Origin of the sequence: Motilibacter rhizosphaerae, from assembly GCF_004216915.1 — a bacterium.
Taxonomy (GTDB): Bacteria; Actinomycetota; Actinomycetes; order Motilibacterales; family Motilibacteraceae; genus Motilibacter; species Motilibacter rhizosphaerae.
This window is the reverse complement of record NZ_SGXD01000002.1, coordinates 907,871-965,157: the sequence shown is the minus strand read 5'-3', so window position 1 is coordinate 965,157 and position 57,287 is coordinate 907,871. Positions and strand designations below refer to the sequence as shown.

General features: G+C 75.5%; 50 protein-coding genes (2 of these 50 running past the window's edge). 32 read left to right on the top strand and 18 right to left on the bottom strand.

Annotated features, from left to right (window positions below):
- The 3 genes in view from EV189_RS09980 to EV189_RS09970 are tightly spaced (at most 2 nt apart) and all read left to right on the top strand, a layout consistent with a single transcriptional unit that may run on beyond the window.
- Positions 1-631: the 3' portion of an ABC transporter permease gene (locus EV189_RS09980; RefSeq protein ID WP_130492725.1), read on the top strand. It extends 251 nt beyond the left edge of the window; only the last 631 of its 882 coding nucleotides appear in the window; its start codon lies off the left edge, out of view; its stop codon occupies positions 629-631.
- Positions 628-1,578, top strand: coding sequence for an ABC transporter ATP-binding protein (locus EV189_RS09975; protein WP_165400227.1), 951 nt, complete (start codon positions 628-630; stop codon positions 1,576-1,578). Before EV189_RS09980 ends, EV189_RS09975 begins: the two co-directional genes overlap by 4 nt.
- Positions 1,579-1,580: 2 nt before the next feature.
- Positions 1,581-2,315 carry an ABC transporter permease subunit gene (locus EV189_RS09970; RefSeq protein ID WP_231116274.1) on the top strand — a complete coding sequence of 245 codons (735 nt, stop codon included), beginning with the start codon at positions 1,581-1,583 and terminating at the stop codon, positions 2,313-2,315.
- A gap of 61 nt (positions 2,316-2,376) precedes the next feature.
- Here the strand turns inward: EV189_RS09970 and EV189_RS09965 are convergent, their stop codons facing one another.
- Positions 2,377-2,607 carry an acyl-CoA carboxylase epsilon subunit gene (locus tag EV189_RS09965; protein ID WP_130492722.1) on the bottom strand — a complete coding sequence of 77 codons (231 nt, stop codon included), beginning with the start codon at positions 2,605-2,607 and terminating at the stop codon, positions 2,377-2,379.
- On the bottom strand, positions 2,604-4,211 hold the full coding sequence (locus EV189_RS09960) for an acyl-CoA carboxylase subunit beta (protein ID WP_130492721.1): 1,608 nt from the start codon (positions 4,209-4,211) through the stop codon (positions 2,604-2,606). Before EV189_RS09960 ends, EV189_RS09965 begins: the two co-directional genes overlap by 4 nt.
- A gap of 20 nt (positions 4,212-4,231) precedes the next feature.
- Between EV189_RS09960 and EV189_RS09955 the strand changes: the two genes are divergently transcribed.
- On the top strand, positions 4,232-5,017 hold the full coding sequence (locus EV189_RS09955) for a biotin--[acetyl-CoA-carboxylase] ligase (RefSeq protein WP_130492720.1): 786 nt from the start codon (positions 4,232-4,234) through the stop codon (positions 5,015-5,017).
- Positions 5,018-5,049: 32 nt separating this feature from the next.
- Here EV189_RS09955 and EV189_RS09950 read toward each other — a convergent pair whose 3' ends face one another.
- Positions 5,050-5,589, bottom strand: coding sequence for a GtrA family protein (locus tag EV189_RS09950; RefSeq protein ID WP_231116238.1), 540 nt, complete (start codon positions 5,587-5,589; stop codon positions 5,050-5,052).
- Positions 5,590-5,652: 63 nt separating this feature from the next.
- Here EV189_RS09950 and EV189_RS09945 point away from each other — a divergent pair, with 63 nt between their 5' ends.
- Together EV189_RS09945 and purE are read left to right on the top strand one after the other, a co-directional pair.
- A complete protein-coding gene (locus EV189_RS09945) occupies positions 5,653-6,810 on the top strand; it encodes a 5-(carboxyamino)imidazole ribonucleotide synthase (protein WP_231116237.1) in 1,158 nt (385 codons plus the stop codon).
- A 20-nt stretch (positions 6,811-6,830) separates the two neighbouring features.
- Positions 6,831-7,307 (top strand): 5-(carboxyamino)imidazole ribonucleotide mutase, encoded by a 477-nt coding sequence (purE, locus tag EV189_RS09940; protein ID WP_130492990.1) that lies wholly within the window; start codon positions 6,831-6,833, stop codon positions 7,305-7,307.
- An 18-nt stretch (positions 7,308-7,325) separates the two neighbouring features.
- Here the strand turns inward: purE and EV189_RS09935 are convergent, their stop codons facing one another.
- Entirely contained in the window at positions 7,326-8,132 is an 807-nt protein-coding gene (locus EV189_RS09935; RefSeq protein ID WP_130492719.1) for a hypothetical protein, read from the bottom strand.
- A gap of 62 nt (positions 8,133-8,194) precedes the next feature.
- Here EV189_RS09935 and EV189_RS09930 point away from each other — a divergent pair, with 62 nt between their 5' ends.
- Both EV189_RS09930 and EV189_RS09925 read left to right on the top strand, forming a co-directional pair.
- Entirely contained in the window at positions 8,195-8,638 is a 444-nt protein-coding gene (locus EV189_RS09930; RefSeq protein ID WP_130492718.1) for a pyridoxamine 5'-phosphate oxidase family protein, read from the top strand.
- 299 nt (positions 8,639-8,937) lie between these two features.
- A complete protein-coding gene (locus EV189_RS09925; protein ID WP_130492717.1) occupies positions 8,938-10,422 on the top strand; it encodes an HNH endonuclease signature motif containing protein in 1,485 nt (494 codons plus the stop codon).
- An 89-nt stretch (positions 10,423-10,511) separates the two neighbouring features.
- Here EV189_RS09925 and EV189_RS09920 read toward each other — a convergent pair whose 3' ends face one another.
- The 3 genes from EV189_RS09920 to EV189_RS09915 form a co-directional block, all read right to left on the bottom strand.
- Positions 10,512-11,240 carry a GNAT family N-acetyltransferase gene (locus tag EV189_RS09920; protein WP_231116236.1) on the bottom strand — a complete coding sequence of 243 codons (729 nt, stop codon included), beginning with the start codon at positions 11,238-11,240 and terminating at the stop codon, positions 10,512-10,514.
- A complete protein-coding gene (locus EV189_RS20635; protein WP_231116235.1) occupies positions 11,237-11,557 on the bottom strand; it encodes a hypothetical protein in 321 nt (106 codons plus the stop codon). The genes EV189_RS09920 and EV189_RS20635 overlap by 4 nt, the downstream gene beginning before the upstream one ends.
- 107 nt (positions 11,558-11,664) lie before the next feature.
- Positions 11,665-12,084, bottom strand: coding sequence for a CoA-binding protein (locus EV189_RS09915; RefSeq protein WP_130492715.1), 420 nt, complete (start codon positions 12,082-12,084; stop codon positions 11,665-11,667).
- Between the two features lie 78 nt (positions 12,085-12,162).
- Here EV189_RS09915 and EV189_RS09910 point away from each other — a divergent pair, with 78 nt between their 5' ends.
- Positions 12,163-14,358 (top strand): sensor domain-containing protein, encoded by a 2,196-nt coding sequence (locus EV189_RS09910; protein WP_165400225.1) that lies wholly within the window; start codon positions 12,163-12,165, stop codon positions 14,356-14,358.
- Here the strand turns inward: EV189_RS09910 and EV189_RS09905 are convergent.
- Positions 14,355-15,467, bottom strand: a complete 1,113-nt coding sequence (locus EV189_RS09905) for an LCP family protein (RefSeq protein ID WP_130492713.1) — start codon at positions 15,465-15,467, stop codon at positions 14,355-14,357. The two genes, EV189_RS09910 and EV189_RS09905, sit on opposite strands and share 4 nt — an antisense overlap.
- A complete protein-coding gene (locus EV189_RS09900) occupies positions 15,464-16,996 on the bottom strand; it encodes an LCP family protein (protein ID WP_130492712.1) in 1,533 nt (510 codons plus the stop codon). The genes EV189_RS09905 and EV189_RS09900 overlap by 4 nt, the downstream gene beginning before the upstream one ends.
- Before the next feature lie 246 nt (positions 16,997-17,242).
- On the opposite strand from EV189_RS09900, the gene EV189_RS09895 reads away from it, so the two are divergent.
- The 6 genes from EV189_RS09895 to EV189_RS09870 are packed head-to-tail and all read left to right on the top strand — an operon-like array spanning position 17,243 to position 24,071.
- Positions 17,243-18,295 carry a glycosyltransferase family 2 protein gene (locus EV189_RS09895; RefSeq protein WP_130492711.1) on the top strand — a complete coding sequence of 351 codons (1,053 nt, stop codon included), beginning with the start codon at positions 17,243-17,245 and terminating at the stop codon, positions 18,293-18,295.
- Between the two features lie 11 nt (positions 18,296-18,306).
- On the top strand, positions 18,307-19,455 hold the full coding sequence (locus tag EV189_RS09890) for a glycosyltransferase family 4 protein (RefSeq protein ID WP_231116234.1): 1,149 nt from the start codon (positions 18,307-18,309) through the stop codon (positions 19,453-19,455).
- Positions 19,456-19,496: 41 nt separating this feature from the next.
- Positions 19,497-20,405: an ABC transporter permease gene (locus EV189_RS09885; RefSeq protein ID WP_130492709.1), complete on the top strand. Its 909-nt coding sequence runs from the start codon at positions 19,497-19,499 to the stop codon at positions 20,403-20,405.
- Positions 20,389-21,246, top strand: coding sequence for an ABC transporter ATP-binding protein (locus tag EV189_RS09880; RefSeq protein WP_130492708.1), 858 nt, complete (start codon positions 20,389-20,391; stop codon positions 21,244-21,246). Before EV189_RS09885 ends, EV189_RS09880 begins: the two co-directional genes overlap by 17 nt.
- A gap of 6 nt (positions 21,247-21,252) precedes the next feature.
- Positions 21,253-22,350 (top strand): glycosyltransferase family protein, encoded by a 1,098-nt coding sequence (locus tag EV189_RS09875; RefSeq protein WP_130492707.1) that lies wholly within the window; start codon positions 21,253-21,255, stop codon positions 22,348-22,350.
- Positions 22,347-24,071 (top strand): hypothetical protein, encoded by a 1,725-nt coding sequence (locus EV189_RS09870; protein ID WP_130492706.1) that lies wholly within the window; start codon positions 22,347-22,349, stop codon positions 24,069-24,071. Before EV189_RS09875 ends, EV189_RS09870 begins: the two co-directional genes overlap by 4 nt.
- On the opposite strand, the gene EV189_RS09865 is transcribed toward EV189_RS09870, so the two are convergent.
- A complete protein-coding gene (locus tag EV189_RS09865) occupies positions 24,061-25,002 on the bottom strand; it encodes an NAD-dependent epimerase/dehydratase family protein (protein WP_130492705.1) in 942 nt (313 codons plus the stop codon). The genes EV189_RS09870 and EV189_RS09865 overlap by 11 nt on opposite strands.
- 128 nt (positions 25,003-25,130) lie before the next feature.
- On the opposite strand from EV189_RS09865, the gene EV189_RS09860 reads away from it, so the two are divergent.
- Positions 25,131-25,877, top strand: coding sequence for a TetR/AcrR family transcriptional regulator (locus EV189_RS09860; RefSeq protein ID WP_130492704.1), 747 nt, complete (start codon positions 25,131-25,133; stop codon positions 25,875-25,877).
- Here the strand turns inward: EV189_RS09860 and EV189_RS09855 are convergent.
- From EV189_RS09855 to EV189_RS09845, 3 genes are read right to left on the bottom strand one after another with little or no spacing between them, the layout of a single operon-like run.
- A complete protein-coding gene (locus tag EV189_RS09855) occupies positions 25,874-27,499 on the bottom strand; it encodes a glycosyltransferase family 39 protein (protein WP_130492703.1) in 1,626 nt (541 codons plus the stop codon). The genes EV189_RS09860 and EV189_RS09855 overlap by 4 nt on opposite strands.
- A gap of 7 nt (positions 27,500-27,506) precedes the next feature.
- Positions 27,507-28,091, bottom strand: coding sequence for a hypothetical protein (locus EV189_RS09850; protein ID WP_130492702.1), 585 nt, complete (start codon positions 28,089-28,091; stop codon positions 27,507-27,509).
- Positions 28,088-29,416: a glycosyltransferase gene (locus EV189_RS09845; protein ID WP_130492701.1), complete on the bottom strand. Its 1,329-nt coding sequence runs from the start codon at positions 29,414-29,416 to the stop codon at positions 28,088-28,090. The genes EV189_RS09850 and EV189_RS09845 overlap by 4 nt, the downstream gene beginning before the upstream one ends.
- Before the next feature lie 331 nt (positions 29,417-29,747).
- Here EV189_RS09845 and EV189_RS09840 point away from each other — a divergent pair, with 331 nt between their 5' ends.
- From EV189_RS09840 to EV189_RS09800, 9 genes are read left to right on the top strand one after another with little or no spacing between them, the layout of a single operon-like run.
- On the top strand, positions 29,748-30,338 hold the full coding sequence (locus EV189_RS09840) for a TetR family transcriptional regulator (RefSeq protein ID WP_130492700.1): 591 nt from the start codon (positions 29,748-29,750) through the stop codon (positions 30,336-30,338).
- Positions 30,339-30,388: 50 nt separating this feature from the next.
- The gene (locus EV189_RS09835) at positions 30,389-31,027 is read left to right on the top strand and encodes an acyltransferase (RefSeq protein ID WP_130492699.1); all 639 of its coding nucleotides are present in this window, start codon (positions 30,389-30,391) and stop codon (positions 31,025-31,027) included.
- Positions 31,024-32,100 carry a DegT/DnrJ/EryC1/StrS family aminotransferase gene (locus EV189_RS09830; RefSeq protein WP_130492698.1) on the top strand — a complete coding sequence of 359 codons (1,077 nt, stop codon included), beginning with the start codon at positions 31,024-31,026 and terminating at the stop codon, positions 32,098-32,100. The genes EV189_RS09835 and EV189_RS09830 overlap by 4 nt, the downstream gene beginning before the upstream one ends.
- A complete protein-coding gene (locus EV189_RS09825) occupies positions 32,100-33,101 on the top strand; it encodes a Gfo/Idh/MocA family protein (protein ID WP_130492697.1) in 1,002 nt (333 codons plus the stop codon). The genes EV189_RS09830 and EV189_RS09825 overlap by 1 nt, the downstream gene beginning before the upstream one ends.
- Positions 33,102-33,113: 12 nt before the next feature.
- Positions 33,114-34,823 (top strand): glycosyltransferase, encoded by a 1,710-nt coding sequence (locus tag EV189_RS09820; RefSeq protein ID WP_130492696.1) that lies wholly within the window; start codon positions 33,114-33,116, stop codon positions 34,821-34,823.
- Positions 34,824-34,826: 3 nt separating this feature from the next.
- Entirely contained in the window at positions 34,827-35,603 is a 777-nt protein-coding gene (locus tag EV189_RS09815; RefSeq protein ID WP_130492695.1) for a hypothetical protein, read from the top strand.
- Positions 35,604-35,658: 55 nt separating this feature from the next.
- Positions 35,659-37,590: an FkbM family methyltransferase gene (locus EV189_RS09810; protein ID WP_130492694.1), complete on the top strand. Its 1,932-nt coding sequence runs from the start codon at positions 35,659-35,661 to the stop codon at positions 37,588-37,590.
- A 48-nt stretch (positions 37,591-37,638) separates the two neighbouring features.
- Positions 37,639-38,379 (top strand): histidine phosphatase family protein, encoded by a 741-nt coding sequence (locus EV189_RS09805; RefSeq protein ID WP_130492693.1) that lies wholly within the window; start codon positions 37,639-37,641, stop codon positions 38,377-38,379.
- Entirely contained in the window at positions 38,369-39,259 is an 891-nt protein-coding gene (locus EV189_RS09800) for an NAD(P)H-hydrate dehydratase (protein WP_130492692.1), read from the top strand. Before EV189_RS09805 ends, EV189_RS09800 begins: the two co-directional genes overlap by 11 nt.
- Here the strand turns inward: EV189_RS09800 and EV189_RS09795 are convergent.
- Together EV189_RS09795 and wecB are read right to left on the bottom strand one after the other, a co-directional pair.
- On the bottom strand, positions 39,256-40,449 hold the full coding sequence (locus tag EV189_RS09795; RefSeq protein ID WP_165400224.1) for an MFS transporter: 1,194 nt from the start codon (positions 40,447-40,449) through the stop codon (positions 39,256-39,258). The genes EV189_RS09800 and EV189_RS09795 overlap by 4 nt on opposite strands.
- 10 nt (positions 40,450-40,459) lie before the next feature.
- On the bottom strand, positions 40,460-41,521 hold the full coding sequence (wecB, locus tag EV189_RS09790) for a non-hydrolyzing UDP-N-acetylglucosamine 2-epimerase (protein ID WP_130492690.1): 1,062 nt from the start codon (positions 41,519-41,521) through the stop codon (positions 40,460-40,462).
- 45 nt (positions 41,522-41,566) lie between these two features.
- On the opposite strand from wecB, the gene EV189_RS09785 reads away from it, so the two are divergent.
- Positions 41,567-42,271 carry a hypothetical protein gene (locus tag EV189_RS09785; RefSeq protein ID WP_130492689.1) on the top strand — a complete coding sequence of 235 codons (705 nt, stop codon included), beginning with the start codon at positions 41,567-41,569 and terminating at the stop codon, positions 42,269-42,271.
- Complete coding sequence (locus EV189_RS09780) at positions 42,268-43,686, top strand: glycosyltransferase family 4 protein (RefSeq protein WP_165400223.1); 1,419 nt, start codon at positions 42,268-42,270, stop codon at positions 43,684-43,686. The genes EV189_RS09785 and EV189_RS09780 overlap by 4 nt, the downstream gene beginning before the upstream one ends.
- On the opposite strand, the gene EV189_RS09775 is transcribed toward EV189_RS09780, so the two are convergent.
- Both EV189_RS09775 and EV189_RS09770 read right to left on the bottom strand, forming a co-directional pair.
- Positions 43,683-45,335: a heparinase II/III domain-containing protein gene (locus EV189_RS09775; protein ID WP_130492687.1), complete on the bottom strand. Its 1,653-nt coding sequence runs from the start codon at positions 45,333-45,335 to the stop codon at positions 43,683-43,685. The two genes, EV189_RS09780 and EV189_RS09775, sit on opposite strands and share 4 nt — an antisense overlap.
- Before the next feature lie 256 nt (positions 45,336-45,591).
- On the bottom strand, positions 45,592-47,553 hold the full coding sequence (locus tag EV189_RS09770) for a heparinase II/III domain-containing protein (protein WP_130492686.1): 1,962 nt from the start codon (positions 47,551-47,553) through the stop codon (positions 45,592-45,594).
- 89 nt (positions 47,554-47,642) lie between these two features.
- Between EV189_RS09770 and EV189_RS09765 the strand changes: the two genes are divergently transcribed.
- Positions 47,643-48,941 (top strand): nucleotide sugar dehydrogenase, encoded by a 1,299-nt coding sequence (locus EV189_RS09765; RefSeq protein WP_130492685.1) that lies wholly within the window; start codon positions 47,643-47,645, stop codon positions 48,939-48,941.
- 10 nt (positions 48,942-48,951) lie between these two features.
- Here EV189_RS09765 and EV189_RS09760 read toward each other — a convergent pair whose 3' ends face one another.
- Positions 48,952-50,520, bottom strand: a complete 1,569-nt coding sequence (locus EV189_RS09760) for an LCP family protein (protein WP_130492684.1) — start codon at positions 50,518-50,520, stop codon at positions 48,952-48,954.
- A gap of 248 nt (positions 50,521-50,768) precedes the next feature.
- Here EV189_RS09760 and EV189_RS09755 point away from each other — a divergent pair, with 248 nt between their 5' ends.
- The 4 genes from EV189_RS09755 to EV189_RS09735 all read left to right on the top strand — a co-directional run.
- Complete coding sequence (locus EV189_RS09755; protein ID WP_130492683.1) at positions 50,769-52,736, top strand: peptidoglycan recognition protein family protein; 1,968 nt, start codon at positions 50,769-50,771, stop codon at positions 52,734-52,736.
- Between the two features lie 26 nt (positions 52,737-52,762).
- A complete protein-coding gene (locus EV189_RS09745; protein WP_165400222.1) occupies positions 52,763-54,583 on the top strand; it encodes a SpoIID/LytB domain-containing protein in 1,821 nt (606 codons plus the stop codon).
- A gap of 104 nt (positions 54,584-54,687) precedes the next feature.
- On the top strand, positions 54,688-55,911 hold the full coding sequence (locus EV189_RS09740) for a hypothetical protein (RefSeq protein WP_130492680.1): 1,224 nt from the start codon (positions 54,688-54,690) through the stop codon (positions 55,909-55,911).
- 104 nt (positions 55,912-56,015) lie between these two features.
- A protein-coding gene (locus EV189_RS09735) for a BTAD domain-containing putative transcriptional regulator (protein ID WP_231116233.1) crosses the window boundary here: on the top strand, positions 56,016-57,287 show its start. It continues 2,373 nt past the right edge of the window; only the first 1,272 of its 3,645 coding nucleotides appear in the window; its start codon is at positions 56,016-56,018; the stop codon falls past the right edge of the window.

Here is a 57,287-nt window from a genome sequence, read left to right as displayed (position 1 = left end):
GCTCTCGTACTACTCGATGCTCGGCATCATCGGGACCACGCTGCTGCTCGCCTACACCGCCAGCACCATCCCGAACATGCTCACCCGGGAGCGGCGCGACCGCGTGCTGTCGCTCTACTTCTCCACCGCGCTCTCGCCGGCGGAGTACCTCGTCGCCAAGGTGCTGGCAGCCCTGTCGCTGCTGCTGCTGGTGACCGCGGGCCCGCTGCTGCTCGAGTTCCTCGGGGCCGTGCTGACGGCGGCGCACCCGGTGTCCTACGTCCAGCACCACGTCCTCGACGTGCCGCGCGTCCTGCTCGGCGCGCTGCTGCTGGTGCTCTTCCACGGGCTCGCGGCGCTGGCGCTCGGTTCCCTCACCCCGAAGCGCACCTTCGCGCTCGCCGGCTACGTCGCCTTCATCCTCGTCCCCGCCGTGCTCGGCGGCGTCCTCTTCGGCATCACCGGGTCCCGCGACTGCCTCGCGCTGATCCTCGTGCGGGTCCCGATCTGGCTGGCCCGGCCGGTGCTGCACGGCACTGACGGGGGTGACCTCGCGCCCTCCTCGCCGGCGCTGTGGATCGCGTGGCTGCTCGTCGTTGGCGTCAGCAGCACCGTGCTCGTGCTGCGCTACCGGAAGGGGGCCGGGGCGTGAGCACGCCGACGACCTCCAGCTCGCCGGTCGAGTTCTCCCACGTCAGCAAGTGGTACGGCGACACCGTCGCCCTCTCCGACGTCTCGTTCGCGCTGCGCCCGGGCGTCACCGGCCTGCTCGGCCACAACGGCGCCGGGAAGTCGACGAGCCTGTCGCTGCTCGCGGGCTACACCGGGCCGAGCCAGGGCAGCGTGCGCGTGCTCGGCAAGGACCCGCGCACCGACCCGTCGGTCCACGAGCAGCTCGGCGTCGTCCCCGACGGCGACGGGCTGTGGCCCTTCCTCACCGCGCGCCAGACCGTGGAGATGCTGGCGAGCCAGCGTCGCGTCAAGGACCCGGCCGCCGCCGCGGTGACCGCCCTCGAGCGGGTCGGGCTCACGGGCTCCGCCGACCGCAAGGTCAACGGCTTCTCCAAGGGCATGCGCCAGCGGGTCAAGCTGGCCCAGGCCCTCGCCCACGACCCGCAGGTGCTCATCCTGGACGAGCCGCTCAACGGCCTGGACCCCGCGCAGCGGCGGGCCGACGTCGAGCTCATCCGCCGGCTGGGCGGCGAGGGCCGCACGGTCCTCGTCTCCTCGCACGTGCTGACCGAGGTCGAGCGGATGGCCGACCGGCTGCTCGTGGTCGTCAACGGCCGGCTCGTGGCCGAGGGGACCGGCGCGGGCATCCGCGACCTCATGACCGACCGGCCGCGCAGCATCCGCATCCGCACGCCCGCCGCCCGCGAGCTGGGCGGCCGGCTGCTCGCCGAGGGCGTCGTCCACGGCGTCGAGATCGAGGAGGACGTGCTCGTCGTGCAGACCCTGCAGGCCCTGGCGCTCGCCGGACGGCTGCCCCGCCTCGCCCGCGAGCTCGACGTGCTGGTCCACCGGGTCGAGCCCCAGGGCGAGGACCTCGAGAGCGTCTTCTCGGCGCTCACCTCCTCGGCGCGGGGGGTGGGGCGGTGAGCATGCTCGAGCTGGGCCTGCGCGCCCTGCTGCTCCGCACCCGGACGCTCGCGCTCGCGCTGCTGCCCCTCGTCATGGCGGTGGTCTGCGTCGTCCTCGCCTTCGCGGTCTCGCAGGACAAGCTGGCCGACGTCTACCCCGACCTCGGCGCGAACCTCCTCGTCGCCCTCGTGGTCGCGCTGGTCGCGCTGGTCCTCGGGGTCAACGCCTTCGACGACGAGCGCGACGGCGGGACGTTCCCGCTGCTGGCGGCGACGTCCACGCCGCGCTGGCGGATCGTCGGCGCCCGGGTGGTGGCGGCGTGGATCGCGACCGTGCTCGTCGCCCTCCCCGCCGTCGTCGGCTGCGGGGTGCTCGGCTCGCGCGCCGGCTTCAGCGCCGGGGAGGTCTGGGGGAGCCTGCTCGCGATGCTCGTGCTGACCTCGGGCGCCTACTGCGCGCTGTTCGTGCTGCTCTCGCTGCTGACCCAGCGCGCGCTGCTCATCGGCCTCGGGTACGTCGTCGTCTGGGAGACGTCGTTCGCGGCGTTCGTGAAGTCGCTGCGCAACCTCTCCATCGGCGCGTACGGCCGCCGGCTGGTGGGCGCGGTCTGGGACCCCGACCAGATCCCGTTCAAGGTCCCGTCGGTGGGCGTGACCGGCGCGGTGGTCGTGCTGGTCGCGGTGATCGCCGTCGGGACGGGGCTCGCGATGCGCCGGCTGCCGCACGTCGACGTCAACCAGTCGGGCGGGGGCTGAGCCCCTGGTCCCGCGTGCTCGCGTGGAGCGCGGACTGCCCTCAGCGGAGCGCGGACTGCCCTCAGCGGAGCGCGGACTGCCACGCGCCGGGGCCGGGGTGCAGCGGGCGGCGCAGCGCGCGCGAGCGGTCGCTCCAGCCCGAGGGCCGGGCGTGGCGCTCGGCCGCGGCCGCGGGTGCCGCCGCGCTGCGCGCGACGAGGACGGCGACGAGCGCCGCCACCTCCTCGGGCTCGGCCGTGCCGCGGACGACTTCGACGGGGGAGGCCGCGGAGACCTCCGAGAGCTCGCTCACAGCGGGATGTTCCCGTGCTTCTTGGGCGGCATCGACTCGCGCTTCGTCCGCAGCAGGCGCAGCGCGCGGGTGATGGCCGCCCGCGTCTCCGAGGGGGCGATGACCGCGTCGACGTGGCCGCGCTCCGCCGCGACGTACGGGTTGGCGAAGGTGTCCTCGTACTCCTCGACCAGCCGCGCCCGCTCGCCCTCGACGTCCTCGGCGCCGGCCAGAGTGCGCCGGTGGAGGATGTTGACCGCGCCCTGCGCGCCCATGACGGCGATCTGCGCGGTGGGCCAGGCGAGGTTGAGGTCGGCGCGCAGGTGCTTCGAGCCCATGACGAGGTACGCGCCGCCGTAGGCCTTGCGCGTGATGACCGTGAGCTTCGGGACGGTGGCCTCGGCGTACGCGTAGATGAGCTTCGCGCCGCGGCGGATGATGCCGTCCCACTCCTGCGCGGTGCCGGGGAGGAAGCCCGGGACGTCGACGAAGGTGAGGATCGGGATGCCGAACGCGTCGCAGGTGCGCACGAAGCGCGCGGCCTTCTCCGAGGCGTCGATGTCGAGGGTGCCGGCGAAGTGCATCGGCTGGTTCGCGACGATCCCGACGGTGCGGCCTTCGACGCGCCCGAAGCCGACGAGCACGTTGGGCGCGAACAGCGGCTGCACCTCCACGAGCTCGCCGTCGTCGACGACCGCCTCGATCACCGTGCGCATGTCGTACGGCACGTTGGGCGAGTCGGGGATCAGGGTGTCGAGCTCGAGGTCGTGCTCGGAGGGGTCGAGGTCGACGACGGTGCCGTAGTCGGGGACGTCCTCGAGGTTGTTGCTCGGCAGGAACGAGAGCAGCGCGCGGACGTAGTCGAGCGCGTCCTCCTCGCTGTGGGCGAGGTAGTGCGAGTTGCCCGACGTGGTGTTGTGCGTACGCGCCCCGCCCAGCTCCTCGAAGCCCACCTCCTCGCCGGTCACCGTCTTGATGACGTCGGGGCCGGTGATGAACATGTGCGAGGTGCCCTCGACCATGACGGTGAAGTCGGTGAGCGCGGGGGAGTAGACGGCGCCGCCGGCGCACGGGCCGAGGATCACCGAGATCTGCGGGATGACACCGGACGCGGCCACGTTGCGGCTGAAGATCTCGCCGAACAGCGCGAGCGCGTTGACGCCCTCCTGGATGCGCGCGCCGCCGCCGTCGTTGAGGCCGACGACCGGGGCGCCGGTCTTGAGGGCGAGGTCGAGCAGCTTGACGATCTTCTGCCCGTGCCGCTCGCCGAGGCTGCCGCCGAACGCGGTGAAGTCCTGGCTGTAGACGTAGACCGGACGCCCGTCGACGGTGCCGTAGCCCGTGACGGCGCCGTCGCCGTAGGGGCGCTTGCGCTCGAGCCCGAAGTCCGTGGACCGGTGGCGGGCGAGCTCGTCGAGCTCGACGAAGCTGCCCTCGTCGAGGAGGAGCGCGATGCGCTCGCGGGCGGAGAGCTTGCCGCGCGCGTGCTGCCCGCGCTCGGCGAGCACCGCGGCCTCGGCGACCTGCGCGCGCCGCGCCTCGAGGTCGGCGAGCCTGCCCGCGGTCGTGTGCGGGTCGGGACCGGCGGGCTCAGCGGGGGCAGGGAGCTCTGCGGACTGGGTCATAGGTGGCCTAGCGTAGCCGCGTGAGCAAGGACACCCATCCCGCCGTGGACCTCGCCGCGGTGGCCGGCGCGCTGGAGCAGGCGGGGGTCGGGGGCTTCGGCCTGCGCGTCCTGCCCGCGACCGGCTCGACCAACGACGACCTCGCCGCGCTGGCCCGGGAGGGCGCGCCGGACCGCACCGTCCTCGTCGCCGACCTGCAGACGGGCGGCAGGGGGCGGCTCGGCCGCCAGTGGGAGGCGCCCGCCGGCTCGAGCCTCGCGGTGTCCGTGCTGGTCCGTCCCGCGCTGCCCGTCGAGCGGTGGGGGTGGCTGCCGCTGCTCGCTGGCGTCGCGGCCGTCGACGCGGTGGCGGCGGTGGGCGTCCGTGCGGAGCTCAAGTGGCCGAACGACGTGCGCGTCGGGGACCGCAAGCTGGGTGGCCTGCTCGCCGAGGTCGTGCAGCCGGACGGCGTCGTGCTCGGGATCGGGCTCAACACGACCATGCGCGAGGACGAGCTGCCCGTGCCGGACGCGACGTCGCTGCTGCTCGCCGGGGCCGAGCGGGCGGAGCGCGGCCCGGTGCTCGGTGCGCTGCTCGTCGAGCTGGACCGGCGGCTGCGCGCCCTGGAGGAGGCCGGCGGCGACCCCGCGGCGAGCGGACTGGCCGCCGCGTACGCCGAGCGCTGCGGGACCCTCGGCCGGCACGTGAGCCTCGAGCTCCCCGGCGGCGAGGTGGTCGAGGGCGTCGCGGACGCCGTGGACGACCAGGGGGGCCTCGTGGTCGGCGGCCGGAGCTTCAGCGCCGGTGACGTCACGCACCTGCGCTGAGCCGAGCGGCGCCCGCGTGCTCCCGGGCAGCGTCAGGCCTCGTGGGGGAGGCCCGCCTCCTCCTCGCGCTCGGCCTGCTCGATGACGGGGAAGACGAAGCGGCGGTACGCCCAGAACCGGAACACCGTCGAGAGCGCGAGGCCGACGACGTTGCCGGAGACGTTGAACGCCAGCCGGCCCTCGTAGCCGAGGACGTAGCGGGTGAACGCCACGCAGGCCAGCGTGATGAGCAGGCCGACGAGGCTGATGCCGAAGAACGCGGCGTACTCGCGGTGGATCTGGCTGCGGGTGCGGTGCCGGAAGGTCCACTGGCGGTTGCCGACGTAGTTGAAGGTGATCGCCACGAGCACGGCGATGCCCTTGGCGGTCAGCTGCTTGTGGGGCATCACGGAGTAGAGCCAGTTGGACAGGCCCACGTCGATGACGACGCCACCGGCGCCCACGACCCCGAACTTCAGCAGCTCGCGGACCGCGTGCCCCAGCGAGTAGTAGATCCGCGCCAGCGGTGAGCGGGACCGGATCGACGCCGGGCTGGTAGGGCCGCCGTCGTCGGCGCTTCCGGGCGTTGGCACCGGTCGAGGGTAGCGGCGGACCTGCTCGCGGCCCGCACCAGGACGCCTCGGTACGCTCCCGCCGTGCCCCTCGCCCCCGGATTCCCCACCGTCGGCATCGTCGGCGCCGGGCAGCTCGCGCGCATGAGCGCCGCCCCGGCGGCCGCGCTCGGTGTGCGGCTGCGGCTGCTCGCCTCGGTCGCCGACGAGAGCGCCGCGCAGGTCGTGCCGGACGTCGTGCTGGGCTCGCCCTCCGACGTCGAGGCGCTGCTGCGCTTCGCCGAGGGGTGCGACGTCGTGACCTTCGAGCACGAGCACGTGCCGCCGGCGTCGCTGCGGGCGCTGGTCGACGCCGGCGTGGCCGTACGCCCCGGGCCCGAGGCCCTGCTCCACGCGCAGGACAAGGCGGTCATGCGCGAGCGGCTGTCGGCCGCCGGGCTGCCCTGCCCGCGCTGGGCGGTCGTCACGAGCACGGCGGAGGTCGAGGCGTTCGCCGACGGTGCCTGGCCGGTCGTGCTGAAGGCCGCGCGTGGCGGCTACGACGGTCGCGGGGTCTGGGTCGTCGGCGCGGTCGAGGAGGCCGGGCCCGTGCTCGCCGGGCTCGCCGAGCAGGGCGTCGCGTGCCTCGCCGAGGAGCGCGTCGACTTCACCCGCGAGCTGTCGGCGCAGGTCGCGCGCTCGCCGTCGGGGCAGGCCGCGGCGTACCCGGTCGTGCAGACGGTGCAGCGCGGCGGCATCTGCCGCGAGGTCGTCGCGCCCGCGCCCGGGCTGTCCGAGGACGCTGCGGTCGCCGCGCAGGACATCGCGCTGCGGATCGCCGGGCTGCTGGGCGTCGTCGGCATGCTCGCGGTGGAGCTCTTCGAGACCGCCGACGGGCGCGTCCTCGTCAACGAGCTCGCCATGCGCCCGCACAACTCCGGCCACTGGACGATCGAGGGTGCGGTCACCTCCCAGTTCGAGCAGCACCTGCGCGCGGTGCTCGACCTGCCGCTCGGCTCGCCCGCGCGGCTCGCGCCGCTCGCCGTCATGTGCAACGTGCTGGGCGGCGACCACCCCGACATGTACGAGCCCTACCGCCACGTCCTCGCCCGCGACCCCGGGCTGCACGTGCACATGTACGGCAAGGAGGTCCGCGCCGGCCGCAAGGTCGGCCACGTGACCGCCCTCGGCGCCGACCTCGACGACCTGCTCGACCGCACGCGCCACGCCAGCGCGTACTTCATGGGGGAGGTGCTGGAGTGAGCGCGCTCGTCGGCATCGTGATGGGGTCCGACTCCGACTGGCCGACCATGTCGGCGGCCGCGGAGGCGCTCGAGGAGTTCGGCGTCGAGCACGAGGTCGACGTCGTCTCGGCCCACCGCATGCCGCGGGCGATGATCGAGTACGGGTCCTCCGCGGCCGGCCGCGGGCTCCGCGTCATCATCGCCGGGGCGGGCGGCGCCGCCCACCTGCCGGGCATGCTCGCGTCCGTCACCCCGCTGCCGGTCATCGGCGTGCCCGTGCCGCTCAAGCACCTCGACGGCATGGACTCGCTGCTCTCGATCGTGCAGATGCCCGCGGGCATCCCCGTCGCGACCGTGTCCATCGGCGGGGCGCGCAACGCGGGCCTGCTGGCGGTGCGGATCCTGGCCGCCGCGGACGCCGATCTGCGGGACCGCGTCGTGGAGTTCCAGGACTCGCTCGAGGCGCTGGCGCGCTCGAAGGGGCAGGCGCTGCGGGAGTCGCGCGCGTCGGAGTGAGCGGGTCGGGCCCGCACTTCACGGCAGGGTCGCGACCGTCCCGGTGGCGTGCAGCGTGCCGACCCGCGTGGCGGTGAGGGTCACGGACGACCATGTGAGCACCGGCGAGTAGCAGGTGACCCGGATCGACAGGGCCGTCGTCACATGCAGGGGGAGGGTGACCGAGGCGCTCCCCCAGTTCTGCTGGGGCACGTTCGCGATGTACGCGCGGCCGAACTCGTAGTCGCTGGTCCCGCCGCCCGAGCTCCGCGTGATGCGGCTCAACGAGCAGTAGCTGCCGCCGCCGGCCGCCACCGCTGTCGTGTTGTAGGCCTGCGCGCTCGCGGCGACGGTGTAGTCGCCGGCAGCCAGCGGAACGTCGGCGCCCTCCACGTACTTCGCGAACGTCGACGGGTCGCTCGACCAGCTGGAGACGTCGACGGGTCCCGCGGGGCCGGTGGCCCCCTTGGGCCCCGTGGCGCCGGCCGGCCCCGCGGGCCCGGTGGCGCCCGTGGCGCCGGTCGCTCCTGCCGGCCCCGCTGGTCCTTGCGGGCCCGCTGGTCCCTGCGCGCCCGTCGCGCCCGCCGGCCCGGGGAGCCCGGGTTCCCCCGCGCTCGTCTGGACGGGGAAGCCGTAGAGCGTGCTGCCCTTCGGGCATGCGGTCGTCTTCCGGGTCACCGTGCGCGGCGCGGTGACAGCCCTGGTGGCGGCGTTGACGCAGACACCGCTCAGCGTGGGCCGGCGGGTCGCCGCTGCGGCGCCGGCGGCGCCTGCTCCCGCGGACCCCAGGCCGACGACGGTCACGAGGACGAGGATCCGCTTGGGCACCTGGGCCGCCTTCCGCATCGGGATGATCATGACCGTAGCGGTGCGATCGGCTGTCGGTGCCGGTCCCTACCCTTCCGGGCATGACCACGTGGACGGAGTTCGCCGCCGCGGAGCCCGCGCTGGCAGCGGCGGCGCGCGAGCGCTTCGCGGTGCGCAAGCACGCGACCATGGCGACGCTGCGCGCGGACGGCTCGCCGCGCATCAGCGGGACCGAGGTCGAGTTCGACGAGCGCGGCCTCGTGCTGGGCTCCATGTCGGGCGCGCTCAAGGCCCGCGACCTGCAGCGCGACCCGCGCGTGGCAGTGCACAGCCCGACCGTCGACCCGGCAGGGGAGGGCGGCGCGGACTGGCCGGGCGAGGCGAAGGTCGCCGGGGTCGCTCGCGAGCTGCCGGGGGAACACGAGGGCGGGGCCCACGTGTTCGTCGTCGAGCTGACGGAGGTCGTCGTCACGGACCTCGACGGCGGCCTCCGCATCACCTCGTGGCACCCCGGGCGCGGGGTGGAGGTGCGCCACCGGTCCTAGCCGATGGCAGGCCGTGGGCCGGCGACCTCGGACGTCCACCCTCGACATCGGACGTCCGCCCTCTCCTACGCCGTGATCATGCACGTCGTGGGGCTGTCCGGCGGTGGGGTCGGCCCCGCGCCCAGGTCCGCCCCTCCACCTCCCGTGATCATGCACAAGTTGAGCGTGGGTGGTCGGTGGATCGGCATCCCGATTCCCGTGATCTTGCGCGTCCTCGGACATGGTGGGGAGCCGCGAGCGAGCTACGTCCGCCGCCACGGGCTCTTGTCCTATCTTCTTCCGAGGCGTATGATTCGAACATGCGTTCGAACGACGGTCTTGAGCGGGGTGACGGGTTGCCCGTCCGCCCCGTGCCCGGGGTCGTCGCCCTGCCCGAACCGGGGCTGCCGTTCGCGCAGGCGTTGGAGCAGGTCGCGGCGGGGCCGATGCTGCTGTCGCTGGTGCAGCAGCTGAGTCGCGACGAGGGCCTGCTGCGGGCGTGGGCACTGGCCGGCGAACCGGCTCTGCCCTCGACGTCGGCGGGGGGTGAGGGGCTCACCTCGGCCAGAGCCGAGTCAGTGGTCCTTGGCGACGCGCGGCTCGCGATCGTGCAGGCCTGCGCGCGGCTGGAGAGCGCGGTCGCTGCGCTCAAGGCGACCGCGGTCGCAGCGGCCTACGGGCAGATCGCGACCGCGACAGCGGAGACCGTCCCCGGTGCCGCGCGGGGCGGTGGTGCGGAGGCGTCCGCGCGGGCGGAGATGGCGCTCGCGCTGCGGATGACCGAGCGCGGGACCGCGGCGATGGTCGAGGGCGCAGTGCTGCTGACGAGCCGGCACCCGGGTACGCGGTGGCTGCTCGCTGAGGGCCACGTCTCCCCCGCGCACGCCCGCGTCATCGTGGACGAAGCGTCCGTCCTCGCCGACGAGGACATCCCCGCGCTGGAGGCAGTCGTGCTGCGCCGCGCCCCGGAGCGGACGGTCAGCGAGCTGCGCCGCGACGTCCGTCGCGCGGTGGCGAAGCTCGACCCGCGCGGGGCGGCGGAGCGGCACGCCGACGCCGTCCAGCAGCGCGCCGTCCGGATCACCCCGCTCCCGGACGGGATGGCCGAGATCCGCGCCCTGCTCACCGCCGACGAAGCGCAGGTCGTCTGCGGGGCGCTCGACCGCATCGCCCGCGACCTGCCCACCGCCGACGGCGGGTTCGCCGCTCGAGCCGGCTCACGCGCGGACGCGCTCGTCGCGGTCTGCTCCGTGCTGCTCGACCCGAGCGCAGACGGCGACTTCCTGCCCGCCCTTGCCAGGACGGCCGCCCCGGTCGCGGTGCAGGTGCAGATCTCCGCCGCCACCCTCCTCGGCCTCGCCGAGGACCCCGCCCACCTCGTGGGCCACGGGCCGATCCCCGCCGACCTCGGCCGCCTCCTCGCCTCCGACGGGACCTGGCAGCTCGCCATCACCGACCCCGACGGCCGGCTCCTCGACCTCCACAAGCTGCGCTACCAGCCCACCGCCGCGCAACGCGCGCACGTGATCGGACTGTGGTTGCACTGCGGGCACCCGACGTGCTCGGTCCCCGCGAGCCGCTGCGACGTCGACCACACGGTGCCGTACAACCACGACGAGCCCGACGACCCCGGCGGCGGGCACACCACCTGCCGCAACCTCTGCCCCAGATGCCGGCTCCACCACAACCTCAAGACCTGGTGGGGATGGACCACCACACCACTCCCCGACGGCACCATCGCCCACCGCACCCCCTTGGGCAGGGTCTACGAAGCGCGACCAGAACCCCAACCCTGCGCCGCCTGACACCAGGCCCCACACCGAGCACGAGCAGGACCAGCGCAGCAGCACGCCCAGCCCCGCCGGCACCAGCCCGGACGGGGCCAGCGGTGCGATCAGCCGAGCCGCCAGTACCGGTAGCTGTCGACGGGCGCGAAGCCGAGCCGCTCGTACGCCGCCCGCGCCGGCGCGTTGTGCTCGAGCACCTGCAGCCACAGCCGCTCTGCCCCGGCGTCGCGTCCGGCGGCGGCGAGCGCGCGGAGGACCCGCGTACCGTGCCCCTGCCGGCGAGCGCCGGAGCGGACGGCGAGGCAGTAGGCCCCGCCCCACCCCTCGACCAGCGCGAGCCGACCGACTGCCACCGGGCCGCCCCCGTCGCGCGCGAGCGCGTAGACGGACGGGCAGCCGGTGAGGATGCGCCGGGCGACCTCCAGCTCGGCGTCCCCGCCGCGCCCGTCGACGGACCACCAGAGGTCCAGCCACTCCTGCGACGGCACCGCGGAGAGCTCGACCCCGGCAGCCTCCGCCGCCACGAGCGCCACGTCCGCCACCTCGGCGACCGCCACGTCCCCGGGGCTCCACCCCTGCGACGAGAGCTCGTCGGCCAGGCCGGAGGGCGACGCTCCGCTGACCTGGACGAGCGGCGGCAACCCGCGGGCGGCGTACGCCTCGACCACCGCCTCGAGCGCGCGCGGCACCCCGGCGCGCGGGACGGTCAGCGGCAGTGCGGAGTTCGCGCGCTGCGTCACGCCGCCGGCGAAGCGCAGCAGCCACCCGTCCCGCTCCACGACCTCGAGCGCCGGCCAGCCGTGGTGCGCCAGCAGGTCGAGCCGGTCGGCTGTCACTGCTTCCGCGCCAGCCACACCTTCTCCGCGGCGACGTCGCAGTCCGAGATATCCGCATCGTCCGCTCCGAGGTCGTTGCGCACGTCGATGCGGTCGGCGAGCGCGAACCGCTCGAGCAAGGCGCAGAGCCGAGGGTCGAGCTGGTCGGGACCGACCTCGCGGATCCCGCCCCCCTGCACGACCGGCGTCGGCTGTGCGGCCACCTCGTCGCGCAGGTCGCTGACCTGGTGCGCCAGCACGCCGACGGCGACGACCAGCGCCGCGACCAGAGCGGCCAGCCCTCCCAGCAGCCACCTGGTGCGGACCTCGACAGCCACGGCGACCTCCCCCTGGGGCCGCGCCCCCGCGCGGCCTGCCCGCGGGCATCCTGGCACGTCAGGGACGTCAGGGACGTCAGGGACGTCAGGACATCAGGCACGTCGGCTCAGGCGACCGGCCCGAGCCGCGGCCACTCGATCGCGGGGCAGCGGTCCATCACCATCGCGGTGCCGACGGCCCGCACCCGGTCGTACGCCGCCTCGTCGACCACGCCGAGCTGGAACCACACGGCCTTCGCGCCGATGCGCACCGCGTCGTCGGCGACCGCGCCGGCGCCGGAGCTGCGCACGAAGACGTCGACGACGTCGACGGGGAAGGGCACCTCCGCGAGCGTGCGGTAGCCCTGCTCCCCGTGCACGGTCTCCGCCCGCGGGTGCACCGGCACGATGCGCTTGCCCTGCTGCTGCAGGAACCGCGCCACCCCGTACGCCGCGCGCGACGTGTCGGTCGACAGGCCGACCACCGCCCACGTGCTCGTCTCCGCCAGGATGCGGCCGATCGTCTCGTCGTCGCCGTAGCTGCTCACGCCCCCTGCCTACCCCGTCCCGGTGCTGGCTCCCCCGGCCGGGGGAGGAGCATGCTGTCGCTGGGGAAGGGTGACCGCATGACGGGTGAGCTCGAGCGCCTCCAGCCGGCCATGGACGCCGTCACCGACGGCGTCGCCGTCTTCGACGGCGACTGGCGGGTCGTGTTCGTCAACGCGTCGCTGTGCGCCATCTTCGGCCGTACGCCCGAGGAGTCGCTCGGGCTCCTGCTCGAGGAGCTCGTTCCGCCCGACGCGGAGCGCTTCTGGGAGGCGCACCACCGGGCAGTAGCGACCGGGGAGCCGACCGAGACCGAGGCGTACTACCCGCGCATCGGGCGCTGGTTGGAGAGCCGCATCTTCCCGTCCGGCGGCCAGCACGCCATCCTCACGAGGGACACGACGGCCGCCCGCCGCACCGCCGACCTCCTGGCGGGGCAGGCGACGCTGCTCAGCGCCGTCGTGGCGGCGGCGACGCCGCTGGAGGAGACGCTCGACGGGGTCGCCGAGCTCGCGGTCCGCACGCTGGCCGGCGCGATCGCCATGGTCTGGGTGCTCGACGAGGACACCGGCCTGCTCCACCTCGTGGCCTCGGAGGGTGCTGAGGACGAGATGCGCCGGGCGGCGGCGCGGCTCCCGGTGGGGCCGGACGGCGGGGCGGTCGGCCGCGCGGCCGAGCTCGGGGCACCCGTGCAGGTGCGCAGGAGCGACCCCGGCGGGTTCGGCCGCTTCGCCGAGCTCGCGGCGCGCGTGGGGATCGGTACGGCGTGGTGCCAGCCGCTGGACCGCCGCGACGGCACGGTCGGTGGCGTCCTGTGCTGCTACCAGCTGCACGAGGAGGGGCCGACCAGCGACGAGCAGCGCCACCTCGTCCTGCTCGCCGAGGTCGCGGCCCTGGCCCTGGACCGCGACCGGCTCGACCGCAGCCAGCGCGAGCGCGCGCTGCACGACCCGCTGACCGGGCTGCCGAACCGCGCGCTGCTGCAGGACCGCACGGAGCTGGCGCTGGAGAGCGCCGCCCGCTCGGGCTACTCCGTGGGCCTGGTCTTCTGCGACGTCGACCGCCTCAAGCCGGTCAACGACCAGCTCGGCCACGTCGTCGGCGACGAGCTGCTGGTCGCGCTCGGCCGGCGGCTGCGCGCGGCCGCCCGGGCGGGGGACACCGTCGCCCGGCTCGGCGGCGACGAGTTCGTCGTGCTCTGCCAGGAGCTGCGCTCACCGGACGAGGCCGTCGTCGTAGCCAAGCGGCTGCTGGCCGCCGCGACCGCGCCCCTCGTCCTGCAGGGGGCGGAGCTGCGCCCCTCGCTCAGCCTCGGGGTGGCGACGACCCGGCCGAGCCGGGACCAGGACCGCGCCGCAGCCGCCAGGGACCTCCTCCGCGACGCCGACACCGCGATGTACCAGGCCAAGCGGGACGACCACGGTCGGGTGCGGCTGTTCGCCCAGGCCATGCGCGCGGCGGAGGAGCGCCGCTGGCAGCTCGAGCAGGCCCTGCGCACGGCGCTGGACCGGCCGAACGGCTCGCCTGGCGGCCTGCGCGTGCACTACCAGCCGCAGGTCGACGTGGCGCAGGGCCGCGTCGTCGGCCTGGAGGCCCTGGTGCGCTGGAGCGACCCCGCGGACCCCGTCCCGCCCTCGGAGTTCGTCCCCGTGGCAGAGGCGACGGGGCTGGTCGGCCGGCTGGGCCACCAGGTGCTCCACGTCGCCTGCCAGGACACGGCGCGGCTGGTCCGTGCCGGGCTCGACCTCCGCGTCTCGGTGAACGTGTCGGCCCGCCAGCTGCTCGACCCGGGCTTCGTGGGGGAGGTCGACGAGGCCCTCGCCGCCGCGGAGCTGCCGGGCGGCCGGCTCTGCCTGGAGGTGACCGAGAGCGTCCTCGTCGAGGACGCGCCGGAGCTGCTCGGCACGCTGGACCTCGTGCGCTCGCGCGGCATCGGGATCGCGATCGACGACATCGGCACCGGCTACTCGAGCCTGCGCTACCTCAAGCGGCTCCCGGTGACCGAGCTCAAGGTCGACACGTCCTTCGTCGCGGGCCTCGGCGCCTCCGCGGAGGACGAGGCGATCGTGGGCGCCGTGGTGGGCCTGGGCTCGGCCCTGGGGCTCGAGGTCGTGGCCGAGGGCGTCGAGACGCCCGCGCAGCGCGCCACGCTGCTCGAGCTCGGCTGTCCGCTGGCGCAGGGGTGGCTCTTCGCCCCGGCGATGGAGGTCGGGGCCCTCGAGCGGCTGCTCCTCGAGCGCCCTGTGCTGGCGCCCGAGCCCGCCGGCCGGGGCTAGCGCGCGAGCTGCGCGAAGAGCGCCTTCGCGGCGGCCGCGTCCCAGGCGACGGCGACGCCCCTGCTCGTGCGCAGCGCGGTCGTGCTCACCGGCACCGTGGCCTCGGTGCCCGGACCCCCGACCTGCCGGACGGCGCGGACGAGCCGGGCGAGCTCCACGGGGCCGGCGCCGTCGACCGCGACGGCGGAGGTGCCGCCCCGTGCGAGCCGCCACTGCCGGTCGGGGCGCAGCAGCAGGCTCCACGAGACGGCCTTGCCGAGCAGCGCGCGCAGGTAGGCCCGCTGCCGCTCGACCCGGCCGAGGTCGCCCTTCGGGTCGGAGTAGCGCGCCCGGACGTACGCGAGGGCGGTCTTCCCGTCGAACGTCTGGCACCCCTTGGCGACGTCCAGCCCGGACTTCGCGTCCTGCATCGCGCGCGGCACGCACACCGGCACGCCCCCGACCGCGTCGGTGAGGTCGACGATGCCGAGGAAGCCCACCTCCGCGACGTGGTCGACGTGGACGCCGGTCGCCCCCTCGACGGTGCGGACGAGCAGCTGCGCCCCGCCGTACGCGTAGGCCGCGTTGAGCTTGTCCTTGCCGTGGCCCGGGATCGTCACCCACGAGTCGCGGGGGAGGCTCACGAGCACCGGCTTGCCGGTGCGGGGGACCGCGAGCAGCAGGATCGTGTCGGTGCGCTGCCCCTCGGCGGTGCCGGTGTGCAGCGCGGCGCGCTGCGCCCGCGTCAGCGAGCTGCGGCTGTCGGAGCCGACCAGCAGCCAGACCGAGTCGCTGCCGTCGTGCGGCCGGCCCGCGGCTGGCGGCAGCGCGTCGAGGTGCTGGAGGTGCGTCGCGGTCCAGACACCGACCGCGACGAGGTTCGCCGCCAGCAGGACGACGACGAGCACGACGAGCGCCAGGACGCGCCGCGGCCGCACCCAGCGCAGGACGCGCACGCGGGGGAGGCGGGGGGAGCGGCGCGGGCGCGCCGTCGGACGTGGGGGCGGTGCCGGGGCGCGGGGGTCGAGGTGCGCCGGCAGGACGGTGGTCCGCGGCTGCTGCGGCTGCAGCTCCGGGGCGCGGGGTGGGACGTCCGGCGGGCGGTCCCAGCCCTCGGGCCAGTCGCTCACGCGCAGGTGGTGTCGGCGGCCGACTTCGTCTCGACGCTGGCGGTCGAGGACGGCGTCGGCGCGGCTGTCGCGGCCGCGGCGGTCACCTTCCGCGCGCCGGACCAGCCAGCGGGGACGACGACCTGGAACGTGCCGCCGAGCCCCGTCACCGCCTGGGCCGTGGCGCCCGGCAGCGAGGCCTGGAGCGTCTGCAGCGAGACCGACCAGCGCGGGTCGTACCGGATGACCGGGGCGGTCGCGGCGGTCCGAGCGGCGTTGCCCGTGCCGGCGACCTGGAACCCGACCTGGGCGAGGTCGGCGGCGGCCTTCTTCGCGAGCCCCGGGACGCCGGCGCCGTTCAGCACCTGCACGCGCACCTTCGACGGCGCGGTCGTCACCCCGGCCGACACGGTGTGCGGCGACGCGGAGGACGACGTCTCCGGCGCGAGCGGCTGGTCGTCACGGACGGCCTGGAACAGCTCGGCCGACTTCACCGGGTCCCAGAGCACGGCGAACGAGACCGGACCGGGCGGGTCGTAGCGGTCGTCCGTCACGGGGATCTTCGCGAAGGTGACCCTGCTCGCCGAGAGTCCCTTGAGCCGCTGGGCCAGTCCCAGCATGTCGCCCTGCGACAGGCCCTTGTCGACCGTGACGGAGGAGAGCAGCGCGTCGACCAGGCGCGTCACCTTGAGCGGGTTCGCCAGCGTGCCCGCCGACTCCGTCTGGCGCAAGAGCGAGGCGAGCAGCGCCTGCTGGCGCCCGATGCGGCCGAAGTCCGAGTCGATGTGGCGGGCGCGGGCGTACTTCAGCGCCACCTCGCCGTCGATCTTGTGGACGCCCTTCGTCATGTCGAGCCCGGAGTCCTTGTCGACCAGGTTGCGGGGGGCGCAGACCGTGACGCCGCCCAGCGCGTTGACCATGCGCTCGAAGCCGAGGAAGTTGATCTCGACGTAGTGGTCGATGTGGATGCCCGTGACCTGGGCGACCGTCTCGATGGCGAGCGCGGGGCCGCCCTCGGCGTATGCGTCGTTGATCTTCGCCTTGTGCGCCGCGACGGGCGTGCCGGCGGAGCTCGTGTGGGCGGGGATCTCGACGTAGGAGTCGCGCGGGAAGCTGATGAGCACGGCCTTCTTCGAGCCCGGCCCGATGTGGAGCAGCATCATCGTGTCGGCGCGCTGGCCCTCCGCGCTGGCCGTGCTGCCGACGTGGAGGCGGGCCTCGTCCTTGCGGCTCATGCCCTGGCGGCTGTCGGAGCCGACGAGCAGGATGTTCGTCGCCGACTCGTTGACCTTCGCCGGCTGGGCGAGCACGGCCCCGGTGACCGAGTGGAACGGGTCGATGCGCGTGATCCTGCTGTTGAGGAAGCGGTCCGCGCCGTAGATCCCGCCGCTGGTGACCAGCACCGCCGCCGCGAGCCCGCCCGCGATCCACCGTCCCCGCCGCCGGCGGCGCGGCGCCGGGCGCACCCCGCGGGGGTCCAGCTCCGGAGGGAGGGGAGGACGGGGGCCGAGGGGGGCGGCGCTGCTGGGGGCGTCGGGAGGCACGGGCATCGGGTGGGGTTCCTCCGGGCGGTGTCGTGCCACGTCGTCGTGCTCACGTGTCGATGTCGGGCTGGTTCGCAGGTCCGGAAGACCGACGAACGAGCGGGCACGGACGTTTCGACCGACGGTTCCTCCGGGTTGAGGATCCGCACCGTTCGTCAGGGTACGGGCCGGTCGCCGCCGTCCCCGGGAGCGGCGCGCCGGGCCCGCGGGGAGGCGGGGCGCCCAGCCCCGACCGGTACGGTGGCCTCCGCCATGGACTCGACCGAGACGACCCCGCCCGCCGGGCGGACCGCCCCCTGGCCCGCCGTCTCCGTGGTCATGCCGGTGCTCGACGAGGAGCGGCACCTCCGCACCGCCGTCCGGCACGTGCTCGAGCAGGGCTACCCCGGCGAGCTGGAGCTGGTGCTCGCGCTCGGCCCGTCGAAGGACCGCACCGACCAGATCGCCGCCGAGCTCGCGGCGCAGGACCCGCGGGTGAGCACGGTCCGCAACCCCACCGGCCGCACGCCCGCCGCGCTCAACGCGGGGATCCGGGCCGCCCGTCACGGGATCGTCGTGCGCGTCGACGGCCACGGGATGCTCGGCCCGGACTACGTGCGGACGGCCGTCGAGCTGCTGGAGTCGACGGGCGCCGACAACGTCGGCGGGATCATGGCCGCCGAGGGCGAGTCGGCCTTCGAGCAGGCCGTCGCGCGGGCGATGACGAGCTGGTTCGGCGTGGGCGGCGCGCGCTTCCACACCGGCGGCGAGGCCGGCCCGGCCGACACGGTCTACCTCGGGGTCTTCCGGCGCGCGACGCTGGAGCGGCTCGGCGGCTACGACGAGTCGTTCTCGCGGGCGCAGGACTGGGAGCTCAACCACCGCATCCGCGAGGGCGGCGGCCTCGTCTGGTTCTCGCCGCGGCTGCGCGTGTCCTACCGCCCACGGCCCGACCTGCGCCGCCTCGCCCGCCAGTACTTCCACTACGGCCGTTGGCGCCGCGTCGTCATGCGCCGCCACCAGGGGACTGTCTCGCTGCGCTACCTCGCGGCACCGGTGGTCGTCGTCGCGGTGGCCGCCGGCACCGTGGTCGGCGTCGCCGTGCACCCCGCCGGGTTCGTGCTGCCGGCGGGCTACGGGCTCGCCCTGCTCGCCGGGACCGCGCTCACCGCCAGGGGCCTGCCACCCCGCGCCGCGGTCCTGCTGCCCGCGGTCTACGCGACGATGCACCTCGCCTGGGGAGCGGGCTTCCTGTCCAGCCCGCGCTCGCTGGTGCCGCTGCACCCGCAGCTGCCCGGGCTCGTCGCGGACCCGGGCGCGGCCTGATGCGGGTCCTCATGCTCGTCACGTCCGACGTGGCGGGCGACTCGCGCGTGGTCCGCGAGGCGACGACGCTCGCCGCCGCGGGGCACGAGGTCACCGTCGTCGGGCGCGACGTCCCGGCCGGGTGGGAGCGGCCTGCCGGCGTCACGGTGCTGTCGGCGAGCGGCGGCAGCGGGCTCAAGCGGCCCGACGCCCCGGCGACCCCCCGGGTGCTGCCCCTGCACCTGCGCGCCGCCCGGTGGGCGCTGCTCCCGCGGCACAACGCCAGCGTGCTGGCCCGCTGGACGGCCGACGCGGAGCGCGTGGCGGGCGAGGTCCCCGCCGACGTCGTCCACGCGCACGACTTCAACACCCTGGAGCTGGGCGCCCGGCTCGCCGACCGCCGCCGTGCGCAGCTCGTCTACGACAGCCACGAGTTCTGGTCCGGCCGTCCCCGCACCTCGCGGCCCACCCCGCTGGCGGCCCGCCGCGCCATCGCCGCGGAGGCCGCGCTCGGCGCCCGCGCCGACGCCGTCATCACGGTGGGCGACGGCGTCGCGCGCCTCCTGCGGGGCCGGTTCGGCTGGGACTCCGTCGACGTCGTCCGCAACACGTTCCCGGGGCTCGAGGGGCCGCCCGCGCTGCCCGAGAGGCCCGTGGGGGCGGTCTACTCGGGCCGTATGGCGCCGTACCGCGAGCTCGAGGCCATCGCCGCGGCCTCCCGCGAGGTGCCGGAGCTGCGGTTCACCGCGATCGGCCCGGCCGACCCGACCTGGCTGGCGGCGTACGAGCCCGGTCGTGTCGAGGTCCGTCCCTCGGTGCCGCTGCCCGAGGCCGAGGCGCTGCTCGCGAGCCAGGGGCTCGCCCTCGTCACGCACTCGGCCCGCTGGCCGAACCACCGCGTCGCGCTCCCCAACAAGCTGTTCAGCGCCGTCCGCGTCGGCGCCCCCGTCGTCGCGACCGACGTCGAGGAGCTGGCGAAGGTCGTCCGCGCGCACGACCTCGGGACGCTGTACGCGCCGGGCGACGCCCGCGGCCTCGCCCGCGCCGTCCGCGAGGCCGTCGAGCGCTGGCCCGAGCTGTGCGCCAACGTGCGCGCGGCCCAGGCGGAGCTGTCCTGGGAGGTCGACGGCGCGACGCTGCTCGGCGTCTACGAGCGCCTGGCGACCCGGCGCTCCCAGTAGACTCGGCGGCTGCACGCAGTCCACGAGGAGGAACCCGCCCCATGGCTCAGGTCGCCGAACCGCGGGTGGAGACCTCCGCCGAGGTGCACGTCTACGAACCGCACAAGGTCGGCGTCCCGCCCCAGCGCAAGTACCTCCGCGACCTCTGGAAGCGGCGCGAGTTCGCCGTCGAGTACGCCCGGTCCGAGCTGCACACGCAGAACGTGGACACGGTGCTCGGGCAGGTGTGGCTGGTGCTGAACCCGCTGCTGCTGGGCTCGGTCTACTTCATCCTGGTCAACGTCCTCTCGACGCGCACGGTCACCAAGACCGTCGTCGTCGACGGGCACAGGGTCGTCGAGCACGTCCACCAGGGCCAGGGGCCCACCTACTTCGCCCACCTGCTCGCCGGGCTGTTCGCCTACTACTTCGTGACCGGCGCGATGAACCAGGGCACGAAGTCGGTGACCAAGGCCGGGAAGCTGCTCATCAACACGGCCTTCCCCCGCGTGCTGCTCCCGCTGGCCTCGACGCTCGTGGCGTTCTGGCGCTTCCTCCCCACCCTGCTGGTGTACGCCGTCGTCCACGTCATCGCCGGGCGCCCGATCGGGCCCCACCTCCTCCTCGCACTGGTGAGCGTCGTGCAGATGACGCTGCTCGGCGCGGGCCTCGCGCTGTTCTTCTCGACGCTGCAGGTCTTCGTGCGGGACACCTCGGCGTTCCTGCCCTACGCCACGCGGATCTGGCTCTACCTCTCGCCGGTCCTCCTGCAGGTCAGCCACTTCCCGGGCTGGACCCACCCCATCAACCCGCTGTTCTGGATCATGGCCTGCTGGAGCGAGCTGCTCGTCCAGGGCACCGTTGAGCCGCTGACCTGGTGGGTGGGCGGCACGCTCTGGGCGGTGGGCGCCTTCCTCGTCGGCTGGTTCTTCTTCGTCTCCCGGGAGCGCGAGTTTGCTTTCCGTCTCTGACCTCCAGGCGCGCCGGACGACGCACGCCCCGGCCATCTCGATCGAGGACCTCTCGATCACGTACCGCGTGGCGGTCGAGCGCCCCCAGCTGACCCGCGCGGAGAAGGCCCGGCTGCCTCGGCAGGACCTCAAGCAGCGGCTCGCCGCCGACCTGCGCCAGCGCCGCGGGCGCGAGGTCTACGAGGTCGAGGCGCTCAAGGGCGTCTCGGTCAACGTCATGCCCGGCGCGGTCCTCGGCGTCGTCGGGGCCAACGGCGCCGGCAAGTCCACGCTGATGCGCGCGGTCGCCGGGATCCTGCCGCCCACCAAGGGGCGGATCACCGTCCGCGGCCGCGTGTCCACGCTGCTCGCGCTCGGCGTCGGCTTCAACGGCCAGCTCTCCGGGCGCGAGAACATCCTGCTGGGCGGGCTCGCTGCGGGTCTGAGCCGGCAGGAGATCGAGCGCCGGTTCGAGGAGATCGCCGACTTCACCGGCGTGCCGATGCCGATCCTCGAGCGGCCGATGCGGACGTACTCGTCGGGCCAGTACTCGCGCGTGGCGTTCGCGGTCGCCGTCCACATGGAGCCCGACGTCCTCATCGTCGACGAGGCGCTCTCAGCGGGCGACGCGAAGTTCAAGCAGCGCGCCGAGGCGAAGATGAACGAGCTGGTCGTGGAGGACACCTCGCGCACCGTGCTGCTCGTCACGCACGGCCTGGCGAGCATCCGCAAGCTGTGCAACGAGGCGATCTGGCTGCACGAGGGCAAGCTCATGAAGTGGGGCCAGCCGGGGCACATCGTGCGAGCGTACGAGGAGTTCATGGGCGTGCAGGGCTCCGTGGTCTCCGACGAGGACCTCTAGCCGCACGTGGTCCAGGTCAGCGTGGTCGACGTCTCGCTCGTCAGCTCCGGCCACGACGTCGCCGACGCGCGGTTGCACCGGCTGTGCGCGGCACTCGTGCGCGCCGGTCTCGCGGTCGAGCTGCGCGGGCTCGGCGACGCGGCCGACGCGCCGCCCGGGCTGGTCTCCGTCGTGGCGCACCCGCGCGGCTCACTGGTCCGCCGGGCGCTCGACGCCGCGCTGCTGCCCTGGCGGGCACGCGGGCGCGTGCTGCTCCTGGTCGACCCCGACCCGGTGCCCTCGGCCGCCCTCGCCCGGCTCGTCCGCCGCCGTCGGCTCGTCGTCGACGTGCACGAGGACTACGCCCGGCTGCTCGCCGACCGGAGCTGGGCGCGCGGGCTCGTCGGACGGGTCGCGCAGGGGGTCGTCGCCGCCGCGACCGCGCTGGCCCGCCGCGCGGACGTGACCGTGGTGGCCGACGGCCACGTACCGCCGCTGGAGGCGCGCGACCGGCGGGTGGTGCGCAACCTGCCCGACGGCGGCTACCTCCCCGCGCCCGCGCCGCGGGAGGAGCGCCCACGTGCCCTGCACGTCGGCGACCTGCGCCGCTCGCGGGGGCTGTTCGCCATGGTCGAGGCCGTCGCGGCCACCGACGACTGGACGCTCGACCTCGTCGGGCCCGTCGCCGCCGCCGACCGCGACGAGCTCGCCGGCTGGGAGGACCGGCTGGGGGAGCGGCTGCGCCTCCACGGCCGGATGCCGCCGCGCGAGGCGTGGGCGCTCGCGGCCGGCGCGTGGTGCGGGCTCGTCCTGCTCGAGGACACCCCGGCCTTCCGCGATGCCGTGCCGACCAAGCTCTACGAGTTCCTCGGCTGCGGCCTCGCCGTCGCTGCCACCCCGCTGCCGCGGACCGCGGCGCTCGTCGAGGAGTCGGGCGCCGGCGTGCTGGTGGGTTCGGCTGCCGAGCTCTCCGCGGCGCTCCAGCGCTGGTCGGCCGACCCCCCAGAGCTCGACGAGCTGCGGGGTGCCGCGCTCCGCTGGGCGCAGGCGAACCTGTACGGTCCCTCGGCGTACGACGACCTCGCCGGCGCGATCGCCCGGCTCGCCGGGAGGGGCCCCGCGTGACGCTGCTCGCGACCGTCTGGGACGCCCGGCTCGGCTACGACGACACCGCCGCGGAGGCCCGCGCGCTCGCCCGCGCCGCGGGCTGGGGCACCGCGTCCGTCTTCGTCACGCCCGTCGGCTCGCGGGCGGCCGGGACGACCGCGTCGGGGGAGCGGTGGGTGCGGGTCGCCCCGCCGGCGCCGCCCGCGCGCCCGGCCGCGCAGCAGCAGAAGGCGCTCGCCGACCGGCTCTACGTCCTCGACGCCGAGCGCCGCGAGCTCGAGGCCGGGGGTGCGGGGCGCGCCGACCGTCGCCGGCTGCGGCTCGTCGCCGAGGGCAAGGCCCTGCGCCGAGTGATGGAGAGGGCGCGCGAGCAGGAGCTGCCGCGCGCCGACGTGCTCGCGGGGCTCGACCTGGTCGAGGCGTACGCCGACGCCCTCGAGCCGGAGGTCGCCGCGCTCGGCGCGACCGCGCTCCTCGCCTCCGGGCCGGTCGCGCTCGTGGTGGCCGCGCGGCTGGGGCTGCCGACGGCGTACGTGCCGGGGCCGCTGCCGCAGCGCGTCGCCGAGGGGGCGCGGGACGAGGTGCTCACCGTGCTCGAGCGGCGCTGGGCCGGACGCGCCACGCGCGTGCGCGACGACCTGCCCGCAGCACTGCACGGGCTCGGGGTGCCGGCCGCCCCCGCGCCCGAGGAGGAGGAGGAGGAGGAGCGGCGCGCCGAGGGCGTGCGCCTCGGCATCGGGCCCGCGAACTTCGCCGGGCAGGGCTGGGCGTGGGCCGAGTCGGTGCGCCGCGAGCTCGGTGCGCAGGTCGACGTCGTCGCGGTGCAGCGGGCGAGCTTCGCGTTCCCCGCCGACGTGACGCCGACCGAGGACGAGTGGGCCTCGCTCGACTGGCAGCGCGAGTGGCTCCCGCGCCCGCTGTCGTGGACGCACGCGCTGTCCGAGTCGCTGCGCCCGCTGCTCGGCCTGCTCAACGGCTCCGTCATCAGCGGCGACCTCGCCGCGCTGCGCCGCGCGGGCGTCTCGGTCGCCGTGCTCTGCCACGGCTCGGAGGTCCGGTCGCCGCGCGCGGCAGGAGCGCTCTACGAGCACGCGCCGTACGGGCCGGAGCACGCCGACGTCGCGCGCCTGCAGGAGACCTCCGACCGCAACGTCCGGCTGCTCGGCGGTGTCGGCGGACCCGTCTTCGTCGCGACCCCCGACCTGCTCGACTCCGTGCCGTTCGCCGAGTGGCTGCCGATCGTCGTCGCCGAGGAGGACTTCGCCGTGGCGCCGCCCGTGCTGGAGCGCGCCGTCCCCGTCGTCGTCCACGCCCCGACCAACCCGCGCTGGAAGGGCACCGACGCGATCGAGCCGGTGCTGCTCCGGCTGCAGGACGAGGGGCTGCTGGAGTACCGCCGCTACGGCACCCTGCCCCCGCCGGAGGTGCCGGCCGCGCTGCGCGAGGCCGACGTCCTCATCGACCACGTCGTGCTCGGCAACTACGCGACGCTCTCGATCCAGGCGATGGCCGCCGGACGCCTCGTGCTCGGGCACGTCCACGCCCGGGTGCGGCGGCGTCTCCCGCTCCCCGTGCCGGTGCTCGAGACGACGCCGGACACCGTCGAGCAGGTGCTCCGCGCCGCCCTCGCCGACCGTGCCGGCTCGGCCGCGCTGGCCGCGCAGGGCCCGGCGTTCGCCCGGGCCCTGCACGACGGCCGCGTCTCGGCCCGCGTCCTCGGGCGCTGGCTCACGCGCTGACGCTCGCCCGGCCGCGCCACCAGTCGACGGTCGCGACGAAGCCCTCGTCCATCGGGGTCGGGGCCAGGCCGAACTCCCGCTCGAACGCCGAGCCGTCGAGGACGTACGGCCGCTCCCACTGGTAGCTCAGCCGCCCCACCTCGCGCAGTCGCGGGGCGACGACCCCCAGCGCGCGGACGACGCCCCACGGCATGCTCCGCACGGCGGGTGCGGGAACCCCGGCCGCCGCCGCCAGGCCGGTCACGGCCTCCCGGCGGGAGACGGGCGCCGCCGTCGGGACGTGCCACACCCGGCCCCAGGCACGCTCCTCGTCCGCCGCCGTGACCAGCGCGCGGGCGACGTCGGGCACGTAGGTGAAGCTGTGCCGGACGTCGGGGTCACCGATGACGCTCGCCGCCTTGCCGGCCAGCAGCGGGGGCACGACCCGCTCGGCGAGGTGGCCGTTGGCGGCGACGCCGGGGCCGTAGAAGTCCGACGGGCGCACCTCCACCGCCCGGATGCGGCCGGCGCGGTGCAGCGCCATCGCCTCCGCGGTCATGCCCGCACGGATCCGGCCCTTGGTGTCCGTCGCGGCGTCGGGCAGCGCCTCGGTCATCGGGACGTCCACCGGCCCGTACGGGTAGAGGTTGCCGGTCGTCACCAGCACGGCGCCCGTGCGCTCGGCGGCCTCCAGCAGTGCGGCGGCGAGCGGCGGCCAGTCGACCGGCCAGCGGTGGTAGGCCGGGTTGGCGCAGTTGTAGACCGCGACCGCACCGGCGGACGCCGCGGCGAGCACGCCCGGGGAGCCTGCGTCGGCCTGCACGTGCTCCACCCCGCCCTCACTGCGCCCGCCCGAGCGGGAGACGACGCGGACGTGGTCGCCGCGCTCGACGAGCAGGCGGGCGACCGCGCTGCCGACGGGGCCCTTGCCGAGGATGACCGAGGTGCTCATGTGAGACTCCTGTTCCGTGACGAGAGCGGTGCTCTCTGACGGGTCGAGAGTGGCAGGAGTCGGACGGTGTGTCAAGAGCGGTGCTCTCGTCCGCGACTGGTGCTCGCAGATGTGGCACCCTGGTGCCCATGAGCGCTCCCGTCACCGCCCGCGCCCGCGTCCGAGCGGAGCTCACCGCCGCGATCCTCGACGCGGCCCGTGCGCAGCTGGCGAGCTCCGGAGCCGCGGCCCTGAGCCTGCGCGCCGTCGCTCGCGACGTCGGCATGGTGTCGTCGGCGGTCTACCGCTACTTCGCCAGCCGCGACGAGCTGCTCACCGCGCTCATCGTCGAGACGTACGACGCCCTGGGCGAGGCGGTCGAGCAGGCCGATGCCGCCGCCCGCGAGCGGGGGAGCTCGCCGGGGGAGCGGTGGCTCGCCGCCGCCCGCGCCTTCCGGGCCTGGGCCGGAGCACACCCGCACGAGTTCGCCCTGGTCTACGGCTCACCGGTACCGGGGTACGCCGCCCCCCGCGAGACCGTCGCGCCCGCGGTTCGCAGCACGCTCGTGCTGGTGCGCATCCTCGGCGACGCGGCCGCGTCCGGCGCGCTCGCCGAGCTGCCCTCCCCGCTGCCCGTGAGCCTGGCCTCGGAGGGGATGCTCGCCGTCGCCGCGCCCGCCGTCGGGGAGGGGGTGGACCCGGGGGAGCTGCGGGCGCAGTGGGGCGACCTGCCCGAGCGCAGCCTCGTGCTCATGACCAGCCTGGTTGGCGCCTGCACCGCGGAGCAGTTCGGGCACCTCGTCGGCACCGTGACCGACGTCGACACGTGGTTCGACGCGGCGGTGCGGTGGGTCGCGGCGACGGCGGGGCTCGTCGTGCCGGAGCAGGGCGGCTAGGGCTGCAGGCGCAGGCGCTGCGCGAGCGCGGAGCCGGTCGCGACCCAGACGTCGAGCGGCGCCTGCCGCCACGCGCGGGTCCAGCCCTTCTCCTGCAGCTGCGCGTCGCTGAACGGCACGCCGTTCTGCCCGGTCGGGCCGGTCGGGGTGATGACGAGCACGTCGAAGCCGGGGAAGGCGCTCGCGAGGACGTAGCTGCGGAAGCACTGCTGCTTGAGCTGGGAGGCCGTCGTGGGGGAGGTGTAGTCGTGCCCGAGCGCCCTCACCCTGCTGTCGAAGGCGGTCGCCCCACCGCGCGGCTCGTAGCGGTAGTAGGTCCCGAGCACGCGCGCCGCCCGGCACTCGAGCAGCACGCCGTCCGGCTCCTCGTCGTGCAGCCAGGTGCGCAGCCGGGACCAGGAGACGTCCTCGCTGGTCGTGGACGAGACGTCGTCGGAGGCGGGGACGGCGTACCACGCCAGGGCGCCGACCACGGCGGCCGCGACGACCACCCTGGCAGCCGGGCGGGGGAGCCACGAGACCAGCCAGCGCACGGTCGAGACCAGCACCAGCGCACCGCCGACCAGGGCGAGCGGGACGAGCGGCAGCCAGTAGCGCAGGATCCCGATGCGCAGCGACGGCGTCGCCGGGTGCAGCACGCCGCCCAGCAGGGTCAGCCCCAGCCAGAAGCACGCGACGTGCAGGGCCGGCGCCAGCGCGACGCGCCGCTGGCGGTGCAGCAGCACCGGTCCGGCGACGGCGAGCACGGTGAGCACCACCACCGTCGTCCCGCGCGGGACGGTCGTCATCGCGTCCGCGAACCCGCGCCAGGCGTCCGCCCGCGTGGTCGCGCCGCCGCCGTCCGAGCCGTGCCCGGCCGCCTCGGTCCAGCGCGCGAGCGGCTTGCCGTACGCCCGCTGGTCGTTCCACAGCTCGAGCCCGAAGCAGGCGAGCACGGGCACGACGCCCCAGAGCCACCGCCGCCACGGGATCCCCAGCGCGATCAGTGCGCCGAGCACCGCGGGGAAGGCGAGCACGGCGTACTCCCGGCAGAGGTACGCCCAGCCCAGCGCGAGCCCCGCGAGCACGAGCCACGGGGCCTGCCGGCGGGTGCGCGAGGCGGCGGCCAGCGCGGCGTACGTCGTGGTGAGCAGCGCCGCGCACGGCACGTCCGGCAGCAGCTGCCAGGAGGTGAGCACCGCGCCGCTGCTCGTCTCGACGAGCGCGGGCAGCGCGACGACGGCGACCGTCGCGGCCACGGCGACCGCGCGGCCGCCGAGCAGCCGGGCGAGGACGTACGTCGCGGCGACGAGCAGCGCGCCGGTGACCACCGGCCAGGCGTAGAACGCCCACTGCCCGGGGCCGAACCAGTCGATCGCCAGCCGCGCGGGCAGCAGCGAGCCGATGCGCATGGCGTGGTGGTTCGGGGTGCTGCCCACGTCGGGCCAGGAGCGGGCGAAGTCGTAGACGTCGCTCGCGTCGCCCCAGTGCGGCGCGGGGCGCACCAGCCACTGCACCCGCAGGTGCACGGCCACCGCGACGACGACGAGCAGCAGGTCGACCCCGCGGCCGAGCAGTCGTCCCTGCGGGTGCGGGTCGCGCGCGTGCCGGCCCCGGGCGGTCTGCGCGAGGACCGTGGTCATCCGCGCGTCACGGCCCGGGCTGGACCGGCCCGAGCGGCACCCGAGCCAGGGCGGCGACACCGCTGACCGCCGTGACGTCCGGCCGCCGGCGGGCGAGCCGCCAGACCGTCAGCGCGGCGTCCCGGTCCACGGCGACGGCGACGTCGGCCAGGGCGAGCAGCGCGCGCGCCTCCGGTGACGAGCCCGCCGTCCGGGCGAACCCGATGCTCGGGGGGACGACCTGGCCCGTCGCCCGCGCCAGCAACCGCGCGGGCAGGGAGGTCGCGCCGCTGGGTACGGCCCCGCTCATCGTCAGCCGCTTGCGCAGCCGCCGCCAGCGCCAGCCGAGCGCGGCCTGCACGCGGCCGGCGGCGGCGGGCAGGGCGGGGAGGCTGCCGCCCGGCGGGCGGGGAGGGGCGAGCGGTGCTGCCGTGCCCGGCAGCACGACGGCACCGCCGGTCGCCGCGATGGCCGCGCGCAGCTCGTCGTCCAGGGCGCGCCAGCTGACGACGTCGGCCCGGGCGCCCGCGGCCGCGACCCCCTGCAGGGCCTCGAGCAGCGGCCCCCGCGCGAGGCGCGGTCCGCCGAGGACGAGCACGACGCGCAGCGTCACGACGCCACCGCCGTCTCCTGCTGCACCGAGGCGAGCAGGGCGGCCACCCGCGGGTCGAGCTGGCCCTCGCGGGTGAACTGCCGGCCGAACTCCACGCACTGGCGGCGGACCTCCTCGCTCGCCGTCAGCGCGGCGTCGGCGGCGGCGCGCAGGGCCGCGGCGACGTCGGCCGGCTCGAGCGAGGCGCACGGGAACCACAGCGGGTAGTCGCGGACGACCTCGGTCGCGGCGTTGCCGGGGTCGTGCACGGAGACCACCGGCAGCCCGGTGGCGAGGTACTCGTAGACCTTGCCGGAGGTGACGTAGGTCCCCGTGCCGAGCACGAGCAGGAGCACGTCGAACCCGTCGTACGCCCGCCGGACCTCCGCCTTCGGCACCGGCCCCCGGTAGTCCACGCCCGCGTCAGCGCCGGCCGCGATCGCCGCCTGCACCGCGGGGAGCGGCGCGTTGTGGCCGATGTAGCCGTGCAGGGCGACCGTCGAGCGGCGCAGCACCTCGCTCGACTCCCGGGCGAGCCGCCAGCCCTCGACGAGCTCGGTGACGGGGACCTGGCGGGAGATCGTGCCGATGTAGCCGAGCACGAGGCCGGCCTCGGGGTCGGGCCGCCGCTCGACCCCCTCCGCGACGAAGGCGCGGTCGTAGCCGTTGGCGACCACGTGCAGCTTCGCCGCGTGCTCCGGGTGCTCGGCCGCCTGCCGGGCGCGGATGGGCTCGTTGACGAACCACACCTCCCGCGCGCCGGCGAGCACCCGCTCCTCCCAGCGGCCCTCGCGGGACTCCGGCGTGTGCAGGACCTTGCCTGTGAAGACGTCGAACGACCAGGCGTCGCGGTAGTCCGCGACGAACGGCACGCCGAAGCGGTCGTGCAGGTGGAGCGGCGCGGTGAAGGCCACGTGCGGGTTGGCCGTCGCGACGACGAGGTCGACGGGGCGCTCGCGGTGGATCCGCTCCGCGGCCTGCTCGATCACCGGCCGCCACGGGCCGTAGGTCGGCTCCGGGAACGGGCGCTGGTCGAGCGTGCGCCGCAGCCGCGACCACGCGGGCGGCGAGACCGCGCGCAGCAGCGACCACTCCCGGAGGTCCGGCTCCAGCGCGGGCCAGGTGAAGGGCACCCGCTCGACGCGGATGCGCGGGTCGACCTCGGGCTCCAGCGAGGCGTCGACGCCGGTGTAGCGCTCGAAGACCTCGCGCTCGCAGGTGAGCACCGTCACGTCGAAGCCCCCGCGGGCGAGGGCGTTGGCGGTCGCGAGCGCGCGGTAGGTCCCGCCGCTGCGGCACGGCGGGAAGCCCCACGCGACGTACAGCACGTGCGGCCGCTGCCCCATCCCGCTCCTCCTGCTCGACCGGCCGGCTGCTCGCCCGCTCCGCCGCCCGAGCGTAGCGGCGACGGCCGTCGGTCCCGGTGCAGGTCGCCGTGGCGGGGGGACGGTGACCGCCAGGGGGGCAGTGCGCCTCGCCCCGGGCGCAAGTGCCCTGTCCCGGGAGCGGAGCGTTCCGTACGGCGTAGTGGAGCAGAGCGCTCCGCTCCCGGGAGAGACCTGGCTGCCGCTCGGAGCGCGAGCCGACGGGCTCGCGAGGATCTGTGGATGACGGGCCCCTGGTGCGCCCTGTGGACGGTCGCGCGCGGCCGCGCAGCGGGACGCCTAGCGTCGCGGAGTGGCTGCGCAGACGTGGGGATGGACGGGCGAGAGCACGCGGGCGGCGCTCGTCCGCGCAGCCCGGTCGGCACTGCTCGAGGACGCGCGGGCACCGGTGCGCGAGGTCGTGCGGCGTGCCGGCGTGGGGAGGAGTGCGTTCTACACCCGGTGGGACGGGCGTGAGCAGATGGTGGAGGAGGTGCACGCGTCCGCCGCCGCTGCGGTGCACGCCGCCGCCGTGCGCTGTGCCCACCCCGACTGGTCCGGCCGCGCCCCGCGCGGACTGCTGGGCCTGCTCGAGGAGCTCGCCCACGGAGGGGACGTCGCCCTCGCCGTGCGGCTGGAGCCGCACGTGCCGGGCGGAGAGCGGGTCGTGCGCGAGCTGGGTGGAGCGCTGGAGCTGCTGGTCGAGGACGGTCGTCGGCGCGGCGAGCTGCGGGCGGACCTGGCCCTCGACGACGTCCTCGCGCTGCTGCCCGCGCTCGCCGGGCTCTCCGGTGCCTCGGGCGCCCCCGGTGCCCCCGCGGAGGTGCGCGAGCGCGTGGTGCGGCTGCTGCACGACGCCCTGCGCCCTCGTGGCGGAGGTCCTCCGGCGGCCGCGCCCTGTTAGCCTCGCTGACCGGTCCGCCTCCGCTCGAGCGCCCAGGAGTCCTGCGCCGCATGCCGCACACCAACGTACGGATCCAGCCGTCCGCGGACGTGGACGAGCGCGCCGAGATCGGCGAGGGCAGCAGCGTGTGGCACCTCGCGCAGGTGCGCGAGGGGGCCGTGATCGGCCGCGAGTGCATCGTCGGGCGCGGCGCGTACGTCGGGTCCGGGGTGCGCCTGGGCGACCGCTGCAAGCTGCAGAACTACGCCCTCGTCTACGAGCCGGCCGTGCTCGAGGACGGCGTGTTCGTCGGGCCCGCCGTCGTCTTCACCAACGACCACTACCCCCGCTCGGTCGCGCCCGACGGCTCGCTCAAGCGCGGCGACGACTGGGAGGCCGTCGGCGTGACGGTCCGGCAGGGCGCCTCGATCGGGGCCCGCAGCGTCTGCGTCGCGCCGGTGACGATCGGGCGCTGGGCGCTCGTCGCCGCCGGGGCCGTGGTGACGAAGGACGTGCCCGACTTCGCGCTGGTGGCCGGGGTCCCGGCCAAGCGGCTGCGGTGGGTCGGGAAGGCCGGCGAGCCCCTCGAGCCGGCGGGCGAGGGGCGCTGGCGCTGCCCGCGCACGGGCGAGGGCTACGTCGAGCACGACGGCGTACTGTCCGAGGACGCGACGTCCGACGGACCCGGCGAGACCGAGGAGGGCGCATGATCCCCGCAGCCAAGCCGATCATCGGCGACGAGGAGCGCGCCGCGGTCGACCGGGTGCTGGCCACGGGGCAGCTCGCCCAGGGCACCGAGGTCGCGGCGTTCGAGCAGGAGTTCGGCGACCAGGTGGTCGGCGGGCGCACGTGCATCGCGGTCAACAGCGGCACCAGCGGGCAGCACCTCGGCCTGCTCGCCGCCGGCATCGGCCCGGGCGACGAGGTCATCGTCCCGTCGTTCACCTTCGCCGCCACGGCCAACAGCGTCGCGCTGACCGGCGCGACCCCGGTCTTCGCCGACATCGAGGCGGGCTCCTTCTGCCTCGACCCGGCCGCCGTCGAGGCCGCGGTCACGCCGCGCACCAAGGGCGTCATGCCGGTGCACCTGTACGGCCACCCGGCCGACATGACGCGCCTGCAGGAGGTCGCCGACCGCCACGGGCTCATGGTCTTCGAGGACGCCGCGCAGGCGCACGCCGCCTCGTGGCAGGGCCGTCCCGTCGGCAGCTTCGGGACGTTCGCGATGTTCAGCCTCTACCCGACGAAGAACATGACCTCCGGCGAGGGCGGCATGGTGGCCTGCGAGGGCGACGTCGCCCGCCGCGTCCGGCTGCTGCGCAACCAGGGCATGGAGAAGCAGTACGAGAACGAGCTCGTGGGGCTCAACAACCGCATGACCAACATCCACGCCGCCATCGGCCGGGTGCAGCTGACCAAGCTCGCCGGCTGGACGAAGCAGCGGCAGGACAACGCGCGGTTCTTCGACGAGTCGATCGAGGGCGTCGGCCTGCCCCCGGTGGCCGACGGCGCGACGCACGTCTACCACCAGTACACGATCCGCGTGCCCGGGGACCGCGACCGCTTCGCCCAGGCGCTGCGCGAGGAGCACGGCGTCGGCTGCGGCGTCTACTACCCGATCCCCAACCACCGGCTGCCGTCGTTCGGCCTCGAGCTCGACCTGCCCGAGACCGAGCGCGCGGCGCGCGAGGTGCTCTCGATCCCGGTGCACCCCTCGCTGTCGCAGGACGACCTCGAGACGGTCGTGGCCGCGGTCAACGCGTGCGCGAAGGCCGGCGCCTGATGGCCGCGGTGCTCCGCGCCGGGCTCATCGGGCTCGGCATGATGGGCCGGCACCACGCGCGCGTGCTGCGCTCGCTGCCGGGCGTCGAGCTCGTCGCGGTCGCGGACCCGGGCGGCGACCCCCACGGCGTGGCCGGGCCGCTGGCCGTCCTCGGCAGCGTGCAGGAGCTCATCGCGACCGGCGTCGACCTCTGCGTCGTGGCCGTGCCGACCCGCTTCCACGAGGACGTGGCGCTCGCGCTGGCCGAGGCGGGCGTGCACACGCTCGTGGAGAAGCCCCTCGCTCCCGACATCGACGCCGCCAAGCGGATCGCGACGGCCTTCGAGCAGGCCGACCTCGTCGGCGCCGTGGGCCACATCGAGCGCTTCAACCCCGCGCTGCAGAGCCTGCGCTCCCGGCTCGAGCACGGCGAGCTCGGCGCGGTCTACCAGGTGGCGACGCGCCGGCAGGGCCCGTTCCCCAACCGCATCGCCGACGTCGGCGTCGTGAAGGACCTCGCGACCCACGACATCGACCTCACCGCGTGGGTCACCGGGCAGGAGTTCCGCTCCGTCGCGGCGCGCACCGCGCACCAGAGCGGGCGCGAGCACGAGGACCTCGTGGCGGCGGTCGGCACGCTCGCCGACGGCACGATCACCAACCACCTGGTCAACTGGCTCTCGCCGATGAAGGAGCGGGTGACGATCGTCACCGGCGAGCAGGGGGCGTACGTCGCCGACACCCTCACCGCCGACCTGACGTTCTTCGCCAACGGCACAACGCCGACCGCGTGGGACTCGATCGCGAAGTTCCGCGGGGTCAGCGAGGGCGACGTGGTCCGCTTCGCGATCGCCAAGCCCGAGCCGCTGGTCACCGAGCACACGGCGTTCCGCGACGCGGTGCTCTCGCGCGACGTCTCCGGCGTCGTCACCATGCGGCAGGGGCTCGCCACGGTCGCCGTGGCCGAGTCGATCATCCGGTCCGCCGACACCGGCGAGACCGTGGCCGTCCCCCAGGTCTGAGCGAGGTCCGGCATGGCTCCGCAGGGACCGGCAGCGGCCCCGCACGTCGTCATGCTGGTCAGCAACGACGTCGCGACCGACACCCGGGTGAAGAAGACCGCACTGGCCGTGGCCGCGCTCGGCCTTCAGGTCACCGTGCTCGGCATCACCAGCGACGCCGGCCCGAGCGTCGCGCAGCTCGGACCCGTCACCGTGGTCCGCGTCCCCGTCGACTACCGGCTGCGCGAGGCCCGGCGCGCCCGGCGCGAGGCCCTGCGCCGCTGGCGCCCACCGGTCGGCTACCCCGACCGGGACGCCCGGCTCACCGCGTGGTCGCGCGTGCGCGTGGTCGCCCGCTCCGGCCGCGCGGCGTCCGGGCGGTTGAAGGCGGCGCGCGCCGCGGGATCACCGGCCGTCCCCGAGGCGGCCCGCGCCTACGCGCTGCGGGCGGCGGTCGTCGGCGGCGGGTTCGTCGTGAAGGCCCGCTCGAAGGCCGGCAGCGAGATCGACCGCGCCGCGCGCAAGGGCTGGCGGGTCTGGGACGGCGCCTGGCACCGCACGCCGGTCGCCGCGTCCTGGCGGCGCGCGCTGCCCGAGGTCGGCGACTACGAGCTCGCCATGGGACCCGTGCTCGACCTGCTCGCCCCCGACGTCATCCACGCGCACGACGTGCAGGTCGTCGGCATCGCCGCGGGCGCGGCCGACCGGGCGCTGCTGGCCGCGCAGCCGCGTACGGTCCCGTGGGTCTACGACGCCCACGAGTACGTCCGCGGCCTGTCGCAGTACGGCGGGCGCACCCGACGGGTCGTCGCCGCCTGGGCGGACCTCGAGGCGGAGTTCGTCCGCTCGGCGGCGCAGCTCATCACGGTCTCCGAGCCCATCGCCGACCGGCTGCAGCAGGACTACTCGCTCCCGCGGCGCCCCGCCGTCGTGCTCAACATCCCGTCGGCGAGCGCGGCGGCCCGCCGCGGCGGCCCCTCGCTGCGCGCCGCCTGCGGGCTCGGCGCCGAGGTGCCCCTGCTCGTCTACAGCGGCGGCGTCACGAAGGCCCGGGGCGTCGACACGGCGATCGCCGCGCTGCCCCACCTGCCCGGCGTGCACCTCGCGGTCAACTGCGTCCCGCACAGCCGCACCCTCTACGTCGACCGCCTCCGCGAGCAGGCCGCCGAGCTCGGGGTGGCCGACCGCGTCCACTTCGTCGACCCGGTCCCGCCGGGCGACGTCGTGGGGTTCCTGTCGAGCGCCGACGTCGGGCTGGTGCCGATCCTGCACTACCCCAGCCACGAGATGGCGATGACGAACAAGCTCTTCGAGTACGTCCTGGCCGGGCTCCCGCTCTGCGTCAGCGACGTGCGCACCCAGGCGGAGTTCGTCACCGCCAGGGGGCTCGGCACCGTGCACCGCGCTGAGGACCCGCTCGACCTCGCCCGCGCCGCCCGCGAGGCGCTGGACCAGCGGGAGCGCTTCGTCGCGGCCGTGTCCGACCCGGCGCTGCGCGCGGAGTTCTCCTGGGAGGGCCAGCGCCGCCACCTCGCCGAGGTCTACGCCGCGGTCCTCGGCCGCCCGCTCGCCGACACCGCCGAGGTCGTCGACGAGTCGGTCCCGGAGCAGCGCGTCGCCCTGCGCGACTACGCCCGTGCCGACGTGTTCCTCGGGGACGACGCGGAGGTCGGCCTGGCCGCCGGCGCCGACGGCCCGGTCGCGGAGGAGCAGCCGGCGGACGACGCCGTCGCGCAGGGCTAGGCCGTGCTCGCCAGCGTCTGGGACTGGCTCGCCCGCGCGTACGAGCGGGAGATCGACCGCCCCGGCAAGGAGCCGCTCCTCCTCCTGCTCGCCGGGCTGGTCGCGGGCTTCGGCGGGATCCGGACGAGCACGCGGCTCATCCGCTCCGGGACGCGCTGGTGGTTCGGGAACGTGCGGATGGGGGGCGTGCACGTCCACCACGCGGTCTTCGGCGTGGTGCTGCTGCTCGTCACGGGGGCCCTGGGCTTCACCGTCCCGGAGCCGGGGCACGTGCGCGGCATCCTCGCGCTCGCCTTCGGGGTGGGGGCGGGGCTCGTGCTCGACGAGTTCGCGCTGATCCTCCACCTCGAGGACGTCTACTGGACGCGCGAGGGCCGCCGCTCGATCGACGCCGTCATCGTCGCGGTCGTCCTCGGCGTCATGCTCGTCGTGGGGGCCAACCCGTACGGCGTGACGGCGGTCGGCGACCGCGAGCTCACCACCCGCTGGGCCGTCGTCGTGCTCGTCGTCGTCAACCTGCTCTTCACCGTCGTCACCGCGCTCAAGGGCAAGCCGTGGCTCGCGCTGCTCAGCCTGTCGGTGACGGTCGTGGGCATGGTGGGGGCGCTGCGCCTCGCGCGCGCCGGCAGCCCGTGGGCGCGGTGGCGCTACGCCGACCGCCCCCAGCTGCTCGCCGCCGCGCAGGTGCGCGACGAGCTGTGGGAGCAGCGCAAGCAGCGCTACGTCACGCTGCTCGCCGGGGCGCACGACCTCGCCCCCCGGCACCGGCCGCACCTGTAGTGCCAGCGCCCGCGCTCCACTCAGGTGGAGCAGTGCGGGCGCCGACTCCCCCTGCATGACCGCTCCCCAGCCCCTCGTCCGCTCGCTGGTGCCGGAGTCCGCACCGGTCGAGCTGGTGGCGTACTACGACTCCTTCGCGGAGTACTACCGGCAGTGCGAGCTGCAGACGAAGCGGTGGTACGTGCGCACCGTGCAGCCGGACTGGGTGCTGCTCGACGTGGGCGCGAACGTCGGCGTCTACAGCGCGCTGTTCTCCCGGCTGGCGCCGCAGGGGCACGTCCACGCCTTCGAGCCGACGGCGACGAGCGCGCTGCTCCGCGCCAACCTCGCGCACGCGGGCGCCACCAACGTCACCGTGCACGAGGTGGCCGTGGGCGCGAGCACCGGCGTGCAGGAGGAGCCGATCTACCGCCTCTGGGGCCAGGACCCCGAGCGGCAGGCCTACCCCTTCACCACGATCGACGCGTGGGTGGCGGCGCAGGGCCTCGACCGGCTGGACGTGCTGAAGATCGACGTCGACGGCTTCGACCTCGAGGCGCTGCGGGGAGCGGCTGCCACGATCGAGCGCTTCGACCCGTGGATCGTCATCGAGCTCAACCACGCGCTGCTCACGCGCGGGCAGTCGGTCAGCCAGGCGATGCTCTGGCTGCTCGGCCGCGGCTACACCGAGGCGCTCTGCCTCGACGAGGAGAACTTCGCCTTCAAGCGCTCGGAGCAGGACCCGCGCGGTCCGCGCGACGCGATCGCCGTGCGCTACGACCGCGAGCCGCTGATCCTGCCGCCGGGGCGTACCGAGGAGCCTGTGTCCGGCGTGTTCGCGGGCTTCGCGAACCTGCACAACGGCGCGGCGGCCGAGGGCGACCTGCTGCGCCTGCCGGTCGTGCCGACCGCGGGCGCGCTGACCATCCCCGCCCAGGCCGCGCCGTCCGGGCCGCTGGCGGTCGACGTCGAGCTCGAGGTGCTGGTGGGGCGCGTCAGCGTCGCCTGCCTCGCCGACGAGGCGGACGAGCCGGCGAGCGACGTCGTCACCCTGTCCGCCGCGCCGTACCCGCAGACCGCGCGCGTCCAGCTCGCCGACGGAGCGGCGCTCGCCGCCTTCGCCGTCGCGGCTGACGCCGCCTCGGGGACGGCTGCGGGGGTGCGCCTGCTCGGCCTCGGCGCGACCCGCGTCGTCGAGCACGCCACCACGCCGTCCCCGGTGATGCGCGCCGACACCCGGCGCTTCGCCCTCGACTGCGCGCTGACGCCGCGGGCGCTGCCCGTGCCCGGCCGCGAGATCGAGATCCTGCCGGTGCAGCGCATGGCCGAGGTGCTCGGCTTCGAGCGGGCGTACGTGCCGGAGGTGGCGCGCTACGACTACGACGTCGCGGGCTTCAAGTCCGAGCACGACGAGGCGGGGCTGTTCCGCTACCTCTACTCGCAGCTGCGCCCGAAGCGGCACCTGGAGTTCGGCACGTGGGAGGGCTTCGGCGCGATGCTCTGCGCGGAGTCCTGCGACGCGGAGGTGTGGACGCTCAACCTGCCCGACGGCGAGCGCGACGCGAACGGCTCGACGGTCTACGGCGCGCAGTACCTCCCCGACGACGCCGACGTGCCGCCCCTCGGCGTCGCGGGCGACGCGGGCGACCGCATCGGCTGGCGCTACCGCGCCGCGGGTTACGGCGACCGCGTGCACCAGATGCTGCTCGACAGCCTCGAGCTCGACGTCCGCGAGTTCGGTCCGGGCTTCTTCGACAGCGCCCTCGTCGACGGCGGCCACACGCCGGACGTGGTGGGGCCGGACACGGACAAGGCCCTGCACCTCGTGCGCTCCGGCGGTGCGGTGATCTGGCACGACTTCTGCCCCGACCCCGGGGTGCTCGAGGTCTCGCCCGCAGGCCGCGGCGTCATGCAGGCCTGGGTGGAGAACCACGACCGGTGGCGCATCCAGCTCAAGGGGCTGTACTGGCTGCGCCCGAGCTGGCTGCTCATCGGCATCAAGGCCTGACGGGAGCGCTGGAGGTAGAGGACCGCCGCGGCGGGTAGCGGGAGTCGCATGGACTCCTCCGCTCCCGGCTGGCCGCGCCGCCTGCGCCTCGCGCGCCACGGGGAGAGCACCGGCAACCTCGCCGACCGCGCCGCGCACGAGGCGGGTGCCTCCCGGCTCGACCTGGACGTGCGCGACGCCGACGTCCCCCTGAGCGACGCCGGACGCGCGCAGGCGCAGGCGCTCGGCGCGTGGCTCGGGGAGCAGCAGCCCGCGCCGGACGTCGTCCTCTGCTCGCCGTACGCGCGGGCGCGCTCGACCGCGGAGCTCGCCGTGCGCGCCGCCGGTCTCGAGCTCGTCGCGGAGCGCGACGAGCGGCTGCGCGAGCGCGACCTCGGGGCCTTCGACGGGCTGACCTCCGCGGGCGTGCGCGAGCTGCTGCCCGACGAGGCGCGGCGGCGCGAGCGGCTCGGCAAGTTCTACTACCGCCCGCCGGGCGGGGAGGCGTGGACCGACGTCTGCCTGCGGGTGCGCAGCGTCGTGGAGTCCCTGCGCCTGGACCACGCCGGCGAGGACGTGCTGCTCGTCTCGCACCAGGCGGTCATCATGTGCTTCCGCTTCGTGCTCGAGGGCCTCGACGAGCACCAGGTCCTCCAGCTGGCCTCGGACGAGCCGCTGGCCAACTGCGGGCTGACGACCTACGTCGAGCGCGACGGGGGGCTCCAGCTGCAGGCCTACAACCAGGTGGCGCCGGTGGAGGCCGGCGCCCGGGTCACCGCCGAGCGGGACGCGAGCGCCGATGTCGCTTGAGCCCGGTGTCGTCGAGGTGACCTCCGGCGTCCTGCGCGCCTGGCCGCTGCCCGCACCGGGCGGGTCGAAGGAGGCGCGCGGCCGCACCCTCGTCGTCGGCGGCTCGTCGCGCACCCCGGGCGCGGTGCTGCTGGCGGCCGAGGCGGCCCTGCGCACGGGGGCCGGCAAGCTGCAGATCGCCACCGTCGCCTCCGTCGCCACGGGCATCTCGCTGGCGGTCCCGGAGGCGCTCGTCATCGCGCTGCCGGAGACCGCCGACGGCACCATCGACCCGTCGGGGCTCGCCGAGGTGCTGGAGATCGCCCCCCAGGCCGACGCGGTCCTGCTCGGGCCCGGCATGACCGGCGAGGACGAGACGGCCGCGGTCGTCCGCGCCCTGCTCGACGCCCTCGGGGACGAGGCCGCCGTCGTGCTCGACGCGCTGGCCCTCGCCCCCGTGAGCGCCGACGCCGGCGTGCTGGGCGCGACCGCGGGCCGCGCGGTGCTCACGCCGAACCTCCCCGAGCTCGGCTACCTGCTCGCGCAGGACCCTGACGCCGTGGACGACGCGCGGACCGCGGTCAGGCAGGTCGTCCGGCGCACCGGCGCCGTCGTCACGGGGGGCGGCGCCGAGTCGTGGACCGTGGCGCCGGACGGGCGGACCTGGCACGACGGCAGCGGGGGACCCGGGCTCGGCGTCTCCGGCTCCGGCGACGTGCAGGCGGGGGCGGTCGCGGGACTGCTCGCCCGCGGCGCCGAGCCCGCGCAGGCCGCGGTCTGGGCGACGCACCTGCACAAGCGGGCCGGCGAGCGGCTGGCCGCCGCCGTGGGGACCGTCGGGTTCCTCGCGCGCGAGCTGCCGCCCGAGCTGCCGAAGGTCCTGCTCGAGCTGCAGGGCTAGCCGGCCCGCTCCTCCACAGGCTCTGCAGCCCGCCCGGCCGGCTCCGGGCTCCCGACGAGCCGCGGCTCCAGCAGCAGCAGCGCGAGCGCGGCCAGGCAGAGCACGCTGCCCGCGAGCGGCGTGGCGCGGACGCCCGGACCGGCGACCAGGGCGCCACCGAGCAGCGAGCCGAGCGTGATCCCGACGTTGAACGCCGTCGAGCCTCCCGACGAGGCGGTGTCCGTGCGCCCGGGCGCCACCTGAAGCGCGCGGGTCGAGGTCGCCGCGGCGAGCGACGACCCCGCCGCCCCGCTCAGCACGAGCGCCGCGACGGTGACCAGGCGTGAGGTGCCGAGCGCCCACAGCGCGGCGAGCACCCCGCACTCGAGCGCGACGGGGAGGAGGAGCGCGAGCCGCGGCCGGCGGTCGTACAGCCCTCCGGTCACCGACGCGCCGAGGATGCCCGCCGCGCCGGAGGCGAGGAACAGCACGCTGAGGGCACTGCGCGGGAAGCCGGTCACGTCGAGGAGGAACGGCGCGGCGTACGTGTAGGCCGTGAACATCCCGGTCACCGCCAGCGCGGTCACCCCGAGCAGCACGACGTAGCGGCGCAGGTCGGGCGCGTCCCCGCGGTCGGCGGCGGCAGCGTACGGCGTGGTGCCGGGGAGCAGGGCCGTGACGAGCACGCAGAGCGCGAGGCTCAGCGCGGTGAGCACGCCGAACGCCGCCCGCCAGCCCGCGTGCTGGCCGAGCCAGGTCCCGGCGGGCACGCCGAGGACCGGGCCGAGCGCGCTGCCGCTGAACAGCGTCGCCATCACCCGCCCCCGGCGCTCCGGCGGGAACAGCCCCGCAGCGGTGGCCGCCACGATGCTCCAGAACAGCGCCTGCGACAGCGCGGTGAGCAGGCGGGCGCCGAGCACCGTCGCGTACGTCGGGGCGAGGGCGGTCGCGGCGGAGGAGACGACGAAGACGGCGAGCAGCCCCGCGAGCAGCGGGCGGCGGGGCGCCCGCCGGGTCAGCAGCGTCAGCGGCACCGACGCGAGCACGACCACGGTGCCGTAGCCCGTGACGAGCAGGCCGACCGCGGAGACCGAGCGGTGCAGGTCGTCCGCCATGAGCGGGAGCAGCCCGATGGGCAGCGACTCGCAGGTGACGAAGGAGAACGTCCCGACCGACAGGGCCGCCAGGGCGGCGACGCTGCGGTCCGGCACGCGGACCAGGCTAGGCGCGCTCCGCCAGCGTCGCGACGACTTTCTCGGCCGCCCGGCCGTCGCCGTACGGCGTGGCGCCGGTGTCCGCCGGGCGCGGGCGCGTGACCGCCTCGGCCACGCCGGTGAGGTCGCCGCGCAGGACGTTCCAGCCGAGCTCGACCGTCTCGACCCACTCGGTCTCGGTCCGCAGCGTCGTGCAGGGCACGCGCAGGAGGAACGCCTCCTTCTGCAGGCCGCCGGAGTCGGTGACGACGTGGGCGGCGCCGGCGACCGCGGCGACCATCTGCGGGTAGGGGAACGGCGTCGTCGGGTGCAGCGACCCGGTGCGCAGCTCAAGCCCGAGCGCGCTCGCGCGGGCCACGAGCCGCGGGTGGGCGAGCAGCACCACGGGGAGCGGCAGCCCGGCGAGCTGCTCGACGACCGCGCGCAGGCGGGCGGGGTCGTCGGTGTTCTCGGCGCGGTGGATCGTCGCCACGGCGTACGGGCCGGCGGGGTCGACGCCGTCGGGCAGCTCCGGGACGGTCCCCGCGACGGCATCGCGCACGCGGAGCAGCACGTCGGTCATGACGTCACCGACGAGCACCGCCCGCTCCGCCAGCCCCTCCGCGGCGAGGTGGCGCACGGCGACCTCGGTCGGGGGCAGCAGCAGGTCGGCGGCGTGGTCGGTGAGGACGCGGTTGTGCTCCTCGGGCATGCGCCGGTTGAACGAGCGCAGCCCGGCCTCGAGGTGGGCGACGGGCAGGTGCAGCTTCACCGCGGACAGGGCGCCGGCGAGCGTGGAGTTGGTGTCGCCGTAGACCAGCACCCAGTCCGGGCGGTGCTCCTCGAGCACGGCGTCGAGGGCGCCGAGCATGGCGCCGGTCTGCACGCCCTGGGAGCCGGAGCCGACGCCGAGGTGCACGTCGGGGGCGGGGATCTGCAGATCGGCGAAGAAGACGTCGCTCATCACCGCGTCGTAGTGCTGGCCGGTGTGCACGATGACGTGCTGGTGGCCGGTCCCCTCGAAGGCCTTCGCGACGGGGGCGAGCTTGACGAACTGCGGCCGGGCACCGACGACGCTGAGCACCTTCACGGGACGCCACCCTAGCGGGAGGGCTCGCCCGGATAGCCTCCCTGCGTGGCCGACCCCCTGCAGACCGCCGAGCTCGCCCGCCGCCTCCAGGAGACCGAGGCCGAGCTCGCCCGGGTGCGGACGCGGCTGCGCCGGCTGGAGAGCTCGAGCGCCGTGCAGCTCGCGCAGGCGCTCGTCGCCGGCGCGCGCGACCCGCGCCGCGCGCCCGTGACGGTGCCCCGCGAGGTGGCGCGGCTCGCGAAGCGCTGGCGGGCGCGGGGGAGCAGCGCGCCGCTCCCGCTGGACCCGCCGCCGCCGCCGGCACCGGCCGGGCCCCCGGCCGCCACCGCTGTCCCGGCCGACCGTCTCGCCGCCCGCCTCGCCGAGGAGTACGCCGTGGTGGCCGTCCCGCGCACCCGCCCGGTCGTCGCGGGCGTGCTGCCGCCCTCGGCCGTGGCCGAGTGGCAGCAGGCCGCGATCCTCACGGTCCTGCGACCCGACGACGCGCTCGCCGTCCTCGCGCTCGCCCCGCCCGAGGTGCTCGTGGTCGACGCGTCCGCCGGCGCGAGCGGGCCCTGGGCGCACCTGGGGAGCTGGGCCGCGCCGGAGCGCGAGCGGGCGCTGCTGGCCCTGCTGAGCGCCGCCGGCGAGCTGGGCGCGCGCCGCGTCCTCTGTGGTGCAGCAGGAGGATGGCCTGCGCTGCAGCAGCTCTTCGACGCGGTCGTCGCCGAGTCCGACGCCGCCGCGGTGCTCGCGGGGGCTGCAGCGTGAGCCGGACGACCACTGCCGTCCTGCGCCTCGACGGTGAGCAGGTCTGGCGCGCGGCGCTCGAGTCCGCGGGCGTCACCGTCGTCGACAGCGGGCCGGCGGACATCGTCCTCGCGGGGGAGCGGCAGCTCCCCGAGGTGCAGCAGGAGGGCCTGTGGGACGGGAGGATCTGGGCCGTCGCCGACGGGAGTGCCTCGCCGCTCGACCTCCTGCTGTCGACGCCTCCGAGCATCGCAGCAGCAGCGGGCTCTTCTCGCTGGGTCGTCGCGCCCGACGAGACGACGCGGGGTCTGCTGGACGCCGGATGCGCGGACGTCGCCAAGCGCTCGGTCGTGCTGCCGTGGCGGGAGCCGGACGCGCTGCGGCCGGCGCTCGCCGAGCTGCTCGCGCGCACCTTCCCGCAGCACCAGGCACTCCTCGGGCGCGACAGGCCGCTCAAGGTCGTCGTCGCCGGCCACGCCCTGCACTTCCTCGACGGCGTGCTGCAGGACTGGCGCAACGACAGCGGGATCGAGCTGCGCACCGACCACGTCGCGTCCTTCGCCCGGCAGGACGAGGCGGCGAGCCGCGCGCACGCGGAGTGGGCCGACGTCGTGTTCTGCGAGTGGGCCAGCCCGGTCGCCGGGTTCTACAGCCGCCACAAGCGTCCCGGCTCCCGGCTCGTCGTGCGGCTGCACCGTGCCGAGGTCTTCAGCGACTGGTGGAAGTCCATCGACATCAGGGCCGTCGACGTCGTCGTCTGCGTCAGCGAGCACTACGCGCGCATCACCCGCCAGACCACCGGGTGGCCCGCGGAGAAGGTCGTCGTGGTGCCCAACTACGTCGACGCCGCCGTGCTGGCGCGCCCCAAGCTCCCCGGCGCGGAGCACACCCTCGGCCTCATGGGTGCCGTTCCCCGCCGCAAGCGGCTCGACCTCGCGCTCGACGTCGTGGCCCGGCTGCGCGAGCGCGACGAGCGGTTCACGCTCCTCGTGAAGTCCCGGCCGGTGTGGGACGTGCCCTACGCCTGGCGCGACGAGGAGGAGCGGGCGGCGTACGACGCGGCGCTGCACCGGGTCCGCACCGACCCGCGGCTCGTCGACGGGGTCGTCTTCGACGCGTACGGGCCGGACGTGGGCCTGTGGCTGCGCAAGATCGGGTGGATGCTCTCGACGAGCGACGACGAGAGCTTCCACCTGGCCCCGGCCGAGACCATGGCCTCCGGGGGAGTCCCCGTGCTGCGCGACTGGCCCGGCGTCGAGACGATCTACGACCCGCGATGGGTGACGCCGACGGCCGACGCGATGGCCGAGCGCATCAGCTCGACGGTCGCGGAGGGGCGCTTCGCCGATCTCGCGGCGACCGCGCAGGCCGAGGCGCTCGAGCGCTTCGACCTGCCGCGGGTGACGGCCGCGCTGACCCGCCTGCTCGTCGGCTAGCGGGAGAGGACGCCCGCGGCGGAGAGGTGCGCGGTGACGTCCCCCGCCCCCGTGGTCACGGTGACGTCCCAGCCGCCCGCGGGGCTCGCGACCGCGCTGGCCGAGACCGCGGAGCCGGCCGCCGAGGGGATGACGGCGGTGAGCAGGAGGGCCGAGGTGCCCTTCGTGCTCACCTGGACCGTGCTCGTCGGCGTGTGCTCGTAGAAGTGCTTGGACACCCAGCCCTGCAAGGGCTTCTTCTGCCCACGTACGACCCGCACCGACGCTGCGCGCGCGCCCGGCACGGTGACGGGGAGCACGGTGAGCGTCGTGCCGTCCGCGGTCGCCGCGGCCCGGCCGCCCGCGACGGTGGCGCGGAAGCTCGTCCCGAGGTGCCACAGCTGGGTGTAGGTGTGCGCCGTCCGCGAGGTCAGCGTGTCGGCGACGAGCAGGACGTCCTGCTGCGGCGGCACGAGCGCGAGCATGCTGCGCTGCCGCACGACGCCGCTGTACGCCGCGTCCCGGACCGTGAACGCGCCGTCGGCCGGGTCGGAGGCCGTCAGCCGCGTCGCCGCGCCCTCGTCGAACGCGGCGTCCGCGGTCACGACGTTGTGGGCGGCGGGGGAGAGCAGGTAGTCGCGGTACGCGCCCTTGTCGTAGCCCGCGTGGCCGCCGTCGGCGAGCAGCTGCTGGCCGCGGGCGTAGTAGGTGAGCGAGGTGTGGTCGTCGTGCCCGTGGTAGATCCGGCCCTTGCCGAAGCGCAAGGACCAGAACGACTCCTGGTCGAGCGGCCGGTCGGCGCTGCCCCAGCCGCTGTGGCCGAGGACGTAGCCGCCGTTGGTGCTGTCGTACACGCCCACGAGCCTGGTCGGCCGGGTGCCGGAGCTGCCGCCCGACGAGGCGTACTCCTCCTGCCCGCCGTCCATCCGCCCGCGGAAGAGGTCCTCGGTGTCACCGAGCTGCTCGAGGTGGCCGTCCGGCCGCGTCGCCATCGCCAGGAACGCGTCCGCCGCCTGCAGCCGGGCGCCGAGGGGGCTGGCCGACGCGCCTCCGCAGCTGCGCAGCCGGTCCAGGGTGAGGTCCCAGAGCGTGAGGTTGTAGAACTCGTAGCCCGCCGCCTGCTCGTTGTTGACGCCCTGCCGGTCGAAGACCAGCGCGGCGTGCCGGCCCATGCGGCGGGTGGCCACGGCGTACCAGTCGCGGCGGCCGAGCTCGCAGGCCGCGCCGAGCACCGCGAGGCTCTGGTCGAGCCCGCGGTTGGTGGGGCCGAGCCAGCGGGGCGCGGTGCCGCCCCCGCCCTTCACCGGGTACGTCGCCGAGTCGCCCTTCGCGCTCGCGTCCGTCCCCACGAGGAAGGCCACGTGGCGCCGGATCAGGGCGTCGAGCCAGGCCGACCCGCCCACCGCGTTGCGCATGCAGTCGAGGAACTGCAGGCGGTGCGCCGCGGCGGCGACGGGCGCCCGGTCCGGCCCGTACGGGTCGGTCTGCTCCCAGTGCGGGTGGTCGTGCTCCCAGTCCCGGACGACCGCGACCGCGTGGGCCGTGACCTCGGCGTCGTCGGTCCCACGTCGCCGGTCCGGGTCCTGCGGGTCGTCGGGGAGCCCGACCAGCAGCCACTTGAGCGACTCGAGCCACGTCTCGCCGACGGGCCGAGGGAGGGCTGGCTCCACGTGATGTCGCCGGAGCCGTTGCCCACCCGCCGCAGCGCCTTTCCGGGCGCCGCGAACTCGTCCGCCTCGATCGTGCCGACCGAGTTGCCGACCGTGCCGTCGAGCCCGGCGTCGCCGAGGCAGGCGAAGCCGCCGAGGGGAGCGGCCGACGCCTGCGCCGGCGCGACGAGCGCACCGACGAGGAGCGCGGGCGCGAGCAGCAGCGCGGGGGTGCGCGCACGGGTCCGGGCCAGCCGGCGGAGCCCGGCGCGAGAGGTCACCGGGACAGGATGCCCGAGGCCGAGAGGTGGGCGGTGACGTTCCCGGCACCAGTCGCGACGGTGACGTCCCAGCCGCCCGCCGGGCTCGCGACCGCGCTGGCCGAGACCGCCGAGCCGGCCGCCGAGGGGATGACGGCGGTGAGCAGGATGGTCGAGGACGCCGTCGTGGAGACGACCGCGGTCGAGACCGGCACCCGCTGGTAGAGCGCGGGCGAGGTCCAGCCCTGGTACGGCGAGGTCTGCCCGCGCTCCACCTCCACGCTCGGCGCCGCCTTGCCCGGCAGCACCACCGGGACGACCGTGGCCGTCGTGTCGCCCGAGGTGGCGCTGACGGTCCCGCCGGTGACGCCCGCAACGAAGTCCGTGCCCAGGTGCCAGAGCTGGTCGTAGCGGTGGCGCGCCTTCGAGGTCAGGGTGTCGGCCACCAGCATGACGTCCGGCTGCGGCGCGACGACGGCGAGGACGCTGCGCTGGCGGGTCACGCCGGCGTACTGCGTGTCCTTGACGACGTACGCGTCGCCCGCCGCCGTCGGCGCGGCGGAGACGAGCTTCGTCGCCCCGTGCTGCCAGTCGAAGGGCGCCGTGGCCGTCACGACGTTGTGCGCCGCGGGGGAGAGCAGGTAGTCGCGGTACGCGCTCTTGGTGTAGCCCCCGTGGCCGCCCTCGGTGAGGATCTGCTTGCCGCGCGCCCAGTAGGTCACCGAGGTGTGGTCGTCGTGGCCGTGCAGCAGGCGCGGGTTGCCGAAGCGCAGGGAGTAGAACGACTCCTTCGCGAACGGCCGGTCCGTGCCCCAGCCGCTGCGGCCGAAGACGTAGCCCCCGTTGGCCCCGTCGAAGACGCCGACGCGCTGGGCGGGCACCGGCCCGACGGTGCCCTGCGTCGCGGCGTACTCCGCGGTGGTGCCGTAGATGATCCCCTGGTCGCCGCCGTGGGTGTCCCCGAGCTCCTCGAGCATGCCCGAGGGGTTGTGCGCGTCGGTGATGAACTCGATCGCCTTGGAGAGCCGCTCGGCGACCTTGTTCTCCTTGCTGCCGCCGCACTCCTGGAGGCGCTCGAGGGTCTTGCTCCAGAGCGAGAAGTTGTAGCTGCTGTAGGCCGGCGCCTCCTCGTTGTCGACGCCCTGGCTGTCGTAGACCACGTTCGCGTGCTTGCCGATCCGCCGGATCGCGACGTCGTACCAGTCCTGCCGGCCGAGCGCGCAAGCCGCGCCGAGCACGCCGAGGCTCTGGTCGAGCCCGATGTTGTTGGTCCCCTTCCACACCGGCCAGGGCGCCGGCGGCTTCCAGGACGGCAGCGAGTACGTCTGGCCATCGGCCGACGACGAGGTCGACTTGCCGATGAAGAACTTCACGTGCCGGGCGATCGCCTGGTCCAGCCACGCCTGGTCGCCCGTCGCCTCGCGCAGGCAGAGGAGGAACTGCAGGCGGTGGCCCGCGGAAGCGACCGGCGCCTGGCCGGAGCCGCGCGGGTCGGTCTGCTCCCAGCGGGGGTTGTCCTTGATCCAGTCCTTGGTGACCGTGACCGCGCGCGCGTAGTGCTGCTGCATCTCGGCGTCGCTGTAGGTCCGGCCGTGCGGCCACACCTCCGCGCTGTCGTTGTCCGTCGTGTTGTCCAGCAGCGCGCCGAGCCACTTGAGCGAGTCGAGCCAGGTCTGGCCGGACACCCCGAGCGAGGGCTGGCGCCAGGTGATGTTCCCCGACCCGTTGCCGACCTTGCGAGCGGGCAGCCCGGGCGCCTTGAAGTGGTCGCCCATGACGAAGGCCACGATGTCCGCGTCCTTGCCCAGGATGTTGTGGTTGTCGAGGCCGGCGTAGCCCGTGCACTCGAAGCTCCCGAGCCGCGAGCGCATCTCCATGGGGGCGTACTGCGCAGCGGACGCGGGGGTCACGCCGGGGGCCGCCAGGACGGTCGCGGCGAGGACGGGCAGGACGAGGGCGGCGCGGCGGAGCAGCTTCACCTCCCGATTGTCGGCGCAACGGGGGCGTGCCCTGAGCGCTGGGCGGGTGTGAGATGGGAGACGGGCAGCCGCGGAATAGGCTGTCGGCCATGAGGATCACCGTCGTCGCGCTCGGCAAGATCGGTCTCCCGCTCGCCGTGCAGTTCGCCAGCAAGGGCCACGAGGTCATCGGCGCCGACGTGAGCGAGCGGGTGGTCGAGCTCGTCAACGCAGGTCAGGAGCCCTTCCCGGGCGAGGCGCACCTGCAGGAGCGGCTCAGCGAGCTCGTCCCGGCCGGCCGCCTGCGCGCGACGACCGACACGGCCGCGGCCGTCGCCGAGAGCGACGCGGTCGTCGTCGTCGTCCCGCTGTTCGTCGACGCCGAGGGCGTGCCGGACTTCGGCTGGATGGACGACGCGACCCGCGCGATCGCCCGGGGGCTCAAGCCCGGGACGCTGGTGTCGTACGAGACGACGCTGCCCGTGGGCACGACCCGCACCCGCTTCCGCCCGATGCTCGAGGAGGGCTCGGGGCTCGCCGCCGACGCCTCCGAGCAGGGCTTCGCGCTGGTCTTCAGCCCGGAGCGCGTGCTGACCGGCCGCGTCTTCCAGGACCTGCGCCGCTACCCCAAGCTCGTCGGCGGCATCGACGAGGCGAGCAGCGTGCGCGGCGTCGCGTTCTACGAGGCGGTGCTCGACTTCGACGAGCGCCCCGACCTGCCCCGGGCCAACGGCGTGTGGGACCTCGGGACGTCGGAGGCCTCCGAGCTCGCCAAGCTCGCGGAGACGACCTACCGCGACGTCAACATCGGGCTCGCCAACCAGTTCGCCCGCTTCGCCGGCGAGAACGGCATCGACGTCATGAAGGTCATCGAGGCGTCGAACTCCCAGCCCTACAGCCACATCCACTCGCCGGGCATCGCGGTCGGCGGGCACTGCATCCCGATCTACCCGCGCATGTACCTGTGGAACGACCCGGCCGCGACGGTCGTCCGCTCGGCCCGCGAAGCCAACGCCGGCATGCCGGAGTACGCCGTGGCGCTGCTCGAGGGGGCCTACGGCGACCTCAGCGGCGCGCGGGTCGCGGTGCTGGGGGCGGCGTACCGCGGCGGGGTCAAGGAGACGGCGTTCAGCGGCGTCTTCCCGACCGTCACCGCCCTGCGCGAGCGCGGCGCCGAGGTGCTCGTCCATGACCCGCTCTACACCGACGAGGAGCTCGAGCGGCTGGGCTTCGCGGCGTACCACTTCGGCGAACCGGTCGACGCCGCCGTCGTGCAGGCCGACCACGCGGACTACCGCGGCCTGGGTGCGGACGACCTCCCGGGCCTCAAGGCCCTCGTCGACGGGCGCCGCGTCACCGACGCCGAGCGCTTCCCGGGCGTCGTGCGCCGGGTCATCGGCGCCGCCTGAGCGTCCCGGCTCAGCCCGCGAGCGCGGAGGCCGTCGGCGTCGCGCTCGCGGAGGGGCTGGCGCTCGCGCTGCCGCCGCTCACGGTCCCGCACCCGTCGGACAGGGCGCTGCGGATCGCCAGCGGGCTGCTGCTCGGCGACGGTGTCGCGGTCGGCTTGACGCGCACCTTGACCACGGTGGGGCCGTCGGACCCGACGAGCACCTCGAGCGTGCGCGAGAGCTCGGGGGCGCTCTGCTCGACGGAGCCGGGGATGCTCGTCGTCAGCGTGGTGGCCGAGCGGTCGTAGGCCGGGTCGTAGCGCACCGTCGTGGTGGCGACGTCGGTCCGGGTGCCCTGCTGCACCTCGGTGACGACGTAGCCCTGCGTCCGCAGCTCGTCGGCCAGCGCCTGCGCCGCCGTCAGGTCGCCGGTGCCGCTGACGACCCGGACCCGCACGCTCGACGGTGCCACGGGCACGCTCGGGAGCGGGGTCGCGCTGGGGCTGGGGCTCGCGCTGCTGGACGACCGCCGCTTCATGCCCGGCAGCACGGTGTCGTCCTGCAGGGCCTTCCAGATCTGGTCGGCCTGGGCGGTCCAGAGCAGGCGGTTGACGTCCTGGGGGTACGGCATGGTCGGCACGGTCGCGAAGTTGATGTTCTTCAGCCCGATGCCCTCGACCTGCTGCGCCAGCGTGCGGAGGTCGTTGATGTCCATGTCGGTCTGCAGCGACTGGGTGGCGGCGTCGAGGAAGCGGAGCAGCTTGTCGGGCCGGGTGAGCCCCTGGCCCAGCGCCTTGCGGATCATCGCGCCGATGAAGTACTGCTGCCGCTCGGTGCGCCCGACGTCGGTGCCGTCGCCGAGGCGGTAGCGGGCCCGCACGTAGTCCAGCGCGGCCTTGCCCTTGATCGTGTTGCGGCCGGCCTTGAGGTGGATGTCGTGGGTGTTGTCGTCCAGGGCCTGCGGCACGCAGACCTCGACACCGCCGAGCGCGCTCACCATGGCGTTGAAGCCGTGGAAGTCGACGACGACGTAGTGGTCGATCCGCACGCCGGTGGTCTGCTCGACGGTCTTCACCGTGCAGGCGGCGCCGCCGATCGTGAACGCCTCGTTGAACATGTGCGGCGCGTTGCCCGTGAAGTAGTCCTTCTTCGTCGCCGTGCTCTTGCAGACGGGGATGTGGACCATCGAGTCGCGCGGGATGCTGATGCCGTACGCCGCGCTCCGGTCGCCCGAGATGTGCAGCAGGATCGTCGTGTCGGAGCGCGCGTCCTGCTCGTCGCCGCCGACGAAGCCGTTGTCCCCGGCCCGGGTGTCCGAGCCCATGATGAGGATGTCCACGGGCTCGGAGGGCTTGCTGCTCGTGCTGCCGCCCCGCGACGCGGCAGGCACGTGCTTCACCGGCCGGTCGGTCCCGAGGTCCGCGGTGATGTTGACGTGGTGGATGTTGTGGTCGAGCTTCCAGACGGCGAAGGCGAACGCGCTGCTCGTGCCGGCCACGACGAGCGCCACGCAGCTGACGAGCACGATCAGCGCGCGCTTCCAGATCGCCAGGGGGCGGGCGTGGCGGGCACGCGGGCGGGCGGTCCTCGAGCGGGGCAAGCGTCGTCCTCCAGGTCTTCGGGCCGGGGACGCGCAGCGCGGCGGCGCAGTGCACGGCGGCCCCTGTCCAGCGTACCGACGCCCGGGAGCGCCACGGCGTTCCCGCTCCGGTCGCGGGCGGAGCGGGCCGAGACGACATGCGGGCGCCGACCAACGAATGCGGGGCCCGCGGTGCTCCTGTTACTAGAGTGACGGCTGGCCGTGTCGTCACGCGTGCCCGTCTCGTCCTGCTGAGGGAAGGTTGACCGTTGCGCCCGACCTCCGCGCTGCTCGCCGTCGCCCTCGTGCCGGCCGCGCTCGCGCTGCCCACCGTCACCGCGCCGGCTGCCCGTGCCCACGCCGTCGCCCCGCACCTCGCCTCCCTGCCGCTCGCCGGCGTCGACCGCGGCGCGCTCCAGGCGCTCCCCCCCGGCCGTGCCGGCCGGGCGCCCGTCGTGCTGACCCCGCAGGAGCGCACGAGCCGCTTCGACCTCCTCGCGCTGAGCTGGGACGCCGGCACCCGCGCGGCCGGCACCCGGATCTCCGTCCGCGTCCGCGAGGCCGGCCGCTGGACCTCGTGGCAGGCGCTCGACGACGAGGACGCGGGCCCGGACGCCGGCAGCGCCGACGACCGCGCCGCGCAGGCCGCGCCCCGGGAGTCCTCGGGCTCGCTGCTCACCGGCGGCTCCGACGGGCTGCAGGTCCGGGTCGACGGGACCCGGGTCCCCGGGCACCTGCGCGCCGAGCTCGTCGACGGCGGCCGCTCGCGCGCCGACACGGACCTGGCCCCGCAGCACGCGGCGTCCACCGCCGCTGCCGACGCGGCGCAGCCGACCATCGTCACCCGGGCGCAGTGGGGCGCTGACGAGTCCCTGCGCGGCGGCTCGACCCCCCGCTACACCGCCCCGGTGCAGGTCGGCTTCGTCCACCACACCGACTCGGTCAACACCTACTCCCCGGCCGACGCGGCGGCGCAGGTGCGGGCGATCTACGCGTACCACACCAAGGTCCGCCACTGGTCCGACATCGGCTACAACTACCTCGTCGACCAGTACGGCACGCTCTACGAGGGGCGCGCCGGCGGCATCGACAAGGACGTGCTCGGCGCGCACACCGGCGGCTTCAACACCGGCACGTTCGCGGTCTCGGCGCTCGGCAACTTCCAGACCGCCCCCGCTCCCGACGCCATGGTCGCCTCCATCGAGCGGCTGATGGCCTGGCGGCTGAGCCTCGCCCACCGCGACCCGCTCGCGACGACCACGCTGACGAGCGAGGGCGGCGGCACCTCGCGCTACAGGTCCGGCGCGAAGGTCACGGTCGACGACATCTCCGGCCACCGCGACGTCGGCGCGACCGACTGCCCCGGGGACGACCTGTACGCGCGGCTGCCGGAGATCCGGAACGCCGTCGCCGGGCTGATGGGCCCGTCGGTCTACGAGCCGGCGGCATCGCCGACGACCGTGCCGGGGGCTGCCGACGGGCGCGCGGCGCCCGGGACCGTCGCCGTCACCGCCCGCACCTCCGACCCGCAGCAGTGGCTCTTCACCGTCGCCGCGCCCGACGGCACCGTCGTCGCCACGACCAGCGGCGCGACCGTGCCCGGGGCGCTCGGCATCGCCACGGCGTGGGACCGCACGGTGGCCGGGCAGCCGGCGCCCGCGGGCACGTACGTCCTCACCCTGGCGGCGACCAGCCCGCTCGGGCCGGTCCGCTCGTGGACCCGGAGCATCAGCGTCGGGACCGTGGCGCCGCCGCCCCCGGCCGCGTCGGCGAGCCCCGCACCGGCGCCCGTGAGCCTGCCGGAGCCGCCGACGATCAGCGTCGTCTACACCTCCGACGGCGAGCGCCAGCGCAGCGGCCGGCAGTGGCGCACGACCTGCATCGACTACCGCACCACGCACCGCTGCTCGACCTCGACGACCAGCAGCTACTACACCCGGACCAGCTACGGGAAGATCGTCCACGTCATCGGCGGCTGGGTGCCGGGGGCCTTCGGCTACTCGGTCCGCTGGGCCGCGAGCCTCGACGGCGACCCGTACACCACGCCCGGGACGCGGACCATCGGCTCCCGCCAGTGGCAGGTCACCTGCAACCAGCCCACCGGCCCGCGCATCTGCAACGCCTCGGTCCGGACCACGGTGTGGGCACGCGTGGTGAAGGGCGGCAAGGTCGGGTTCCGCGCCGTCCCGGTCTGGAAGCTCTCCCGCGTCTACCGGCTCTACGTGAACGTCCGCTGAAGCACCACCTGCGAGGAGCGAGCCCCGTGGCCCGTCGCCCGTCCGTCCCGTTCCTCCTGCGCCCGGCCCTGCTGGGCGGCGCGCTCGCCGCCCTGCTGGCCGGGGTGCTCGTCCCCGCGACTCCAGCCGGCGCCGCGGGCGTCCGGCTCCAGGGGGCCTCCTCGGTCACCGTCACCGGGGCGGGCTTCGGGCACGGCGTCGGGCTCAGCCAGTACGGCGCGTACGGCATGGCGAGCGAGGGCGCCACCGCCGAGCAGATCCTCACGCACTACTACACCGGGGTGCAGGTCGCGCCGGTCGCCGACGCCCGCGACGTGCGGGTCAACGTCGCCCACGAGATCTCCGGGCTCGCCCTCTCGGTCCTCCAGGTCATCCCCGGGCAGGGCGGCGCCTGGCGGCTCACGCTCGACGGCACACCGCTCGACCTCGGCCCGACCGACACCGTCACCGTGGCCGTCGCGAGCAGCACGCTGACCGTCCACGTCGCGCACGCCGACGGCACCTCGGCCGACCTCACGGGGGCGTCACTGCAGGTCGAGTGGGGCGGCGGACGCGGCGCGCTCGCCGACCAGCCGGCCACCGTCCTCCAGGTCGCCGGCGACCAGCTGCGCCACGGCCTGCTCACCGTCGTGCCCTCGGCCTCCGTCGGCGGCTCCCGCGGACGGCTCGAGGCCGTGACCACGCTCTCGCTGCACGACGAGTACCTCTACGGACTCGCGGAGGTGCCCTCCTCGTGGCCCGCCGAGGCGCTGCGGGCGCAGGCGGTCGCCGCCCGCTCGTACGCCCTCTCGACGATCCTCGCGAAGCCCGGCGGCACGCGCGCCTGCGCCTGCGACGTCTACGACACCGACGCGAGCCAGGTCTTCCGCGGCTGGCGCAAGGAGGCGGAGGCCTCGGGCGGCGTCTCGTGGGGGGCGAAGTGGGTCGCGGCGGTCGACGCGACCGACACCGACCCCGGCTCCGCGCTGGCCGTGCTCGACGCCGGCGGCAGCCCGGTGAAGACCTACTACTTCTCGTCCTCGGGCGGCGCGACGCGCAACTCCGAGTGGGTCTGGTCGACGCCGCTGGCGTACGCGAAGTCCGTGGACGACCACTGGAGCCTGTCCCCGAAGAACCCGAACTCCTCGTGGACGGTGCAGCTCGACGCGGGCCGGGTCGCGAGCGCGTTCGGGCTGGGCTCGCTGTCCGCGCTCGCGGTGACCGCGAAGGACGGCTCGGGGGCCGCGACGCAGCTCACGGCCAGGGACGACGCGGGAGCCACCCGCACCCTCGGCGGCGAGGCGTTCCGCTCCGCGCTCGGCCTCAAGGCGAGCTGGATCACCGGGATCGCCCTCGCGCCGGCCGCCGGCTCGACGCCCCCGCCGGTCGTCTCGCCGCCGCCCGCCCCGGTCGTCGTCCCGCCGACGCTCGCCGTGCCGTACACGAGCGCGGGGGAGCGCACCTACCGCGGGCGCGCCTGGCGCACGACCTGCTCGACCTTCCGCACCACCAAGCGGTGCACGGCGCAGAGCCGCACCAGCTGGTACGCCGCGGACCCCCACCACCGCGGGCGCGTCGTGCGCCGGACGGGCTTCGCGCTCTCCGCGGTCGCGGACACCGTGACGGTCTCGTCGACCTCCGGCTGGGCGGCGTGGGCGGCCAACGCGTACGCGCACTCGGGGGCGTTCGAGGACGCGACCGGCCGCACCTGGACGGTCGCGTGCGATGTCGAGACCGGGCCGCGGCTCTGCTCGGCGAAGGCGGCGACCTCCGTGCTCGCGCGCGCGACGGTGAGCGGGAAGACGGTCTGGAAGCGCACCACCGTGATGGTCGTGCGGCGCTGGACGAGGCTGCTCCAGGGCAGCTGAGTGCGCGCCCCGGGGGCTCGTGGGGCTGGTGGCAGATGGTGCCACCGTGCATCATGTGACCCGTGGTGCTTCAGGGACGGGTGCGACACGCCGAAGGAGGGCGTGTGCGCCGTCCTGCCCTCGCCCTGCTGACCGCCGCGCTGGCCCTCCCGTTCGCGCTGGCGGGAGCCGGCGCGGCCTCCGCCGCTGCGCCCGCCCCCGGCCCCAGCGGTGCGCCCGCCGCGAGCGCGCCCGCCGGTGCTCCCGCTCCGTCGTCTCCGGGCTCCACCCCTGCGCCCATCCCCAGCCCGAGCCCCAGCCCCACCGAGGTGCTCCCGCCCGAGCCGACCCCCGCGACCCCGCAGTTCCCCGCGTGGATCGACGACCTCGCCTCCTACGACGGGCAGACCGGGTGCAGCGCCGCCCCGCAGCCGGGCGCGCTCGGGCTCGCGGACCTCATCCGCGCGACGTACCCCTCGATCACGACCATCGGGATCACCCGCGGGTGCTCGGTCGGCGGGACCAGCGAGCACAAGGAGGGCCGCGCCCTCGACGTCATGCTCGACGGCACGACGGTCCAGGGCCGGGCCATCGCCGCGGCCTTCCTCGGCTGGCTCACCGCCCCCGACCAGTACGGCAACCAGGCGGCGATGGCCCGCCGGCTCGGTGTCATGTACCTCATCTGGAACCGGCAGATGTGGCGGGCGTACGAGCCGGAGGCCGGCTGGCTGCCCTACACCGGCGCCGAGGCGCACACCGACCACATCCACATCAGCCTGAGCTGGGCCGGCGCGCTGAAGCGGACCACGTGGTGGTCGCTCGACCCGATGACGACCCCGGGCATCCACCTCATCGACGGCACCTGGTGGGACGTCTCCTGCACGTACGGCGCGCCGCCCCGCGCGCGCTGCACGGACGCGGTGAAGACGTCGACCGCGGTGTACGACAAGGTGGCCAAGCGCTACGTCGCGCAGACCGCGTGGGTGCGCAACCGGGTGACCGAGCTCGACGCGGTGAGCCCGCGCTGGGACGCGAGCCCGCTCGCGCGCACGGGGACCTTCACCGCCGCCAACGGCCGGCAGTGGAAGGTCACCTGCAACGCCGAGCCGCCCGCGCAGCGCACCTGCCAGACCTTCATCTGGTCGAGCGTCGTCGTGCCCGTCGCCGCCCCGGCCGCCAAGGGGGCGCGCGCGCAGCGCACGTCGTGGAAGCGCCAGCAGCAGTTCGTGCTCAACAGCGAGCTGCGCCTCTCGGCCCCCGTGCCGCCGGTGACGGTGCCGCCCAGCGCGAGCCCCAGCCCGAGCCCCAGCCCGAGCAGCAGGGCGACGAGCAGCTCCCGGCACCGCTGACCGCTCGCTGACCTGCTCGCCCGCTGACCCGCTGGTCCACGCGCGTCCCGCGCGTTGGCGCGAGCGGCCCCCGTGACGGGGCCGCGTCCTCTACGGTCGCACCTGTGCAGGTCCGCGGGTCCGGGCAGGACGTCGACGAGGTCGGTGCGCTGCGGGTGCAGGTGCTCGGCCGCCTCGCCGTGCACCGCGACGAGCCCTCGGCTCCCGGGAGCGCCGTCGAGGTGGACCTCGGCGGCCCGCGCCGCCGCAGCCTGCTCGCGCTGCTCGTCCTCGCCCGTGGCGCGCCGGTGCCGGCCGAGCGGATCATCGACCTGCTCTGGGGCGACGAGAGCGGCAGCGCCACCCCGGCCGCGCTCCACCCGGTGGTCTCGCACCTGCGCCGTGCGCTCGAGCCCGCCCGCGACGCGCGCAGCCGCGAGGGGGTCCTGCGCCGCGACCCGGCAGGCTACGTGCTGCGCCTGCCGCCCGGGGCGGTCGACGCCTGGCGCTTCGAGCGGCTGGTCTCCCGCGGCGCCGCCCTGGCCGGCGCCGCCGCCGTCCCGCTGCTCGAGGAGGCGCTCGAGCTGTACCGCGGCGACCCGTACGCCGAGTGGGCCGGGCGCAGCTGGGCCACGGGCGAGGCGGGGAGGCTGCGCGAGCTCGCGGCCGTCGCCCGCGAGCGGCTGCTGGCGGCGCGCCTCGACACGGGCGGGGCCGCGGTGCTCGTGCCGGAGATCGAGAAGCTGACCGCGGAGGAGCCGCTGCGCGAGGAGCGCTGGCGGCTCCTGGCGCTGGCCCTCTACCGCGCGCACCGGCAGTCCGACGCGCTGGGCGCGCTCCGCCGGGCACGGACGCTGCTCGCCGACGAGCTCGGGGTGGACCCGGGCCCGGCGCTGCGCGAGATCGAGGCGCGCATCCTCGCCCAGGACGAGGGGCTCGCCCTCGCCCTGCCGCCCGCCGTGCCCACCGCCCGAGCCGCCGAGCCGGCTCCCACCGGGCAGCCTGCCGCTGCCGCGCCGCACCGTCCCGTCCCCGCGGGCGAGGCCGGGGCCATCGTCGACCGCGAGCCCGAGCTGGCCCGCCTCGCCGAGCAGGTGGGCGCGGCGACGGCCGGGCGCGGCGGAGCGCTCGTCATCGCCGGGCCGGCCGGCATCGGCAAGAGCCGCCTGCTCGGCGAGGTGCGCCGGCAGGGCACTGCCGCCGGCGCGCTCGTCCTCGGCGCCCGGGGCAGCGGGCTCGAGCGGGAGTACGCGTTCGGTGTCGTGCGCCAGCTGTTCGAGCCGGTCCTGCTCGACCCCGCGGCGCGCGAGAGGCTCCTCACCGGCCCGGCGGCGGCCGCGGCGGGCGTGTTCGACACCGCCGAGCAGCGCGCCGAGGGGTCGTTCGCGGCGCTCCAC

Bases quoted from the DNA above. Each gene is read 5' to 3' on its own strand.
- EV189_RS09970 (WP_231116274.1), top strand. From the start codon at position 1,581: ATGCTCGAGCTGGGCCTGCGCGCCCTGCTGCTCCGCACCCGGACGCTC.
- EV189_RS09960 (WP_130492721.1), bottom strand. From the start codon at position 4,211: ATGACCCAGTCCGCAGAGCTCCCTGCCCCCGCTGAGCCCGCCGGTCCC.
- purE (WP_130492990.1), top strand. From the start codon at position 6,831: ATGGGGTCCGACTCCGACTGGCCGACCATGTCGGCGGCCGCGGAGGCG.
- EV189_RS09935 (WP_130492719.1), bottom strand. From the start codon at position 8,132: ATGCGGAAGGCGGCCCAGGTGCCCAAGCGGATCCTCGTCCTCGTGACC.
- EV189_RS09930 (WP_130492718.1), top strand. From the start codon at position 8,195: ATGACCACGTGGACGGAGTTCGCCGCCGCGGAGCCCGCGCTGGCAGCG.
- EV189_RS09925 (WP_130492717.1), top strand. From the start codon at position 8,938: ATGCGTTCGAACGACGGTCTTGAGCGGGGTGACGGGTTGCCCGTCCGC.
- EV189_RS09910 (WP_165400225.1), top strand. From the start codon at position 12,163: ATGACGGGTGAGCTCGAGCGCCTCCAGCCGGCCATGGACGCCGTCACC.
- EV189_RS09900 (WP_130492712.1), bottom strand. From the start codon at position 16,996: ATGCCCGTGCCTCCCGACGCCCCCAGCAGCGCCGCCCCCCTCGGCCCC.
- EV189_RS09895 (WP_130492711.1), top strand. From the start codon at position 17,243: ATGGACTCGACCGAGACGACCCCGCCCGCCGGGCGGACCGCCCCCTGG.
- EV189_RS09890 (WP_231116234.1), top strand. From the start codon at position 18,307: ATGCTCGTCACGTCCGACGTGGCGGGCGACTCGCGCGTGGTCCGCGAG.
- EV189_RS09885 (WP_130492709.1), top strand. From the start codon at position 19,497: ATGGCTCAGGTCGCCGAACCGCGGGTGGAGACCTCCGCCGAGGTGCAC.
- EV189_RS09865 (WP_130492705.1), bottom strand. From the start codon at position 25,002: ATGAGCACCTCGGTCATCCTCGGCAAGGGCCCCGTCGGCAGCGCGGTC.
- EV189_RS09860 (WP_130492704.1), top strand. From the start codon at position 25,131: ATGAGCGCTCCCGTCACCGCCCGCGCCCGCGTCCGAGCGGAGCTCACC.
- EV189_RS09855 (WP_130492703.1), bottom strand. From the start codon at position 27,499: ATGACCACGGTCCTCGCGCAGACCGCCCGGGGCCGGCACGCGCGCGAC.
- EV189_RS09845 (WP_130492701.1), bottom strand. From the start codon at position 29,416: ATGGGGCAGCGGCCGCACGTGCTGTACGTCGCGTGGGGCTTCCCGCCG.
- EV189_RS09835 (WP_130492699.1), top strand. From the start codon at position 30,389: ATGCCGCACACCAACGTACGGATCCAGCCGTCCGCGGACGTGGACGAG.
- EV189_RS09830 (WP_130492698.1), top strand. From the start codon at position 31,024: ATGATCCCCGCAGCCAAGCCGATCATCGGCGACGAGGAGCGCGCCGCG.
- EV189_RS09825 (WP_130492697.1), top strand. From the start codon at position 32,100: ATGGCCGCGGTGCTCCGCGCCGGGCTCATCGGGCTCGGCATGATGGGC.
- EV189_RS09820 (WP_130492696.1), top strand. From the start codon at position 33,114: ATGGCTCCGCAGGGACCGGCAGCGGCCCCGCACGTCGTCATGCTGGTC.
- EV189_RS09810 (WP_130492694.1), top strand. From the start codon at position 35,659: ATGACCGCTCCCCAGCCCCTCGTCCGCTCGCTGGTGCCGGAGTCCGCA.
- EV189_RS09805 (WP_130492693.1), top strand. From the start codon at position 37,639: ATGGACTCCTCCGCTCCCGGCTGGCCGCGCCGCCTGCGCCTCGCGCGC.
- EV189_RS09800 (WP_130492692.1), top strand. From the start codon at position 38,369: ATGTCGCTTGAGCCCGGTGTCGTCGAGGTGACCTCCGGCGTCCTGCGC.
- EV189_RS09765 (WP_130492685.1), top strand. From the start codon at position 47,643: ATGAGGATCACCGTCGTCGCGCTCGGCAAGATCGGTCTCCCGCTCGCC.